Below are 57,671 nucleotides of genomic sequence, written 5' to 3' on the forward strand. Positions count from 1 at the left end.
AGGCCCCAAAATGTGTGTTAAGTGGAAAAGGATGTGGGATTTCGAAGACAACTAGGATGTTGGCTCAGAAGCAGCCATGCATTCAAAGAGTGCGTAATAGCTCACTAGTCGAGAGGTCCCGCGCCGAAAATGTCCGGGGCTGAAACACACTGCCGAAGCCCGGGGATGTACCAAGTACATCGGTAGAGGAGCATTGGATGCGGGAGGAAGCGGCACCGGAAGGAGCCGTGGACCGCATCGAAGAGAGAATGCCGGAATGAGTAGCGAGAGGAAGGTGGGAATCCTTCCGGCCGAATATCCAAGGTTTCCAGAGTAAAGCTGATCTGCTCTGGGTAAGTCGGGGCCTAAGGCGAGGGCGGGAGCCGTAGCCGATGGACAACAGGTTGAGATTCCTGTACCGCGATATGACAGAACTGTGGGGACACGCGTGGAAAGCATAAGCCGGGAATGGAAAGACCGGCGCAAGCGGGGCAGGGGCTGCATAGGCAAATCCGTGCAGCGTAACCCGAAGCCGTGACGCGTACCGAACTGCAAGTAGGGAAGTATGCGAGCCATGCGTCAAGAAAAGCCGCTATCGCTCATATCGCGCCCGTACCGCAAACCGACACAGGTAGATGAGGAGAGAATCCTAAGGCCGACGGGAGAAGCATTGTCAAGGAACTCGGCAAAATGACTCCGTAACTTCGGGAGAAGGAGTGCCATAGAGATATGGCCGCAGAGAATTGGCCCAAGCAACTGTTTAGCAAAAACACAGGTCTATGCGAAGCCGCAAGGCGAGGTATATGGGCTGACGCCTGCCCGGTGCTGGAAGGTTAAGGGGAGAGGTTAGAGCGATCGAAGCCTTGAACTTAAGCCCCAGTAAACGGCGGCCGTAACTATAACGGTCCTAAGGTAGCGAAATTCCTTGTCGGGTAAGTTCCGACCCGCACGAAAGGCGTAATGATTTGGGCACTGTCTCGACAATGCACCCGGTGAAATTGAAGTACCAGTGAAGATGCTGGTTACCCGCGCCAGGACGGAAAGACCCCATGGAGCTTTACTCCAGCTTGATACTGGGATCCGGTATTGCATGTACAGGATAGGTGGGAGGCTAGGAAGCGATGACGCCAGTCGTCGCGGAGCCGCTGTTGGGATACCACCCTTGCAGTGCTGGGTTTCTAACCAGCAGCCGTGAACCGGCTGGGGGACAATGTCAGGCGGGGAGTTTGACTGGGGCGGTCGCCTCCGAAAGGGTATCGGAGGCGCTCAAAGGTCCTCTCAGAATGGTCGGAAACCATTCGCAGAGCGCAAAGGCAGAAGAGGGCTTGACTGCGACACCGACGGGTGGAGCAGGTACGAAAGTAGGACTTAGTGATCCGGTGGTATAAAGTGGGATTGCCATCGCTCAACGGATAAAAGCTACCCTGGGGATAACAGGCTTATCACTCCCAAGAGTTCACATCGACGGAGTGGTTTGGCACCTCGATGTCGGCTCATCGCATCCTGGGGCTGAAGTAGGTCCCAAGGGTTGGGCTGTTCGCCCATTAAAGCGGTACGCGAGCTGGGTTCAGAACGTCGTGAGACAGTTCGGTCCCTATCCGGCGCGGGCGTAGGATATTTGAGAGGAGCTGTCCTTAGTACGAGAGGACCGGGATGGACTGGCCGCTGGTGGATCTGTTGCGCCTCCAGGCGCATGGCAGAGTAGCCAAGCCGGGACGGGATAAACGCTGAAGGCATCTAAGCGTGAAGCCCCCCTCGAGATGAGATATCCCTGGCGTTAAGCCAGTAAGACCCCTTGAAGACGACGAGGTAGATAGGATAGAGGTGGAAGTGCAGCAATGCATGGAGCTGACTATTACTAATCGGTCGAGGGCATGACCAGAGAGGCTGGAAGGCAGAAAAAGACTCGGAGTTGGAGTTTCGGATGGAAGTATTTCCCGTATGCGGTTTTGAAGGTATATATAGGGCACCAGGAGGTCATACTAAAGTGTGGAGGCGGGTGCTTTTCTTCAGTTACAGATAGCATGATCCTCGATAGCTCAGTGGTAGAGCATTCGGCTGTTAACCGAAGGGTCGTTGGTTCGAGCCCAACTCGGGGAGTTATGAAAAATGAAAACATTTCATAGACGAAGGTTTATGGAATGTTTTTATTTATTTAAAAGTCCTGGACGATTGTCCGGGATTTTTGACTATCATAATGAAAGGAGATAAAACAAGAATAAACAGAAGAAATAAGGGAAACCAAATGGTAGCATTCTGGTAATGGCAGTATTCCTGCCTGCTATAATTAACTCAGTTTTAGAAAAAGGGGATAGAAGCATGGCAAGACCAGCATTTACAGAAGCACAGATTATACAGAAGACGTTGGAGAATGTCCGTAGTTTTTACAATCGCAAGCGGGAGATAGCAGCACTGCCAATGGCCGATGATTTTGTCTGGATTGGGGCGTATGATTCCCAGTGGAGCGAAGGCCAGGACCAGTTTATTGAACTTGCTGGTAAGGAGAACGAAGAGTTTCCGTTCCTTTTGTCAGATGAAGAATATCATCTGCTATTTCATGAAAGGAATGTATGGGTTGTATATGGGCACTATAAGGTCACTGCCACAATGGAGAATGGGACTGTATTTCATGCGCATGTCCGGGGAACCTATGTGTGGCGTATGGTAAATGGCGAATTAAAATTGGCCCATGTCCACGAATCTCATGGAGATATGCCAATGAGCCAGATGACTTCTGAAGCAGGACAGTGTCTGGCTGATGTGGATTTTCTGGAATATATGAAGCATATGGATATGCGGAAGGCGAATCAAGAAAAGATTGTATTTCGGGATAAGGAGAAGAATTACCATTATCTATTTCCTTCCGATATTCTTTATCTGAAGGCAGCGGCGCAGTATTCTATCGTGCACACGAAGACGGATAGTTTTAAGACTTGGGGGCTACTGGCTGATTTTGAGAAAAAGGTGCCGGAGACATTCAGACGTATTCATAAGAGTTACCTTGTGAATACGATGTATATCGACAGCGTCAGACGCTATCGGGCGTCCCTGACGGATGGCCAGGAACTGCCTATTGGGAAAGAGCGCTATATGGAATTGAAGAAGCATCTTCAGAATGGAATATAAAGCAGAGGATCCATGTGTCAAAGGAATTAGTGCTACAGATAACATGGATTTATTTAAGAAAGCGGCTACTTATTTGGATTTTCAATAAATGCCATAATATAACAAAAAAAGCAATAAGACACATAAGCCGGGAAATGATAGACTTAAACCATACGGGATTAAACCAAAAAGAGGTGATGGCTTATGAATTATATCGGCATTGACATCGGCTCTACTGCTTCCAAGGTCGTAGTTCGGGGGAGCAAGGAGGCGTATTTTGTGCTGCCCACAGGCTGGAGCAGCAAGGAGACGGCCCAGACTATTCGGGGCAGGTTAAGAGAGATGGAAATTAATGTGGAGGATGAGGCAACCAAGGTAGTTGCCACGGGATATGGCAGAATCGTAGTAGACTATGCGGACCGGACAATCACGGAGATTACCTGTCATGGGCGGGGCGGCCGGGAACTGGCAGGCGAAAACTGTATGATCATTGATGTGGGAGGACAGGATACAAAGGTGATCTCTCTAAGGGATGGCATGGTATATGACTTCTTGATGAATGATAAATGTTCCGCGGGAACTGGAAAGTTCCTGGAGATCATGGCGAACCGGCTGGGGGTTACACTGGAGGAACTATTTGACATGGCTGGGCAGGGAACGGCAATCCCGATTAGTTCTCTGTGTACGGTATTTGCGGAGACGGAGATTATCAGCTACATTGGAGAAGGCCGTGAACGCAGAGACATTGCCGCCGGAGTAGTAGAATCGGTGGCGGAGAAAGTAGCGCAGCTTGCAAAGCGCCAATCCCTACAGGATAAGATCATCCTTACCGGAGGATTGAGCAACAGCCCGTATTTTGCGGGACGCCTGTCGGAGAAACTTGGGAAGACGGTGGAGACAAGGGAAATGGGAAAATATGCGGGGGCTCTGGGCGCCTCGTATCTTGCAGAAGAAAAAGGTTAACAGGAGGAAGAGAAGATGGAACTTATTAAGGAATTGCCAGAGGTATTTGAAGAGTTTGCAGAACAGAGACAAAAATCGTTTCTGGGCATTAAGAAACTGAAGGAACAGGGAGTGCCGATCGTAGGAGTATACTGTACATATTTCCCTCAAGAGATCGCGGTTGCTATGGGCGCGGCAGTGGTGGGATTATGCTCGACATCTGATGAGACGATCCCGGTGGCGGAAGAAGACCTTCCGAAGAACTTATGCCCTTTGATTAAATCCAGTTACGGATTTGCCAAGACTGATAAATGTCCGTTCTTTTATTTTTCCGATGTAGTGGTTGGAGAGACAACCTGCGATGGAAAGAAAAAGATGTACGAGTATATGTCTGAATTCAAGCCGGTTTATCTTATGGAACTTCCAAACCGTCAGACGGAGGAAGGCCTGATTCTGTGGAAAAAGGAGATTATCCGGTTTAAAGAATATTTGGAAGAAAAATTTGAAATAGAGATTACGGAAGAGAAGATACGAGAGGCTGCACATACCATGAATGAGATCAGAAAGTCCATGAAGCGGCTGTCTGCTCTTATGGCAAAAGACCCGGCTCCGGCCACCGGACTAGATATGTTCCATGTCATGTATGGAAGCGGCTTTAAATTTGACAAGACGGCAATCCCAGCGGAGGTGGATACGCTTACAAAACAGCTGGAGGATGAATATGCACAGGGCAAGCATCTTGACAAGCGTCCCCGTATCCTTGTGACCGGCTGTCCGATCGGAGGCGCGACGGAGAAGGTCATCAAGGCCATCGAGGACAACGGCGGCGTGGTCGTTACTTTTGAGAACTGCGTAGGCGCGAAGAACCACGACCAGCTGGTGGACGAAGACAATCCAGATATCTATGACGCCCTTGCGCGCAGATACCTGGATATTGGCTGCTCAGTCATGACGCCAAATCCGAACAGGCTTGACTTAATGGGAAGATTGATCGACGAGTTCCACGTGGACGGCGTGGTCGAGGTGATCTTGCAGGCCTGCCATACATACAATATTGAGACCAAGGGCATCCGTAAGTTCGTAAATGAGAAGGGCAAGCCGTACATCAGCGTGGAGACAGACTATTCCATGGCGGATTGCGGACAGTTGAATACCAGAATGGCGGCATTTGTAGAGATGCTGTAAAAATCCATTCGGGCAATCATAAGATATTGTACCATCCGGCCAATCGATAAAAGAAGTATCGATTGGCCGGTTTTTCTGTCCGGGCTGTGAAAGTTCGCCGACGAATCCAATGTTCAGTGTGTATACGTTTCGCTCTAAGTGCGAGGAAGAGGCAGAGTGCATTCTTGAAGACAGGGCGACCAGGATATTTTTAAATACCCGTGGAGAGAATGACAGCGAGAGGATCAAAAGAATCCATCAACGGGTATGCGAGGTAAGGCTTAGCGAGGAAGCCGGGGTGAAGCATATGCAGGCATGGGAAGAAAAATATTATGAGAAAGAGAATCTGGAAGAGCCGTCATAGAGAAAATCTTTAGAAATCGTCACAGTTGTTCAGTAACGAGAGCGGAAGGGCAGCAGGCTGATCCGGTTTGCCAAAACCAGATTTTATGGAAAGGTGATCCTCAAGGCATGCACCAATAGGTCTTCAGAACTGATGACCTATGTATCCATGTCTTTGTGGCTGGCGGTGGTGGTGGCGGAAGTCATGGCGCTTATCATATCAGCCATCTTCTGTGTTGCGCAGAGAAAGAAATATGGATATTTGTAACGCGCTGGTGCCGGAGCAATATATGCCCCGGCACCATTTAACCGGCAGGATCTGTGTAACAGTCGTTGTCAGATCTGCCCATAGATCTTCTCCAGAATATCCAGCATCTGCTCTCTATCAAAGGCAGCGGTATCCAGGCAGAGATCATAATTCTCCATGTCTTCCCAGTACTGATCTGTATAGTAGTTATAGTAGTAACTTCTATCTTTGTCAACCTTGCGGATCAGTTGTTCCGCCTTTTTCTCATCCAGAGAATAACGCTCCATAACCGTCTGGATACGTTCATCATATGGCGCGTATAAGAAGATGTGGCGGCTTGTCTTGCAGTCTCTTAAGACATAGTCGGCGCAGCGCCCCACAATGATACAGTCTTCCCGCTCAGCAAGGCGAAGAATTACGTCCGACTGGGTCTCAAACAGTTTCTCATCAATGTGTTCGTAACGGTATCTGCGGTCCAGGCCGGAATCCAGATCGACTTGATAAGACCAAGGCTTTTCTCGCTTTTCATCCACGCGTTTTAATTGTTCATAAGGAATATCAATTTGTTCGGAGGCCAGTTTGATGAGTTCCTTGTCGTAACAGTTGATTCCAAGCCTTGCTGCCAGCGCGTTTCCAATGATACGTCCGTCACTTCCGAATTGCCGTCCGATGGTAATAACACGTTTGCTCATATATATACCCCGCTTTCTGTAGGAGGATCCCTTAAAAAGAGAAGGCTCCTTTGTTAATTTCAGTGTAACATGCCCGGAAAAATGTGTAAAGAAAGAAGTTTCCCGTCCTTTCGGCAGGACCCCCTACCGGGGTTGTAACCCCAAAAACGCAATGATATACTGGGTAAAAGGCTGTTTTTAAAGGAGGAGAATCATGAGGAACAGGTTGGTCAGTTTTTTGGGAATGGTACTGCTTTTGACAGGGCTACTTACGGGCTGCGATAAAAGCAGCGCTGAAGCTGGCGCAGCGGCAGATGGGGCAAAAAAGCGGGCAGCGGATGAGGTCATAGTGACGATGCCGACCACGTCCGAGCCAGAATCGGGCTTTGATCCGGCCTACGGCTGGGGGGCAGGGGAGCACGTTCATGAACCACTGATCCAGAGCACGCTCACTACAACGACAAAGGATCTGAAGATTGAAAAGGATCTGGCCACAGACTATCAGGCCAGTCCGGATGGCCTTACATGGACGGTGACCATCCGTGACGACGTGGCATTCACGGACGGGGAGCCTTTGACGGCGGAGGATGTGGCATTTACCTACAATCATTGCAAAGAGAAGAGCACGGTCAATGATTTTACCATGCTTGATAAGGCAGTGGCAGTTGATGATAAGACCGTTGAATTTCATATGACAAGAGCATTTTCTATCTGGCCTTATACCATGGCTGTAGTGGGAATCATCCCGGAACATGCCTATGATGAGAACTATGGGCAGAATCCGGTGGGGTCCGGCCGCTATATTATGAAGCAGTGGGATAAAGGGCAGCAGGTGATCTTTGAAGCCAATCCGGACTATTATGGGGAAAAACCGAAGATTAAGAAGGTGACGGTTCTTTTTATGGAGGAAGACGCGGCGCTGGCGGCAGCTATGGCAGGAAAGGTGGATGTGGCGCATACGGCGGCATCCTACAGCGATCAGCAGATAGAAGGATACAGCCTTCTTGCCGTGCAGACGGTGGATAACCGGGGATTTAACCTGCCTTCTATCGAGCCGCAGGAGAAGGATGGCATCACCTATGGCAATGCATTTACGGCGGATGTGAATGTGAGGCGTGCCATCAACATTGGGATTGACAGGGAAGAAATGATTGAAAACGTACTGAACGGATATGGAACCCAGGCATATAGCGTATGTGACAAGATGCCCTGGTATAACAGCCAGTGCGAGGTAGACTATGACCAGGAAGAAGCCAGAAGGCTTCTTACAGAGGCAGGATGGGTTGAGGGCAAGGACGGCATCCGGGAAAAGGACGGAAAAAGGGCAGTCTTTACCTTGATGTTCAGTACTGGGGACAGCGTCCGCCAGGCACTAGCGGAAGATGCGGCCAATCAGTTGAAGGAAATCGGGATTGAGGTCAAGACGGAAGGCGTAGGCTGGGATGTGGCTTATGACAGGGCCCAGTCGGAGCCGCTTATGTGGGGATGGGGCGCCCATACGCCGATGGAACTTTATAATATTTATCATTCCCTTGAAGGCAGGGGAATCGGGCAGGCAGAGTATTCGCCATATTCGAATGGGCAGGTAGACCAGTATATGGATCAGGCGCTGTCTACAGGCTCTTTGGAAGATTCTTACGAACTATGGAAGAAGGCCCAGTGGGATGGAACCACCGGCATTATTCAGGAAGGAGATATTCCCTGGATCTGGCTGTGCAACATCGACCACCTGTATTTTGTAAGAGATGGCCTTAGGGTTGCGGAGCAGAAGATACATCCTCATGGGCATGGCTGGTCTATCGTCAACAATGTGGACCAGTGGTCCTGGGAGACGGCAGAATAATCAGAAGGGAGGAAGTGGAATGAAGGGGCGCTACGGAATCAAGATCAGTCAAAATATCATACGGGCGCTTCTTCTGATTATTCTGACCAGTATGGTGGCATTTGCGCTGATGAAGGCCTCCCCGGTAGATCCCCTGCAGGCGAACGTAGGGCAGGCCGCGCTGGGGAGCATGAGTCAGGAGCAGATCGGGAAACTGCGTGAATACTGGGGAGTGGGAACTTCCCCTGTCAGGCAGTATCTGTCCTGGGCAGCCGATTTCGCGACAGGGGATATGGGAACTTCCCTTCTGTACCGGCAGCCGGTCAAGAACGTGATTGCAGTCAAACTTTCCAATTCTCTTTTTCTCATGGTGATCGCCTGGATCATCTCCGGAGTTCTGGGATTTGCGCTGGGAGCGATTGCAGGGATGAACGAAGGGCGCTGGATAGATAAGGGAATCAAGGGCTACTGTCTGCTGATTTCAAGTACGCCCGCCTTCTGGCTGGCACTTCTTCTGCTGGTGGTATTCGGAGTATGGCTGCGGGTATTGCCCATTGGAATGAGCGTGCCCATCGGAGTGGAGGCCAGCGGAGTTACATTCACGGATCGGGTATATCATGCGATTCTCCCGGCAGTTACCTTAAGCATTACAGGCGTATCAAATATCGCGCTTCATACCCGGGAGAAGATGATTGATATTATGGATAGCGACTTCATCCTGTTTGCGTTAGCCAGAGGCGAGAGTGGCTTTAAACTGTTCTGGCGTCATGGGCTGCGCAATGTCCTTCTCCCTGCGCTTACGCTGCATTTTGCGTCCATCAGCGAGATTATCGGAGGCTCTGTTCTGGTAGAGCAGGTATTCTCCTATCCTGGGATTGGACAGGCGGCCGTGGCGGCAGGGCTTGGCAGCGATATGCCTCTTTTGATGGCAATCACCATTGTCACCGCGCTGTTCGTCTTTGGCGGAAATATGACCGCCAATATCCTCTATGGGCTGGTAGACCCTAGGATCAGAAGAGGAGGGGCGTCTTAATGAAGAGCATGAACCGTAGAAAGAAAGTATTGGCTGGTGTCATGCTGGCAGCAGGCTTTCTTCTTGTCGTGTGCATCGGAGGCGCTGCCTGCTCGGAATGGGCGGTGGCGACGGACTTTACGCAGAAGAATCTACCGCCGGGAGCGGGACACCTCTTTGGTACAGACTGGATGGGAAGAGATATGCTGGCGCGGACGTTGAAAGGACTGTCTTTGAGCATTCTGCTGGGCATCCTGGCAGCAGGCGCCAGCGCGTGCATTGCCCTGATTCTGGGGATTGCGTCCGCGACGCTTGGGAAAACGGTGGATAAGATCATTACGTTTATGATTGATCTGATTCTTGGAATCCCCCATATCCTGCTGCTGCTTTTGATCTCCGTGGCGCTGGGGAAAGGACTCAGGGGCGTAGCCGTAGGAATCGCGCTGACGCACTGGCCATCTCTTGCCCGGCTGATCCGGGCGGAGGTATTGCAATTAAGAGAAAGTCCTTACATACAGATTGCACAGAAATTAGGAAAGAGCAGATGGTACATTGCCAGAAAGCACATGCTGCCCCACCTGCTTCCTCAATTTATGGTGGGACTGGTGCTTTTATTCCCCCATGCGATCCTGCATGAGTCCAGTATAACCTTCCTGGGATTCGGCCTGTCTTCGGAACAGCCTGCGATAGGCATTGTATTGTCAGAATCCATGAAGTATCTGGTGACGGGAAAATGGTGGCTTGCCCTGTATCCGGGACTCTTCCTGGTGCTGACCGTAATCATGTTTTATGTGGCGGGAGAAGGGCTTCGCAAGCTTGCAGATCCGGGAAGTGTGCATGGATAGGGAGAAGATGAGATGGAATTGCTGAATATTAAGGATTTGAATATATCGTTTACGCAGTATGAGAAAGGAATGCGCCAGATTCAGCTGAATGTGATCCGCAGCCTGGATGTAACCGTAAATTCCGGGGAGATGGTAGCGGTGGTAGGTGCCAGCGGTTCGGGGAAAAGTCTGCTGGCTCACGCGATCCTGGGTCTTTTACCTTATAATGCCTGTCTGAAAGGATGCATGTCTTATCGCGGCAGCGAATTGACGCAGGAAAGAATTGAAAAACTGAGGGGAAATGAGATTGTTATGGTTCCTCAGAGCATTGCGTATCTGGATCCGCTGATGAAAATAGGACCCCAGATCCGTAAGGGGAGAAATGATTCGGCGACGAAAAAGAAGTTAAAAGACATCTTCTCCAGGTATGAACTAAAGGAGGAGGTACAGAACCTGTATCCCTTTGAACTATCCGGGGGAATGAACCGAAGGATACTAATCTCTACCGCGCTGATCGAAGAGCCCGGACTGGTGATCGCCGATGAGCCCACTCCGGGATTGGACTTAAAAGTCGCAAAGCGGGCGATGGGACATTTTCGGGAACTGGCAGATATGGGGGCAGGGATTCTGGTGATCACCCATGATCTGGAACTGGCGCTTGAGGTGGCGGACAGGATTGTCGTATTCTACGCAGGATGTACGGTTGAAGAGGCCAACTCCTGCGACTTTGAACGGGAAGAGACGCTTCGCCATCCTTATACCAAGGCCCTGTGGAGAGCCATGCCGGCGCATGGATTCCAGGCCATCGAAGGAACACAGCCTTACGCCAAGGATATGCACGAGGGCTGCCCGTTTTCCCCCAGATGCCAGTCCTGTACGGAAGCATGCATGCAGGAAGTGAAGCTTCGCAGCCTGCGTGGCGGGCGCGTGCGATGCCTGCATGCGAGATAGGGCGAAGCGCGGGCTAAGGCAGAGGAAGCAAACTAGACAGGAGAAGACAGAGAATGAGATTAGAGGCGAGAGAGGTAACCTACCGATACGGAAAGGATAGCCCGATGATTCTGGAAGACTTCAACTTTCAGATGGAGGATGCGGAACGGGTGGGGATGATAGCCCCCAGCGGATATGGGAAGACCACCATATGCAAACTGCTTTCCGGATATCTGAAGCCGGAGAGGGGGCAGATTATTCTGGATGGAAAGCCGTTGCATTCGGAAGATGGATATTGTCCGGTCCAGATGATCTGGCAGCAGCCGGAACTGGCCGTCAATCCCAGAATGCGCATGCGGGATGTGATACTGGAAGGAGACCAGGTAGAAGAAAGAGTCTGGAAGGAACTGGGGATCGAAGAAGACTGGATGAACCGGTTTCCCGCAGAATTGTCCGGCGGAGAATTACAGAGATTCTGTATTGCAAGGGCATTGGGAAAAGGAACGAGATTCCTGTTGGCGGATGAGATCAGCGCCATGCTGGACTTGATTACCCAGAGCCAGATATGGGACTTCCTGATCAAGGAGACAGAGCGAAGGCAGATCGGGCTGGCCGTAGTCAGCCATAATAAGCCTTTGCTGCATCATATCTGTACCAGGATTGCAAATTTGAACCCGACTGCATATAATAAATAAGTAAGGACAGAATTTTGCCCTTGCTTATTTGCTTTTAGACATGAAAAAAGGCGCAGCGGTAACGAACGCAGTATACTATCATGTACTGGTTTTTGAGATACACAGCACCATGCCTGTAGAAGGAACTTGCTATATCATAAGCAGCAGGTATGGAATTGATTTTGCCAAACTGCGTCTGTCTGTGGATGCAGCCTGCATTATAATCTTGCTGGCCCTGACATTTGCCTTTGGCCTGACCTTGAAGATTCGCGAGGGGACTATAGCGGGGATGCTGGTGCTGGGACCACTGATGGGATGGTGCATGAAATGGGAGAAGAAAGTACTGGAACATATTGACTTATAGCGTCCTCCGCTTTCCTATTCCTTGCTGGTATGTTAGAATATTGGCAGGACATATCGGGAAGGAGAGACAAGGTGGAAAGGCACGTTATGAAGAGGAAGAGACTACATATAACGAACCGAATAAAAGGAATCGCCGGCTGCATATTATTGGCAGCCGGTTTTGCACTGCTTTTTATCTCCAGATTATCCCAGGAGTTTGCCCACTGGTACAGCACGAAGGTGTATCCGGTCTGGGTGGGAACTACGGGCAGGCTGATGAACCTTTTTCCTTTTTCCGTGTCGGAAGTTTTTCTGTATATCATGATTGTCATTATTCTACTGTCAGCAGGAGTGCTGATTATAAAAGAAGTGAGAAGAAAGGCAGGGAAGAAGGAGGCGTGTTCCTGGGGAATGGGCCTGTTCCTGCTTGCGGCCTTTCTGTTCTTTCTCTATGTATTAAACTGCGGGGTCAACTACCACCGGGAATCCTTCTCGGAGAGTTCGGGCCTCCAAGTTGAAAACTATACGGCAGGCGACTTAAAAGAAGTCTGCCAGTGGCTTACCCTGAAGGTAAATGAGACAAGCAGCGAGGTGGAGCGCGATCAAGACGGAGTGATGGTACTGGATATCCCGATGGAGAAATACGCGGCAGAGGCAATGAGGGGCCTGGGGGAGGACTATCCGGAACTGGCCGGATACTATCCCCGGCCCAAGGGATTGCTGGTGCCTTGGATACTCTCTATCCAGAATCTGACAGGGGTCTACTCGCCGTTTACCGTAGAAGCGAATTATAACAGCGGGATGACAGATTACAATATTCCCTTTACCGCCTGCCACGAACTTTCTCATCTGAGAGGATTCATGCAGGAAGAAGAAGCCAATTTCATCGCTTATCTGGCCTGTAGCAGATCAGATAACGTCCAGTTCAGATACAGCGGGAATCTGCTGGGGTGGATCTACTGTATGAGCGTGCTGCATACCGTGGATTATGATGCGTGGGAAGAAGTGCGCCAGACGCTGGCGCCGGAAGTGGAGCCGGATCTTGCTGCAAATCGGGAGTACTGGGCCAGATATGACGGGGCAGTGGCAGAAGTTTCCAACAAGGTGAATGATACCTATCTGAAGGCAAACGGCCAGGATGACGGGGTGAAAAGTTACGACCGCATGGTCGATCTGATCGTCGCTTATTATTTGAAAGTTATCATACGCCGTTAAGAATTTGCCACAATGCAGAGCATTGGATTGATGGTTGGAGGCGTTGCTACGGATGTTAGATTTTCCCTAAAACAGATAACCCGCAAAAGCGGGATAGGGATGATGAGACGAAGGAATGGAGACGTATCATGCCAATCAGAGATTCGGCGGCGCGGGAGTGGAAGAAAAAGGAAAAGCAGGATTTAAGTTACAGATTGGAGGCGTAATCCATGGGTAATGAGGAGATGATATGTTACTGTTCCAATGTAACAAGAGGTCAGATCATAGTTGCTAGGAAAATGAAAAGAATTGAGCCCGCGTGGAACAAGATGTTTACCGTTAATTATGGATATAATTAAGAAATATGTAAGATAATATGAAGAACCGGCAATGGATGAAGAAGTCCATTGCCGGTTCTTTCTACCATGCTGCCGTGACAACTTCATTAAAACGACTTAAAAGTACTTAACAGACTTAAAGTTCCGTTAACAAATTTTTAACCAAAACGGGGTGACAGTGAGGAGCATCTGCATGATAACATATAACCAGCAAAGCCCTAAGACGGGATTAGATGTGATCAGAAGATGAAAGGAATTGAGAAGGAATTGAGAGAGATGTTTAAGTTAGGGAAGAGAGTATGTGCGGGGATAATGGCAGCAGTTACCCTTGGCGTGACATTATTACCGGGAGTGGAGTCTTACGCAGCAGCAGAAGATCTAACAGAAAATCTGAAGATATGTGTTATATCCGACACACATTACTATCCGCTTAATTATGTCAGTGATTGTGAAGACTATAAGACATACGTAGGCGGAGATCCTAAGATGCTGGCAGAATCCGGAGCTATTCTGGATTCTGCACTTGATATGATTAAGACAGATCAGCCGCATCTGGTTCTTGTATCCGGAGATCTTACCAAAGACGGAGAAAAACTGGGACACCAGAACATGGCGAAGAAATTGCAGACGATCGAAGATAAGACGGATGCAGAAGTATTTGTTATCAATGGAAATCATGACATCTATAATTATCAGGATTCCTGCACATTTGAAAATGGTAAGAAAGAACAGGCAACGACCACGACTCCGGCAGAATTCAAAGAGATCTATGGTCAGTTTGGATATAACGGAGAATATGATGCACAGTATTACACACCTCCGACAGGAAAACAGGCAGGCGGTCTGTCTTATTCCGTAACAGTCGGGGATTATGTAATCATCGGAATCGATTCCGGCAGATATAGTCCGGATGCCGATACCGGAATGGATACCAACGAACATATTACTGCAGGACGAATCGACACATCTCTTCTTCCATGGGTTGAACAACAGGTGAAAGATGCGAATGCAAAGGGAAAGACAGTTATCGGACTGATGCATCACGGATTGGTACCACACTTTTCTAAGGAAGCAGAACTGTTAAGCGAGTATGTAGTAGACGATTGGCAGGAGATGGCATCTACACTGGCAGATGCAGGAATGCGTTACATATTTACCGGACATATGCATGCGAATGATATCGCAGAGTACACATCTGTAAAAGGCAATAAGATCTATGACCTTGAGACGGGTTCCCTGGCAGCCTATGGTTCTCCGGTACGTACGGTGACGATTCAGAGAGATCAGACGATGACTGACCAGTCAACACTTCAGTTAGATGAGACGTTTCATGTGAAAAGCACCAGTGTGAAGTCGATCAACTATAACGGAGCGACCATTGATGATCTGCAGGCATATACCATGAACAAGTTATATCCGGAGACGCTGTTTAACAATATGGCTGGCGGAATGTTAAAGCCGATGATTCAGGATGTTGCAGATACGGGAATCCGGAACTATCTTGCGGAGGAAATGCCGGAGTTAGATATAGATACTATTGTACTGGATACTGTGCGAGAGATGTTGGCAGGGGGAATGAATCTGGAACTGGGTTCAGGTATCGGTCGTGTTGCAGTCAGCTATCGAAACGGAGGAATTGAGCTGAAACCTACGGGAACAGCAGGACTCATTGGAACAACCACGATCAGTGATGCACAGATTATCCGGGTGGTAGACGATCTTCTGGCAAAGGTGGAGAACCAGTACCTGAAGAATCCGGATTATCTGTTAGGAAAAGTAAATGAGATTGTTACCAAGGTTTCCCAATTCGGTGTGGGTTCTTTGGATGGTCAGGAAAAGACATTATATGACTTTATCGTATTGCTTCTGACAAGCCATTATGCTGGTGGTGAGAATCCACCGGCATGGGTGACCGAACAGGCACTCCCATATCTCAGAAGCGGGGCAGTCATTAAAGACCTGATGGATATGCTGGTTGGAGACGTCGTAGTGATCGTAAATGATATAGCAGCCAATCTGAATATTGATACCGGAATTGCCTTTAGTGGCCTGTGGAAGACTGCAATTGATTCTCAGACGAATAATGGTAACCTTGCTACTATACTGAAACAATTCAATCTGAATGTAGAAGAGTTGATAAACGGATTAATATCCGAATACATGAGTGACAGTTTCCTGACGGGAATGGGTGGTCTGTTGGATAATTATGCTTCGTCTTTCCTATATGATACAGAAAGCCCGGATGACATTCTGAACGATGAAAATGGACGGACGATCACCTGGTCTACATCGACACCGGTGACTCCGCAGGAACCATCTGTGGCAAACGGACTGGCACCGACGCAGATTGCCATGACCCAGGGAGAATCGGCAGACTCGAGGTACCTGCGCTGGTACACAGGGGCTGGAGTGTCAGGGACTGCTGTGGCACAGATCTCAGAGAGTGGAGATTTTGCGGATGCAGCTACATTTACGGCAGAGACTCAGGAAGTTGTGAAGCCGAAGACATTGTTGAATCTGGGACTGATGGCAACTTATACCACACAGAAAGCACGCAAATACACAGCGAAGATTACAGGACTTGAGACCGGTAAGACTTACTATTACAGGGTTGGTATAAGCGAGACAGGCAATTTCAGCACACCGGTGGCATTTACAGTAAAGAATGAAGAAACATCAGGGTTCACATTTATTAATGTGAATGATTCACAGGGAATGATTGCATCGGATTATGAGACATATCTGAATACGCTGGCAGAAGCTAAGAGTCAGTTTGCTGGAGCAGCATTTGTTCTTCATGCAGGAGATTTTGTAGATGATGGAAGCAATGAGGATTACTGGACATGGGCGCTGGAAGGAGTATCTGAGGCTGTATCTTATATCCCTTCTGCAGGAAATCATGAAGCGAAGTCCAGTGTAGAAGGAATTACGGACCCGAACGCTATTATCTCACATTTTCAGGTACAAAATCAAGACATTCCGAATCAGGATACAAGTACCGGAATCTATTATTCTTATGAGTATGAAAATGCAACATTTATCGTGCTGAATACGAATGATGTAACAGATGACGGATACCTGTCTGATGCACAGTATGACTGGGCTTATGAAAAGGCAGAGAATGCACAGACGGACTGGAAGATCATCCTGATGCATAAGTCACCATATTCCAATGGCCCGCATGCCAAAGATGCCGATGTGGTAGCAATCCGTAAGCAGTTAAATAACCTGGCGGCGGATTGTGATGTGGATCTGGTTATGTCCGGTCATGATCATGTATATAACCGTACTCCGTATCTTGCGCAGGGCAAGACACAGCAGGTGACTACCAGGACAACCTCTTATCAGGGAAATAATTATACTACTGCCGTGAATCCGTCCGGAACGGTGTTCGTGATCGCCGGGACGGCAGGAGTGAAGAATTATGTTCAGACTCCAGTATCTACCGTACCGAGTGAGAAGACATTTCAGCAGACTTGCCCTGTGTATGCAGGTGTTACGATTGATGATGGGAAACTATATTACAGAGCTTACCAGGTGAAAGATGGTGTGTCTCAACTGGTAGATTCCTTTGCCATTGATAAATCAAAAGAGACAGAGGTTCCGGAGTGGAAGAAAGTTGAGGATATGATAGCTGAGCTCCCGGATACCCCTACATTGGATGATGCATCTGAGATCCAGGCGGCAAGAGCGGCGTACAATGCCCTGAGCGATGCTGATAAGGCACAGGTGGCTAATGTGAAACGTCTCGAGCAGGCAGAGAAGATGCTGCGGGCATTACAGAGTATTAATGGAAAACAGACCAGGCATGTAAATAGCAAGTCAGAATTTCTGAATGCACTGAAGGATACGAATGTGGGAACGATCATAACGGATGGTGCTACGATTGAGTTTGAAGACGAATACTGGTGGGGCGGTGCGTATGATAATGTTTGGGAAATTACCAGAGACCTGCGTATTATGGGAAGCTCCAAGTTGACGTATGTTACTTTCCGGGTAAAGAACGGAGCCACACTGATACTGGATGGAGATATCGCGATCGATGATACGAGAGCACAGGGGTCTGGATATGCGTCCTTGAATCCGGTGGAAGTATATGGGAACTCTACGCTGATCACAAGTGGACATGTAGCGTTGCGTACCGAATATGGAACAGGCGGAGAAAACGAAGGTGTCTGCGTGAAGATGATGGAGAATGGAAGCAAGGCAATCCTTGGAAGTGACGGAAGTTACTATGGAGCGGAAGCGGCCGTATTGTCTATAGGATCGGGTACAGAAGTTATCATCAATGCCGGTACTTACGCAAGGAAGAATAACAATCATCGTGCGGTGGACTCCCGGGGAACGATTGAAGTGAATGGCGGAGAGATCGCGAATCTCTGGAGCAATGGTGCTCTATATATCAATGGCGGAACCTTCGATAATGGAAGTAATCTGAATCCACAGATTCCGGTAGATATAGAGGGGACTGCATATATGACCGGTGGAAGGATCACACCATATAATGGGAATGGTGTGAAGCTTAGAAGTACCGGAAAACTGCATATCCTGACAGGCAGTATCGGACAGGCATCCATCGGAAATGTACAGCCATATGTAGGCGCGGTGACAACTCAGAATTACAAAGATATTGAGGTGGGCTACCACAATATTAACGGAAGCGGAAACAGCGACGGCATCTACGAGGCATCCGCAGCGGCCGGTACGGTGGAAAGTCTGGCGAATGCAAACGGAACGAAGCTTGCCGGAAGCGCCGTCGCAGATGGAAGGATGACGGGTACACTGGGAGAAGGCGACCATCATGTATATGGAAAATATTATCTTGCCGGCGGAGGTAAGACAGCGGCAACCGGATTCAGTGTAGACAGTGGCGGAGAAGCGATTGTGTATGGTCCGTCAAGATTTATCGAGAACTATCGGGTGACGGACGCAGTGATTGAGGGAGAAGCGACCAGACTGGTACAGTATCAGGACGGCGCCGTAATTAGGTTAAACGGTTATACCCTTCCTGCCAATGCATTCGATAATGCAGTGAGCTGGACGTCGGATAATGCACAGGTGGCAACTGTAGACCGCGGAAAAGTCACATTGAAGAAGACCGGTACGGCCAATATTACCATGACGTCCCAGTCCAATGCCAGCATCTCTGATCAGGTGAAGATAATGGCAGTAGATCCGGTGATCAATGGAGAGGAGCTTATCGAAGATGACGCACCGCAAACCTATACCGTGGATTTGCAAGCGACAGGTATCGATGAGACGGATCGGAACAGAATCAGTTACAAATGGTCCGTGGATGACTTAAAGGTTGCGACGATAGACGAAACAACAGGAGAACTTACAAAAGTCGGACAGGGAACGGTGCATGTGACAGCACAGCTTCTGTTAGACGGTGTGGCTACGGATATCAGAGTCAGCAAGGAAGTGCAGGTTCGGGATGTTATATCAGTGGAAATCACATGGGGCGCTATGGAATATACCTATGATGATGGACAGTGGAATAAGGATACGCATCAGTATGATGGAAGAGGATGGACTGCAGACACAAGTGAAGGAGATCAGATTCAGGTAAAGAATACAGGAAAAGAAGCTGTGGCAGCAAGATTTGCATATCTTGCGGAAGAAGGTTATACATCTATAGATGGACGTTTTGTAAAAGATAATAGCCCGATTACAGCAGACACACTTCAGCCACAAGAAAAGATGAAGGTACAGCTTCAGCTTAATAATAAGCCGGATAAGAAGATGGATAAAACGACAGTAGGAACTGTCACAATCACAATCAATCGGGAGAGTACGAATTAATGAAAAGAGAAGAAACAGATAGAAATGAGCAGATAGGGAAAAAAAAGAGCAGCGGAAAACGTCAGAAAAACAAAATTTGTATTATCGTCCTTCTGATTATATTGTTACTGGGAATAGGAATTCTTGTGTTTCTGTGCGTAAAAGGTCACAAATCGGATGATTTTGCACCGAAACTTGATTCAACTGCAGAACAGATGGAAGATACCGGGGAGAAGATGGATGCGCCGGAAGGCGGCGGTGCGGTAAGCCTGACATATTCTACCGCAGTTACAATCTCTATGAAAGACCGGACAGCCCAGATTCTGTTCGAGAATCCATCGAAGTCTACCAAAGACACGGTACTACAGCTGACGGTTAAAGGACAGAAAGAAGGACAGGAGTCTGTGATCGCACAGTCAAAACTCATACCTGCAGGGTATAAGCTGTCACAGATGGAACTGGATGATGATGTGGAACTGAAGGTGGGAAAATATGAAGGTAACTTGAATGTATTGTATTATGACAGCGAGAGCAGGAAAAAAGAAGTGGTAGACACGAAGATTCCAGTGACGCTGACAGTGAATAACGGAAATTAAGTTATGCATTCCGTTTTCAATATAGAATCCATCAAAAAATGAAGACAATGAGATCAAATGAAAAGGAGAGAAAAACATGAAAATCAAGAAATTAACAGCAGTAGCAATGACAGGAATGATGACATTAGGAATGGGAACAAGCGTATGTGCAGCATCACCAATAACACAAATTGGCGGTACTGATGCAAAGGATGTAAAGGCAACATATGCTGCGGATCAGACGGCAGGGACTGTGTACAGTGTAGATATCGCATGGGGAGGCATGCAGTACACTTATACAATTGATTCAGAAGGAACCTGGAATCCTTCAACACATAAGTTTGACGGAGCATCAGAAGCAGGAAGTTGGTCTTGTTCTGATGGCGCAGACAAAGTAAAGGTAACAAACCACTCCAATGCAGCGGTAAAAGCAGCATTTACTTATGAAGCGGAAAATGACTACAAGACAATTAACGGATCATTTGACAAGCAAAATGTAACTCTTCCAACTGCAGAAGGCACAGAGGTTTTAAATGCACCTACAGATACTGCAACGCTGTCGCTTAGCGGAGCTCTGAAAAAGAATGTGCCAACAGCTACAACAATCGGTACTGCAACCGTCACATTAAACGTAGCACAGTAGGGAAATCAATCAGATGAAGAGGAAGACGATTACAACGATATGCATGATGCTTCTGTTATTATGCTTCTGTACGGCAAATGTATCTGCCAAGGAGGACAGTAAAGCGGTAGCAGGGAAGAAAGTCTTTACTCTAGGCGCTCATACATACATTAGTGAGATCGTAGATGGACATGCAGTGGTTGCCGCCAGTGATGGTGCTCAATTCGAGCTGACAGGAAAAGGGATGGACGGGTTATACCTGTGTATCATCGAACTCCTGGAAGGTGATGACGCCTATGAGTGGCTAGGCAACGAGTTGCAAGGTGACGGGGAAATGCAAGGAGCTTATGCGGTACTCCTTATGAATGGCGCCGGGGAATATGTAACCGCAGATAAGGACTTTACCGTAACGATTCAGGTGAAAGCGTCAGGAGAAGATCTGAAGGTATGGCATGTGGAGCCAAATGGGAATAAGACAGCACTTCAGCCGGTAGAAGGAGATGGCTTAAGTGTCATCGGTACAAAGACAGATTACTATGCGGTAGTGTGTGGAGAGTCATTGAATGAAAGTACGCTGGGGGAAAATGTACCGGGTGGTAATACATCAGGAAGTCATGTACCGGGAAGCAGTGTGTCGGGAGGGGCTTTTGGGGCGATCAAGACGGGAGACAATGCCGGAGTATTTCTCTGGGGACTTCTGGTGATCGTGGGAGTTGCAGGATGCGTGGCAGGATTAAAAAACAAAAAGCGTGACATGCATATGTGAAATAGCGGTCATAAATAAAAGACATGTGCGATAAAATTATCTGAGGGTTAGGAGATAAAACCTGGCTCTTAGATTTTTTTATTATACGAGGAAAGTTCCTTGTTCTTAAAAAACAATACGGAGTGTAGGAATATATGTGAAGTAGTATGTATCCTAAATGGAAAATAAAGCCAAGGATAAACAAAATTCCGTATGCTGGCTGGTCTTGTACTTGATAGCGGCGGCGGTAACGCCATACTTGTCGGAAAGTTATTCTGGCATAGACATTCAGTCTATGCTAGAATATAAATAAAGCATTATATTTCTAATACTCTAGTGGCGTCTGCCGTATCTTCTATCTATTGCCAACAGGCATTTATTCGGAAATTTCAATGCTTAAAAACCCAGGAAAACAGCAGAGTGGTTCCGGAATGGATGGGGTGCGAGCAAGTATTGAGGGTATATACCGCATTGCTTCAAATCCAGAGATAGACAAGGAGGAAATAATCAGTAGGATAAAGAAGGAGGCTGATAGTATATGAATGTAGGATCAAGGCTGACGGTTAAGGCGTACCCTGTCACAGAAGTGTGCTATGGGGAGGAGAACCGAGTGACGGTGGATGGCCGGATGACGGTCTGTAAGAACATAGCAGAAAAGATTCTGGCGCAGGAGCCATTGATAAAGGAGATTGATATCCGTATTATCATGCCGGATGAGCACCGACAGCATACCAACACGGTGATGGATGTGATTCCTCTGGCAACCAAAGTGCTGGGACGGGTGGGGGAGGGCATTACCCATACCCTGACAGGCGTATACGTGATCCTTACCGGTGTGGATGAGAGCGGGCGTCAGATATGTAATTTTGGCGCCAGCGACGGAATACTCGAGGAGAAGATTGCCTGGGGGCGGGCGGGAACGCCGCTTAGGAGCGACGTGCTGATCTCCTTTGACGTGGTTCTTAAGGAAGGATCCTGGGCGGATCGTCCGGGTCCGGAAGCAGCCCATCGCGCCTGCGATACATACTGCCAGATATTCCGGGAGCAGATAAAGAAGTTTAATGGATACAAGTGCGCGGAAAAGCATGTCTTTCAGGAGACGTATGAGCCGGGGAAAAAAGATGTCTATATTGTGAAAGAAGTATCCGGGCAAGGTGCCGTATACGATACCCGGATGTTCGGACATGAGCCTTGCGGATTCGAAGGCGGGAAGTCTGTTATTGATATGGGCTGCATGCCTGCGCTGGTGACGCCCAATGAATTTAGGGATGGCATTATGCGCGCGATGGATTAGGATTCGACGATAAAGTATGGAGGTGCAGTTATGGGAATTGGAACAAGCATGAAAGAAACTTCCCTGCATTATTACAGGGATCCCTTGGTAGAAGCCGTATCGGAAGACCCGGAAGTCAATCTGAGGGGAATCATCATTGTGGGATCGCCGGATAAGAATGAGGATAAATATCTGTCAGCGGAGCGGGTCGGGGTCAGCCTGGAATGCATGAGGGCGGACGGAGCCATTTTCTCCTGTAATGGGATCGGCAATAATCATGTTGACTATGCCCATGCTATTGAAGCGACAGAAGTAAGGGATGTGCCGGTGGTGGCTCTTAGCATGTGTCCGGCGAAGGACTTCGTGGTGCAGAATGATCATCTGGACGGCGTGCTGTCCTACTATAAGGCGATCGATAAGATGGGACAGGACGGGGATGAGACAACGGTGCTTGCCGAGAATACGGTAAATAAGCTGGATGCCAGAAAGGCACTGGCAATGCTGAAATTAAAAATGAGAAAGAAAGAACAGAGGCATTGAGGCATCCTATGTTAACCGGGATAGCAGCGCGTTTAAGAAGGATATGTATATTGCCTGGAGAGATAAGAAAAGCAGGCACGTCAAGGGATAAGCCATTACGTGCCTGAATTATGAATGTGCATTCGCGATCTATGTGTCAATCTTAATATTCGCCAGAGCGTTTGCAAAAGCATTATTAATCGGTTCTTCCTTCTGCTTCTTCAGATAATTCTGGACATCTTTTTTGGATACTCCGGCGCCTTCTTTTTCTCTTCGCTTCTTGAAAGCGGAGAGTTTTTCTTTGTATCCGCAGGCGCAGACAAAGGTCTCTTCTTCGCCTTTTTTGATAATCTCCATCTTCTTGTGGCAGTTCGGGCAGCGGGCATTGCTCAGTCGGGCGATGGTCTCCCGGTATCCGCATTCCCGATCCTGGCATACCAGGAGGCGCGCATTCTTTCCATTGACCGCCAGCATCCGCTTGCCGCATCTTGGACACTTGGTGTTGGTCAGATTATCATGGCGGAAGGTGCCGTCCGCTGTCTTGATCTCCTGGATAAGTTCCTTGGTGTAATCCTGTATCTCGGCAAGGAACTGGGCATCTTTGTGGGCGCCTTTGGCAATGTTGGAAAGTTCCAGTTCCCACTTGGCCGTAAGTTCCGGCTTCTTTAAGTCCTCGGGAACTAGTTCCAGAAGCTGCTTTCCTTTGGAGGTGATGAGAATCTCATTTCCTTTTTTCTCAATCAGGAAGGAGTGGAATAGTTTTTCTATAATATCAGCCCTTGTAGCCACGGTTCCGAGCCCTCCGGTCTCGCCAAGCATCTTGCGCGCCTTTGCGTCCTGGGATTCCATGTATTTGACCGGATTCTCCATGGCAGTTAGCAGGGTCGCCTCGGTAAACCTTGCAGGTGGCTTTGTCTTTCCCGTCGTCAGGGCAATCTGGCTGATAGATAACTGCTCTCCTTTTTTAAGGAGCGGCAGAGGCTGTTCGCAGGACTGCCAGGAGGCATCGTCTTCTTCCGGAGCATCCAGAAAAGAACTGTCAGCCGCGCTGGAGGAATCGTAGATGGCCTTCCAGCCAGGAGACAGGATGATCTTTCCTTTGGCGGTAAAGGCCTGTCCTGCGGCGGAGGCCTTCAAAGTGGTCTGCTCATATTCGAAGGCCGGGTAGAGGATGCTGATAAATCTACGTATCACCAGATCATAGATCTTGCGCTCGTCGTTGCTCATGTGCTCCAGCTGGACAAATTCTTCCGTGGGGATGATGGCATGGTGGTCGCTGACTTTAGCGTCATCTACGAATGCCTTGCTGGTCTTTATGGGCGCTTTTAAAAGCGAGGGAATGAACTTCTTGTAGGGCCCGATATTGCATGCCTTCAGCCGTTCTTTGATGGTTGGGACGATGTCGGAGCCAATGTAGCGGGAGTCTGTTCTGGGATAAGTCAGGACTTTATGCTGCTCATAGAGGCGCTGCATGATATTCAGGGTCTCCTTGGCAGAAAAGCCAAAACGCCGGTTGGCGTCCCGCTGAAGTTCCGTTAAGTCGTATAAACCCGGAGAGAACGTTTTCCTGGCGGACTTCTGGACATCCGTTATTTGCAGGGCCTGACCCTTGAGGCTGGATTCCAGATCCGTGATGAAAGAACGCTTAAACGAGCGCAGGCTTCCATTCTTTTCATTCTGCCAGGACCATTTTACATTGCCGGCGACGCAGGAAAGACCATAGTATTCTTCAGGCTTAAAGGAACGGATCTCTTCTTCGCGCCGGGCAATGATTGCCAGGGTAGGCGTCTGTACCCGTCCGCAGGAGAGCTGGGCATTATACTTGCAGGTCAGCGCCCGGGTGGCGTTGATGCCCACTAGCCAGTCTGCCTCGGCACGGCTTTTTGCGGCGTAATACAGATTATTGTATTGGCGCCCGTCTTTTAAACTTAAGAATCCTTCCCGAATAGCCTTATCCGTAACGGATGAGATCCACAGCCTTTTGATCGGCTTATGGCAGCCGGATTTGTCCAGAATCCAGCGGGCGACCAGTTCGCCCTCCCGCCCGGCATCCGTGGCAATGATAATGTCCGATACATCCTTGCGGAAGAGCTGGGTCTTGACATTGTGATACTGCTTGGAGGTCTGCTTGATGACCATCAGCTCCCATCTTTCCGGGAGCATGGGGAGGTAGGACATGTTCCATTCTTTGAACTTTTTGTCATATTCCTCCGGGTCAGCCAAGGTTACGAGATGCCCAAGAGCCCAGGTCACGATATATTTACTGCCCTCGATGGCGCCCGGCATATTCTTGTGGCAGTCCAGAACCCGGGCAATATCGCGGGCCACAGAAGGCTTTTCAGCCAGTACGAGTGATTTCATATATGATAGTCTCCTTTGATATTCGGTTGAATGTACCTATTCAACATAGCGGATTTGATCCGGTTTGTCAACGGATAGCCAATTTAGAATGTGCGAAACTGTGCGATTTCCTTAACTGTGAAATCGGCGATCTGTTAAAAATAGAAAATGGATTAAGATTGATGTATCTGCGGGTATAGCAATTTTATCAATGAAAGTATGCTTGACATTTAGGATGGTTTTGATAGAATTTTTGTTGAACATATGTAACTTCTTTCTTGTATAATTTTTTATCGAAAATATATTAAAGTTTCAAGGTTCTGTTAGCGGGTCAGACACAGAAAATACTATGTTCTGACCTCAGCATCATGACATTGATATAAGATTATTAATGAAAGGACGAATTTTTACATCCTTTTAAATGATATGTATACAAACGAGGTATGATTATGCAAAATATGAATTACTATTACGATTTTTCAGGACAAAAATATAACCATCCGCTAAGTTTGAGTATGAACAGTTTTGATCGAAAGGTATTTTCCAGACAGACAAGTCTGGAGATTTCTTTCGTATTAAGGGGCAGCTATGAAGTTGTTACCGAGCATATCTCCCATGTTTTACGTGAACAGGAACTAGTCGTGATCTCGCCAAATGAAATCCATATTTTAAAAAAGATTGATCCTGATAGTGTGATCTTAATTTTACATATCGATTTTGACCGTATCCCAGACACTTTACTCGGTTCATGCCGCAATATTTTTTATACCACGATCTGTAATCTTCAAAATAACCGACAGCTTTTGTTCTTATTAAAAGAAGAACTAAGAAAATTAATCGTAGTGCTTCTACAAGGAAATGTAAACGAAGGAACAGACTTATTTGAATTAAATGAAATCATGATGAAGATTTTGTGCATCACAAAGAAAGAGCAGAGTCACTCTTTTGAGCAATTGCCAGTAGCTTCCATCCATCATGACAACTATATCAAAGCAATTCGCTATATTGATCAGCACTACCATGAAAATATCCATTTATCCGATATCGCCAAGACGCTTTCATTCAGTAATAGTTATACTTCCAGACTATTTACCAAGTTTACCGGCCTTCCATTTGTAAAATATCTTTCTTATGTGCGTGTCCGGGAATCTTTAGAATATCTGTTAGAATGTAAAGCATCGATTGAAGAAATTTCCGGAATATGTGGAATGCCAAATTCAAAAGCTTACACTCAGATTTTCAAAGAGCTTTATGGAATCACGCCTAGCACTTACCGAAAGCGATTTCTTAAAAATCTGCTTCCTCTTCCGGGAAATGAAGCTCGTCCAATGGACTTTACAAAAGAACAAAAAGAATTAATGAATCATGTATTTCAACTAGATAATTATAAAGAATGCCTATATCGTTCGAAAGATGTCGCCATAGAGAAAAAAGGCGATACTTTGTTATGCACACTGGCAAATCATGAGGAACATGAATTCCACTATGTACAAAAGAGGGATCGGGTTTTGATCACGATTCATCCTGTAGCAAAATAAGATTTATTTTCTAAAACAGGGTATTATATGTCCTGTTTTTCTTTTTCTCACATATTCTTGTTAAATAAAAGACAAATTATGACGGACAGTATCTCATTCTTGAGAGGATATTTTCTTTCGTTCATATTAAAATAAAAGAAAAAAATATTAGGAGGAAAGAAATCATGAATCAATATCCAAACCTGTTCTCCCCAATCAAGATTGGAGAAACTACAGTAAAAAATCGTGTGTTTATGCCACCTATTTCAACAAACTTAGCCGATAATGGTTATGTTACAGACGCACTTGTTGGGCATTATGCAGCTCGTGCAAAAGGCGGCGTTGGTCTGATCGTTACAGAAGTTACAACAGTAGAACCTACTTATGTATACCTTCCAGGAGATATGTCCATTGCTGATGACAGTTTCATTCCAGGATGGCAAAAATTAACTGCTGCCGTTCATGAATATGGTACAAAAATTTTACCTCAATTATTTCATCCAGCATATATGGCATTCCCTATTCCAGGAACTCCACGTCTGATCGCACCTTCTTTTGTTGGTCCTTATTATGCAAAAGAAGCCCCAAGACCGGTTACAGTCGAAGAATTACATACAATCATCAGACAGTTTGGAGAAGCTGCATTACGAGTAAAAAAAGCTGGTGCAGATGGTGTTGAGATTCACGCTGCTCATGCTCACGGATTATTAGGCGGATTTCTTTCTCCTCTTTATAATAAACGTACAGACGAATACGGAGGAGATATCAATGGTCGCTTAAGATTAACATTAGAAGTTGTAGCAGAAGTTCGTAAAATGTGTGGACCTGAATTCATCATTGATGTTCGTATCTCTGGAGATGAATACTCTGACGGTGGATTAAACTTAAACGATGCAATCTACGTTTCCAAACAGTTAGAAAAAACTGGTGTTGATATGCTTCACGTTTCTGGTGGTACAACAATCAAACGTGGAAGTTCTATTCCGGCTCCTGGAACAAAGATGGGATCTCACAGTGCATTATCTGCGGAAATCAAGAAACACGTTTCAATTCCAGTTGCAACTGTAGGAAGAATCACGGAGCCATGGCTTGCTGAAGAATTAATTGCAAACGACAAAGCTGATATTTGCATGATCGGTCGTGCAAACTTATGTGAGCCAGAATTCTGTAACAAAGCACAGGCTGGTCACACAGATGAAATCCGTCCATGTATCGGATGTCTTCGTTGCTTAAATGGTATTATGTTCGGAAACCGTATTGCTTGTACTGTAAATCCATCTTTCGAACCTGAAAATGAAGAGACACTTACAACAGCAGAGACAAAGAAAAATGTTCTTGTAATCGGTGGTGGTCCCGCTGGTATGGAAGCTGCTTTCGTTGCTGCAAAACGTGGACACCATGTTATACTTGCTGACAAGCAGGATGCCTTGGGTGGAACTGTTCGAATCGCTGCTGTTCCGATCGCAAAACAGGATCTGACACAGTTGATCAAATACCAGGCTCACAAATTAGAGCAAGTTGGTGTTGAAGTTCTCTTAAATACAGAAGTAACTCTTGATATGATCAAGACAGATTACGCTGACTATGAAATCATTTTATGCGGTGGTGCTGCACCAATCGTTCCAGGATTTATGACAGAATTCAAAGATTACATGACTGCAGATGACGTTCTTTATGGAAGAAAATTCCCAGGACATAAGATCGTTGTAATCGGTGGTGGGTCTGTTGGTTGTGAGACAGCTGATTACCTTGCACCTGTACTCAATGACCGATTCCCGAAAAACCGCGAGATCATCCTGATTGAAATGGCTCATGAGATCATGGCAAATGAAAGCGGCCCAGGAAGAAGTCTTCTTGTTCAGAGAATGATGGAAAAAGGTATCCAGATCATCTGCGATGCAAAAGTAGAGGAAGTAAGCAACGACACTATCAGCTACTCTAAAGATGGTTCAACACATCAGATCACAGACGCTGACACATTGGTTCTTGCTATGGGGTACCGTTCTAACGCTACATTACAAGAACAACTGACTGAAACTGGAATTTCATACTCTGTTCTTGGTGATTGCAAGCAGTTAGGAAATATTAAAGATGCAATCTCACAGGGATATGAATTAGCTCGCACACTATAATTCGCCTCAAAAATATAACTGATTTATTACTAATTATTACTTTACCTAATTATTCAATGTCATTTGGTGTAACAACGTAATAACTGATATGCGGTTCTCTTCTTCAGTTGTTCCTTTGTCATCAAATGACATTGGATCACAATTCAGCCCATCCATTCCCTAATCTAGTAGATTTAGTTCGATATCTGTAAGTCGAACTGCCACAAAAATGTCACATATTTTAATATCGACTGTCCCTTCCGATATTAGAAATAGTGTTGTGAACTCCTACAATGGGAGACTGGTATAAATTATATACCAGTATATATGGTGCCATTTTGACTTTATAGGAAATTCCGATTTTAGAACAACGAAAAAAGAGCAAGAGTTTACCGAACGTATGTTAGATAAACTCTTGCTTAAGCATAACGATAAGATGATATAGTTTAGAAGATATAAAAACCTTCAGTACCAGCATCGTCATCAAATAAGTCATCTTCATTTAAGAAATAATCCATATCGAGAAGGTCATCCCTTCCGATGGATTAGCCATATATTGTTTGCGTAGTTTCTCTGTGTCTGGGTTCATGTGCGTGGCCTCCTCTGAAAAGAGCATACCAAGAGTTCTAAAAACAGCATGGCTGCACCGCATTCGCACTTTAGTGGGTCATAGCCAAAAGCAGAAAGAATTGCAGTACGCCACCGGTTAAAGCTTCTGTAAACATGGTGCTTTTCACAGGAGATGGTGGATAAGACGCTGTATAAATTTCATAACGGGAATGGTTTCTTCTACGTATTTGTCGATTCTGGAGGAGGCAATCACAGGGCGGCCAAGATACTGACCGATGTATCCAGCTTAAAGGACATGGAAGTAGTACGCCGCATGGCGTAGAGATTCCCGCAGGTAGGGCAGAAGCGACTGTGGAAGCGGAAGGAAACGAATTAAAACTTTCCGTAGCGAGGGCAGCTATCGAAGTGTCGAAGACACTTTTTTACTTTATAGGAAAGTTCTCCTTTCGGAGAACTTGGGGACTAAAATAGCCCGCTCAAAAGCGGGCATAGTGAATCAGACGGTTTGGATTAAAAGATGTAAAAGCCCTCTTCACCAAAATCGTCATCATCAAGGTTATCAAATTCATGTAAGAAATAATCCATATCCAGAAGTTCGTCGTCACTCATGTCATGGACTTCTTTAGAAGTCATACCTTCTGGTGGATTTTTAATGTACTGTTCCCTTAGTTCCTTTGCGAGTTCTGCTTCTGTTATACGTTTCATAGTGTGGCCTCCGTTCTTAAGATATATTGAGTTTATCATGAGAAAAGAGGTTTTGGAAGATATGAAAACGAGGCAGGCGAACGACATCTATGTTTTTGCATAGCCTTTTCGTATAATTCATGCAAAGGAACAGGATTATGATTAAAATATAGTTCTAAAAATAGCATGGTTTTTCCACAGTTCGGACATTTTAAAGGATCGTAACCAAAAGAATGTAAGATTGAATCACGCCACCTATTGAGTGAAAGAAAAAAGTTATGTTTTTCTCTGGAAATGGCTTTTCGTAAAAAATTGTCAGAATTACGGTGACGAGCGTAAATACCATAATAGCGAATCATTTTAAAATGTTTTTCAGGGATGTGTTGTGTTAAGCGGTCAATGAATTCCAAAACAGGAACAGTTTCTGTAATAAGTTTATTGTCTTCATGACGGTTGTAATGGAAGGTGACAAAATCACCATCGTAAGAATCAATGCGAGAAGTAGCAATAACAGGTCTGCCAAGATAACGACCGATATATTTGATAACCTGAGAAGGATTACACTTGTTAGGCATGGCGCGAACATAAAAACCATTTTTATCTTTTGCATAGATAGCAGATTTTACTTTTTTGAAAGCTGGACCTATTTTTTGATGGAGTTCATTTAAAAGAGCAGTTTGGAACGCATCACGTAAAAAATGATAGTTAAAATGTTTGAAGTGTCGCCAGGAAAGAGTATTACCAACACCACCTTCAGAAACAAGGCAGTGAATGTGAGGATTCCATTTTAAATCTCTGCCAAAGGTATGAAGGACGCAAATAAATCCAGGAGTAAATAATTCAGATTTATTTTCTTTATGGAACATACGAGAAATCACGCTGTTGACTGCCGAAAAAAGGCAGTTAAGAAGAGAACGGTCTTTAAGAAAAAAAGGCCGCAAAGAATCATCAATGGTAAAAACACAATGCCGATGTTGTACATCAATAATCTTAAAAGACATAGCAGTAGTTCTGTCAATGGAATACATGTTACCACAAGTTGGACAGAAGCGAGAATGACAACGAAAAGCAGTAAATTTGAAATTACCACAATTGGGACAAATATACATGGCGCCACCATAAGATGGATCGCCACAATGAATCATTTTTTCTACATTCTCAACAATAGCATCACGAGGATGTTGAAGATAAATCATTTCTTCATAATGTTCGATAAAAATTTTTTGTAAGATATTCATAAGACCATTATGAAGCAAAATGAAGCAAAAAGAAACCCCTATCCCTCATGATTGAGGGGCAGGGGAGTTGAAGTGTCGAAGACACTATTTTTAAAGATTCTATTAGAGGGAATAAAAAAAAGAGTTGCAAAATCCGGCGAATTATGATAACATATATCTCGGTCACGCTTAAGGATAAGCGAGATATGGCTCCGTGGTCAAGCGGTTAAGACATCGCCCTTTCACGGCGGTAACACGGGTTCGATTCCCGTCGGAGTCATTTGCGCGAAAGCGCTTTATATATAGGATGGCGCCATAGCCAAGCGGTAAGGCAAAGGTCTGCAACACCTCTATCACCAGTTCGATTCTGGTTGGCGCCTTTTAAAAAGCCTCGAAACGTTAAGTTTCGGAGGCTTTTTTGATATGCTATGATACGCTCGTATGGACCAGCGAGAATATAGGGGCTTACGGAGAGGATTCAAAAGACATCAGCGTCTGCGGCGATAGTTCCGGCGATTATATCTATTGTCAGGCGTGGGCATTTATATAATGGATGCCCGCGTTTTTCTATAAATTTTTGATGGTGGGAGATAGGCTGGCATTTTCTGTGCTTGTACGGTATAATACAATGCAAGTGAAGGTACAAGCGACCGGACAAGCTAAATAGCAGCAGGCAGAAATATAGAAAGAAGGCAGCAAGATGACAGAGATTCAGAAGCATAGAGCGGACGAGATGACGCCCGTAGAGAGAAAAAAAGCAATCGAGGAGGGGAAATCCTACGACCGCGTGCCCTGCGTCCCTTTCATGGGAGAACTGAAGGGAGTGCTTAGCGGCATCAGCGTGTGGGATCTGTCCCATGACCCGGAAAAGATGGCGGAAGCGGAAATCATTCCTTTCAACCGCTATGGATATGATCGGATGGATATCGGGCCTAATTCCAGGGGGATCACAGAAGCCCTGGGCGGCAAGGTGATCTATCCAGAGAAGGGAGTTCCTTATATGGATGCGCCGCTCATCCAGGATTATGTAAGGCTTGAATCTATAGAACCGGTGGATGCCCGGACGAATGCCAGAATTGGGGACTTTGCCCGGACGGCGCAGATTCTTGCGGACAAGGCGCTTCGCATTGTCCCGGTGGAAATGAGCATCGGCGGCCCGCTTACGATTGCATCCAACCTGCGGGGCGTGGAGCGGTTGCTGCGGGACTTAAGGAAGTGCCCGGACGACGCGCTGAGGCTGATACGGCTGGTTGCGGACAGCGAGAGAAGCTGTATCGACCTGGCAGCGCAGTATGGCATGGGGATTGCCATGGCTGACCCGGTGGCGAACCCCGCCCTTATCGGTCCGAAGATGTATGAGCGGTTCGTGTATCCATTTACGAAGGAACTGACGGATTACGCATATGAAAAGACCGGGAAGAAGGTATCGCTGCACATGTGCGGGCAGACGGAGCAGATCTGGGACTATTTTAAGAAATATGAACTGAATGAGGTAAGTCTTGATAATATCGTTGATCTTGAAAAGGCGGCGCAGGAATTAGGCCCGTATATCCCAATCGCAGGAAATGTAGACCCGGTGGAGATCATCCTGAACGGAACCAGGGAAGAGATTACGCAGGCGGTCACATCCTGCATCAGCGCTGGCCTTAAATCCCGGAAGGGGTATGTTCTGGCATCAGGCTGTGATATTCCAGAGACCACCAGGCCGGAGCAGATTGACAGTTTCATGGAGGCGGCGAGAGCATATTTTTGCAGGAAGGAAGCGCGATGATTTCAAAGTTGAAAGACAGTCCCTTATTCCGCGGCATGACGGGGGAGGATATCGAATGCTGTCTGAAGTGCAGCCATGCGCAGTCAGTCAGATACGACAAGGATGAGATGATCTTCTGCCAGGGCGATGCTCCGGAAAAACTCTCGGTGCTTATAGATGGTTCGGTGGCAGTATGTAACGATTCCGCAGATGGGAGGCGGAGCATTGTGGCATCCATTGACAAGCCGGGGGAATTATTCGGAGAGGTCTTTGTATTCCTGGGCCAAAAGGAGTATGAGCACTATGCCCAGGCGGCTGTTCCCTCAAGGATCCTTCATATCCCCAGGGAGTATTTCTACTCTACCTGTGGGAAAGCCTGCGTCTATCATGCAAAACTAATTGCCAATATGCTGGCGATCTTCGCCCAGAAGGCATACTATCTGAATCAGAAGATACAGATTATTTCCTGCGCGACGCTTCGGCAGAAGATTGCGAAGATTCTGCTGGAGTATGACAAGGCAGGCGAAAGTCCGGCCATTACCATGAACCGGGAAGAGATGGCGGACTTCCTGAATGTAGCCCGTCCATCGCTGTCCAGGGAGTTGATGAGGATGCAGGAGGAAGGGCTTGTCAAGGTAACAAAGAGAGGCATCTTTGTCCCAGATTCGCTGGCATTGCAGAAAATTTTATGATTTTGCAATCCGTAACATTTGTTACGGATTTTTTTTGGCGTTATTGGTAGCATTAGGACATCAAGCAAACCAACCATTCAAGAATCAAGGAGGAAACTACTATGGAGAATAAAATGTTCTGTTACCAATGTCAGGAAACCGCAGGATGTGCGGGCTGCACGCAGATGGGTGTCTGTGGCAAGAAGCCGGAGGTTGCAGCCATGCAGGATCTGCTGGTTTACGTGACGAAGGGGCTGTCGGCAATTACGACGCAATTAAGAGCCGAAGGCAAGGAAGTGCCTGCGGATGTAAACCATCTGATTACTTTGAATCTGTTCATTACCATCACCAATGCCAACTTTGACAAGGAGGCAATTGTGGAACGTATCGATATGACCCTGGCAAAGAAGCGAAAGATGCTGGCGCTTACAGACAGTACAGATTCCCTGCCAGAGGCAGCCCGCTGGGACTGCAAGGGACGTGAAGGCTATGTGGGCAAGGCAGCCCAGGTAGGGGTATTGTCTACGAAGGATGAAGATGTCCGCAGCCTACGGGAACTGATTACCTATGGATTAAAGGGGCTTTCTGCCTACAGCAAGCATGCCAATGCCCTTCTTGAAGAGGATGAGGAGGTGGACGCATTTCTCCAAAGCGCCCTGGCTAAGACGCAAGACGACAGGCTGGGTGTAGAGGATCTGGTGGCGCTTGCGCTGGAAACCGGGAAATACGGGGTGAGCGGCATGGCGCTTCTGGATAAGGCCAACACGTCGGCCTATGGAAACCCAGAGATGACCAAGGTAAATATCGGCGTTGGTACCAGACCCGCAATCCTGGTATCCGGCCATGACCTTAGAGACCTGGAGATGCTGCTTGAGCAGACGAAAGGGACTGGGATTGATGTCTATACCCATTCTGAGATGCTGCCGGCCCACTATTATCCGGCCTTTAAGAAATATTCCCACTTTGTAGGCAACTATGGAAATGCATGGTGGAAGCAGAAGGAAGAATTTGAAAGCTTCAACGGACCCATCCTGATGACCACCAACTGTATCGTCCCGCCGAAAGACAGTTATAAAGACCGCCTGTATACCACCGGCGCGGCAGGGTATCCCGGCTGCAAGCACATCCCGGGAAAGATCGGAGAGGAAAAGGACTTTTCCCAGATAATCGCCCATGCCCGGATGTGCCAGCCTCCGGTAGAACTGGAACGCGGAGAGATTATCGGCGGATTTGCCCACAATCAGGTGATGGCGCTGGCGGATACGGTAGTGGAAGCAGTCAAATCAGGAGCGATCAAAAAGTTTGTCGTGATGGCAGGATGCGACGGACGGGCCAAGTCCCGCAACTATTACACGGATTTTGCGAAAGCGCTGCCAAACGATACGGTAATCCTCACGGCCGGATGTGCAAAGTATAAGTATAATAAGCTGGATCTGGGGGATATCGGGGGAATTCCACGAGTACTGGATGCAGGGCAATGCAACGATTCCTATTCCCTGGCGGTGATTGCCCTGAAGCTAAAAGAGGTCTTCGGCCTGGATGATATCAACGATCTGCCGATTATTTACAATATTGCCTGGTACGAGCAGAAGGCGGTCATCGTCCTGCTGGCCCTGCTTTACCTGGGGGTAAAGAACATTCATCTTGGGCCTACGCTTCCTGCGTTTTTATCCGAGAATGTGGCAAAGGTACTGGTGGAAAACTTTAACATTGCAGGGATAGGAACGGTGGAAGAAGATATGCAGCTTTTCTTTGGAGAGGAACGGTAGAAAAAGCCTGGATAGAGCAGATCCGTGATTATAGAAATAATTAATAAGCGCGATTGTTTATTGAAGTTAACAATTTGTATGCGGCAGCATGCCAATGGTAGAATGTTCTTGAGTAGTTTAATAAATTTATAGGGAGAGGACGAAAGATATGAAAAAGAAAATCATTAGCATGCTGCTGGTTTCCGCCATGGCCATGACATTGATCGTCGGCTGCGGGAATAATGGGGCAGATGAGAAGAAGTCCAAAGGGGATGAAAAGACGCTGGAGGTGTGGGTCGCTCCGCTGGACGACGACACGGTGAACAACTGGAAGCCGCTTCTTAAGGATTGGGAGAAGGAGAACGACTGTACGGTTAACGTAAAGGTAGTGCCCTGGGACAGTTATGAGGAGACATACACGACAGCTCTTAACTCAGGCGAAGGTCCGGACGTGGGATATATGTACAATGAGATGTTCCCTTCATATATAGATTCCGGAGCGGTTGTTGACATGTCAGAGTATGTTACCGATGAGGACAAAGAAGAGTATAAATATCTGGAAAACGGATATATGATGGATGGACAGTATGGATGGCCGCTCGTGACGGGAGTGCCTTTCGTGCTGTACTATAATGAAGACATTCTGGCAGACCTGGGAGAGACGGCGCCTGAGACTTGGGAGGATTTTGTAAGAATCTGCAAAGCGGCAACCAAGGATACGGATGGCGACGGCAAGATTGACCAGTACGGCTATGCAACTGGAATGAGCACCAGCGATGTGGGAGCCATGCAGGTACTGAATGCATACTATTACAGTGCGCTTTGGCAGAACGGCGGACAAGTCTATAAGGATGACCTGAAGTCCGTAGCTTTTGCTGATGAAGCCGGAACTGAGGCATTGACATGGATCAAGGAACTGACCCAGTATATGAATCCTGATTTCATGTCCCAGTCATGGTCAGAGGCATTTGCCAATGTATTCGGAGAAGGCAAGGCTGCATTCGGCGTATACCGCTCATCCCAGACGGATGAAACCATGTTTGCCGAGACGTATCCTGACCTGAAATGGGACTATGTGACTTCCCTTAAGAATGTGGACTATGGAACTTTCGGAGCAACCGACTGCCTGACGCTGATGTCGGCGGCAGACGATAAAGACCTTGCAATGGATTTCATTAAATACGTGACAGGCGCCGAATTTATGAAGCAGTACCATGCAAAATGCCCCGGCGCTGCACTTACCGTCAGCGAGCCATATGTAGGCGACGAGAAGATGGAGCGTATCTATACGGAGGACATTGATAAATGGCATGGCCTTCAGGCAGGCCCCTGCGGAGTGGACATCTTAACGCAGCTTTCCGCTGACTTCCAGGGCGTGATGACGGAAGAGATGACGGTGGAAGAGGCGCTGAAGGAGGCTGAAGATTACGCAAACGGCCTGCTGGATGATTACTGGGCAGATAAAGAATAATTAATGAGATACAAAAAATGTCCGCTTCTATTGCGGACATTTTTTTGAGAGGAACGGTATGGAAAAGAGAAAAACAGGAATAAAGAACATAGCGCCATATGCTTATATTACGCCTATTACCTTGATCCTTGTGACGTTTGTAATCGGCTCCGTCATCATATCCGTGGTGCTTGGGTTTACCAAATATAATATTATGACGGAACCAGTTTTTTCGGGGCTGGATAATTATAGAAGGCTGCTTACAGACAGCAAGTTTATTAAGGCGCTGAAAAATACGCTGGAACTGATCGTCATCATTGTTCCGCTGCAGACTGTGTCGGGCATCTTGCTATCTTCCTTTCTGGTGGCCAACCGTAAAAAGGTGCTGGGAAAGATTGCCAATTGCATCGTGTTTATTCCGGTGCTCTGCGCGGATGCGGTGGCTGGAGTCGTATGGAGGGAATTCCTCAACGGAAAACTTCCGGTGGTGGAAAATTTCTTTGGATTATTCGGGATAGAGCCATCCATGCTCCTGGGCGATGCCAGAAAGGCGCTGATCGTCGTGGGGCTTGTGGCAGTCTGGAAGTATATGGGGTATTACGTGGTCATCTATTCTTCCGGCCTGCTGTCCATATCCGATACCTATTATGAGGCGGCAAAGGTAGATGGGGCGGGCAAGATTCGCTGTTTTTTCAGCATCACGCTTCCAATGTTGAAGCCCACCATAATACTGGCCGTGTTCTTATCCCTCACCAATTCTCTGCGCTGCTTTGATCTGATCTTCAACCTGACAGGAGGAGGGCCTAATAATGCCACGACAACGTTGGTGCTGTATGCATACTCCTCCTGCTTTGGAAGCAGCAAGGCAGGCTATGCCATGGCAATATCCAACATGCTTTTTCTCGTGGTGCTGGTGATCGCATTGATGCAGAGAACGTTGATGAGAAGAGATGTCTCGGAACTATAGGGAGGGAATATGAAAGCAATAGCAAAAGGTTTAAGAAATGGAATAGATTCCATATTGCTGATTGGAATTATCGTGGTGAATGTGGTGCCTTTCGTGTACATGTTCATGATGTCATTCAAGTCAACGATCAATGCCCGCGATTTTGATTTTTCGCTGGATAAGCTTTCTTTCGTCCAGTACCAGAAGATATTCGCGATGGACAATTTTGAACGGTATATCTTCAACAGCGTCTTTGTGGCAGTGGCCGGAGTGATATTGACGGTGACGGTGTGCTCCTTGGCGGGCTATGCATTTGCGAAAATGAATTTTAAGGGGAATGACCGGCTGTTCCTCTTCCTGATACTGACCATGATCGTGCCGTCGGAGGTGATAATCGTGCCCCTGTTCCTGATTACAAAGAGCCTGGGATGGCTGAATACATTTCGTGCCCTGATTCTGCCTCTTCCCACGGCATTCGGCGTGTTTATCATGCGACAGGCAATACTGGATGTGCCGCAGGACTTGATCAATGCGGCGAAGATTGACGGTTGTGGAAATATCAGGACATTTTTTAAGGTCGTGCTGCCGATGGTAAAATCATCCGTGCTGGCATTGTCCATATTTACCTTTGTGGGCGCATGGAACAACTTTATCTGGCCCCTGGTGGCGTGTACAAAGCAAGAGATGAAGACCCTGCCTCTGGCGCTGAGTCTTATGAAGACCCAGTTCAATACGGACGTAGGGCTTACGATGGCCTGCGCTGTGGTGAATTTCCTGCCGCCCTTTATTTTCTATGTATTCATGCAGGGCAAGTTTAAAGAAGGCATCGCGCTTAGCGGTATAAAGGGATGATGGCAGTTTTAAAGTTCCGTGGCTTCTTCCAGCAGCGATATGCTATAATAGAAGCATGTCAAAGATTATATATGTAAACAATATTCCGGTCACAATCGAATACAGAAAAGTAAAGAATATCAATCTCTATATCAAGCCGCCGGATGCGCAGGTGCTGATCACCGCGCCGCCACACGCGTCTGAAAGGAGAATCAGGGATTTTGCAAAGGGAAAGGCTCAGTGGATTGAAAAGAGCCGGAAGCGCATGCTTGATTCCCTTGAGGGCAGGGCGGAGGAAACTTCCAGATCGATCACCGATGCGCAGTTAGGAAGGCTTGTGGATAAGGTAGAAGAATATGCCCGGATATGGGAGCCAGTGATGGGCGTGAATGCTACCAACTGGACCTTCCGGTACATGAAGACCCGGTGGGGCAGCTGCACGGTGAATACCGGACGCATACGGATTAATACGAGGCTGGCCTTCTATCCGGATGAATGCCTGGAATACATCGTGGTGCATGAATTGTGCCACTTAATAGAGCCAAGCCATAACAAAAGATTCCATGCGTACATGACAAAGTTTTTGCCAGACTGGAAGATCAGAAAAAAGAAACTTTGCCAGTAAGAAGGTGGGTGCAGGGCGGTCCTAGAACAGAAGGGACAGTCCCACGCTGTGGTCATCGTGGCCATGGGACAGTACAATATGCGTGATCTTTTTCAAATCCACTCCCAGAGAGTGCGCGTTTCGAATCATAATATCGGAGTATCCGGCATCGAATAGGAGCTTCTTATCATCAATTTCATAACGAATTCCCCCCTTTTCATCCGGTATCTGCGCATAAACGCTTAATCTGTATAAAGTATATCGGATTCCAGTGGGAAAGCATAGATACATGAAGAAATGCAAAAAAGGTCTTGAAGTAAAACTTCAGGACCTTTTGTTTAAATAATCTAGAGATTGGATTAGGAATAACAAAATCTTGGGGGTGCTTCTAAAGCATATTTTGTATTCCAAGAACAATATATCACGGAGAAACTTCTTTGAAAATAGTTTTATGTTACATAAATTAGTAAAAAAATTGTGCTTGAAGCACAAGGATGATATAATAATACGGACTTAAGAAATAAATAGACAGACAGGCGGGTGTATATATGTGGCAGTAGAATTGAAGGAACTTTATGAAAAGATCAGTCCGGAATATGAAGTGAAACTGCATACGACAGGATGTTTTGAAAAAATGATTGGATGGGTCCACATGGTTGAGGATCCGGAATTTGCGGATCTGCTGCATGGAGACGAACTTATCTTTAACTCAGGCCTGAACTATACTTCGGACGAGTGGCTTTACAGGTTCGTGGAGGCGCTGAATAAGGTCCATGCAGGAGGCCTGATCGTATCTCTTTGGGGGGAGAGGGCCTTTTCGCAGGAGATCATTGATTACTGCAATAAGATAAAGTTTCCACTCTTCTCCGCATCGTGGAAGACACCTTACATTGACATTATGCGGATGTTCTCGGTGATTCTCCTAAAAAACGAGCAGAAGGAGACGAACCTGATTGCTGCATTGAAGAACGCCATTTATTACCCGGAGAATGAAGAACTGTATCTCAGCCATTTTGAGAGAAATGGATTCTTCCGGGATATGTCCTATACGATCGTCATACTTAGCTGTCATGCCTATGATATGGAGAATGGGAATGAAAGACTGCTGAGGATTGAGAAGTCTCTCCACTATATTCTGAAAAATGTGATCGTATACGAAGAAAAGGGATGCCTGATCATCCTTGCCGCAGGCTACTCCCTTTCAAAGATCCGCTCAGATTTCCAGCGGCTGTGCCAGAGGGATTCCAACATCTATGTGGGGATTGGCACGACAGCGGATCAGATCCGGGATATCCACAAGTCTTACCATAACGCCAATACGGCCTACCAGCTGACCAAGACAGCTATTCCTAAGAATCTGCTGGATTACGACGAACTGGGCATCTATAAGATATTGGCGGATGTAAAAGAGGTATCCATCTATCCTGCGTTTGTAAAGGAGACCCTAGGGACTTTGATAGACTATGACAAACAGAATCACAAGGAGTATCTGAAGATTCTGGATGAATATTTTCGCCATGAGTGCAGCGTCATTGAGACCTCAAAAGCACTGTACTGCCATAAGAACACGCTGACCTACAAACTTCATAAAATCCGGGACATCCTGGGATATGACATTCATAGCAACGAGAACCGTACAAGGATTATGGTAGCGCTCTATATCATGCGGCTGGGAGAAATTGGAATCTAACACGCATTTAAAACTGTCTGACTTTTAAATTTGTGGTATAATGTTGGGAACAGCAAGATAAGATACATAGGAGGCGGATGCAATGAATGAGAATCGGATAAAACGAAATCAATTATTAGGCGGGCGTATCGTTCAGGGACTGAAGTCCCGCAATATGGATGGCTATTACGCAGAGACAAAAGAAGACGCGCTTAAGAAAGCGTTGGAGTGGATATCGGAAGGAAGCACGGTCGCCTGGGGCGGCTCCATGTCGATTGCAGAGATCGGGCTTAAGAAGGCAATCTGCGAAGGCAATTATAAGGAATATAACCGCGATGACGCCAAGAATCCGGAAGAAAAGCGTAAGATCGAGCTGGCAAGCTATGACTGCGACTATTTCCTCACAAGCGCCAATGCTATAACGGAAGATGGAGTGATGGTCAACATAGACGGCTTTGGCAACCGGGTATCGGCCATAGCCGCCGGTCCCCGCAATGTCATCATGATCGTTGGGATGAACAAGGTGGTAAGGGATGTAGAGAACGCTGTATCAAGGGCCAGGAATGAGGCTGCGCCGATCAACGCGCAGAGATTCGATATTGATACGCCTTGCCACAAGACGGGAGCCTGCTTTGACTGCAAGTCTCCTGACACCATCTGCTGTCAGATGCTGGTGACAAGATTCTCCAAAGTTCCTGAAAGAATAAAAGTTATTCTGGTAAATGAAGAATTAGGCTTTTAAGATGTTGACTAAATCCCGGGCATTTGTTATAATACAAATGCTCGATAAGGCGCCATAGCCAAGCGGTAAGGCAAAGGTCTGCAACACCTCTATCACCAGTTCGATTCTGGTTGGCGCCTCTATAATGAAGAAGCCTCGGAGACATAATGTTTCCGGGGCTTTCTTGTATGTAATAACAAAACGTGGCAGTTTTGTGGCAGAAGTTAAAAGGGTGGCATAGAATAATGTATAGATATAGCCATAAAAAGGAGGGAGTCTATGCGATATACAGAGAATCTTCGTGACAATGTTGATTTTGGGCCAGGGCCTTTTGTCGTAAACATCGCATGCGCAACAGAGAGAAACCCATTTTATCGCAGGGCAATATGGACTGGCAGTCATTTGCAGGTTACGCTTATGTGCATACCACCGTGTGGAGAGATTGGGTTGGAAGTGCATCCGGATAATGATCAGTTTCTTCGCTTAGAACGAGGCAGGGGCATTATTATGATGGGGGCATGCAGGGAAAGGTTTGAATTCCAGCGTGAAGTCTGTCAGGATGATGCCATCTTTGTCCCCGCTGGCACCTGGCATAACCTGGTCAATACAGGGGCAGAACCCATAAAACTTTATTCCATCTATGCACCGCCACACCATCCTCATGGGATTATTCATCGAACAAAAGCGGAATCGGATGCCAGAGGGGATTAAAATTTCAAAGATGAGTATAATAAAAAACTGGCGATGTATGGATATACCGCCAGTTTTTATGTCTGTTATTTAAGAAAAGATAGAATTTAGTATCTCTATGGCTATTTCGGTGGCAGTGCTGCCGGTAGCATTATCAGCATTCTGCAAGTTTGTCGCAAGGTAGTAAACTCGTTCGCCGTGTTCAATAAGGCCGATAAACCACCCATTTGAATTTTGCCCGTCAACAACTCCTGTACCGGTTTTTCCATATAATCTTCCGATAGAGACATCAGAAACAAATAAAGAATTTTTTATTGCCTGTATATTCTCTTCTTTAACCATCCCATTCTCGATTGGAAGCATCGTAATGGATGATGCCTTCTTCCAATGCCTTTGAAATAGGAGGACAGATCCATAGTTTCTTACTTTCTTTTCTCCGCCTAAACGTGATAGATGGGAGAGAGGCATTGTGCTGCAGCCTCTGGGTAGAATAAATATTGTATCCCTTGCAGCAACTGGTGAACCCGATCTTCGAGATTGCCCAGGCCTATGACGCAGTGGTGATCGTGCATGGCTCGGCGGATCTCTATAACTGTCCGCTGGAATTCGACCGGATGGCCAGGAGATTCCCGAAGGTACCGTTGATCATGGCGCATTGCGGCTTCTTCTGGGAGTGGGAGCTTGCCATCGAGGTAGCCATGGAGAATGACAACCTGTACCTGGAGACCTCCAGAGTACCGGGATTCGAGACCAGCAAAGTGATTCAGAAACTAGGCGGAGGCAAGGTGATCTGGGGAACGGACGGGCCGTTCTGCGATTATGAATGGGAGTTCAACAAGATCCGCCGCTATGCGAAAAATGCGGAAGAGTTTGATAAGATCATGGGAGGAACTGTGCTGAGCCTTCTGAGGAAAGAGTAGTACAGATTAAGGAAAAGATGAAACAGCCCCTTCCCTGCATTTCCAGCGGGGGAGGGGCAAGTTATTATCCTGGTCGGCCTGAAATCTATGGCTGGCCTTCCAGTTTCTTAAGTACTTTTTCTACGAATACTTTGGCGTGTTCTACATCCAGGCTGTCGGGATGGGTGATGGCCTCGTCGAAATTCTGAATATACATGTCCATCTGGCCTGCATTCTGTTCATTTTTCATGGATACGTATTTCTGGCGTACCTTCTGGGGCATCTTTCCCTGGCAGATGAAGGCCCCCAGGTAGTCGTTGTCCGTCTCGATCCACGCGCTGACGCTGTTCTCGATCGCCTTATAATATTCCGGCGCGTTTCCCATTCCGCAGGTGCCGAAAAGAGCGATCTGCTTGCCGCTTAAGTCATTGATAAAGTCGCTGACCGCCATGCTGCAGGTACCCCGGTGCACGCAGAATCCGATGAAATAGACCTCGGCTTCCGGGATAGGCTTATCGGTGGTAATGTCAATCAGGTCTTTGGAGTTGCCGGGAAGGCGCGAGAAGATAGTCGCGGCTATTTTTTTGGTGTTACCGGTCTCGCTCTGATAAAGAACTAAATAATCTAACATATCAATCATACCTCGCTTTCTTAAGAGGCAGCGTTCCTGATCAGGACTGTCTCATGATTATATATATCCTCCGGGGGCTCCGCCACCGCAGCATAGGCCGCTTCCGCCGCAGCACAGGTTGCATACGATGTTGGCGATGCACAGCTTCATGCACCAACTGCTCCCGTCGGTAAATGTGGTTTGGTAAGGGCCTTGCTGCTGCTGGTACCAGGTTCCGCCGCTCTCAAAGCGGTTTACCAGCATCTGATACTGTATGTTGTCCGGGTCCAGACGAAGAGCCTCTTTGGCGTGCTGGAGGGCAATCACATTATTGCCAAGCCCTGAGTTGGCAAGGGCACTGTAATAATACCACTGGGCATTGCGCCCGGACATGCCGTTTAATAGATTCAATGCTTCCTGATAGTGTCCGCTGTTGATAAAGTTGGCCGCGGCACGCATATGAAGGTCCTCTTCGTTTTCCGTAGGATTTGGGCCAGCCTGCTGGTATTGACCCCGGAAGCCGCGGAAGGTGCCGAAGTCGCCGAATCCGCCGAATCCGCCAAAGTCCCCGAAGGGGCCATAGCCTCCGGATGAGCCGTATCCGCCGGAAGTACCATAGCCTCCGGATGAATAGTTGCTGCCGGCTGTTCCGTATTCCCGCTCGTGCATGATCTGCTGGTATGCCTGCTGGATTTCCTTGAACTTGGCCTCCGCCTGGTCCTTATTCGGATTGTTAATGTTGGCGTCCGGATGGTATTTTCTGCTCAGGTTTCTGTATGCCTTTTTTATTTCTTCGTCCGAGGCGCTTCTTGGGATGCCTAAGACGCTGTAGGGATCTATCATAATTTATACTCCTGTATCTGAATTGTCGCGGTCAGAGTCGGGTATGTCCTTTGAACTGCTGCTGCCAGAACCTGTCACATTCTCTGCGTCATTGCAGCCAGTATCTGCGCTCTCGCCGGATTCCTGCCGCTTGGCGGTAACTGCCGTATAGCGGCACCAGACGCCGGAATATAAGACATTTCGCAGGATCTCCGCATGCAGAAGAATTGGCAGTTTTTCGAATTCCCTGGAACACTCTGCCATCATAAGCGTCAGCAGTCCCCGGCAGTTTCCGGCAAAGTCGCTGTCATTTGCGAATGCTTCTTTCAGAGGATTGTAACTTCTCGATGCAATATCTTTTTCTACATCTTCATAGGCATCCATCAGATAAATGAATTTGCCCAGGAAGAATCCGATCTTGCGAAGAGAGGCCTCCCATTCGTCGGGCTGCCATGCAAAGATCTCCGCCATAATATTGCCGAACAGTCCGGCCATCAGGTCAATATTCTGCTCATTTTCCTGCTCCAGAGACGAAAGGCGCTTCAGATTAGAAGCAATGCCGTCTACCTTTTCCGGATATCTGCCGCGAATGGAGTCTACTTTCGACTTCAGCATTCTTGCCGCCATATACCCCTTCCTGCTGCGCTCGTCGTCCCAATCGTCCTTGCATTTATAATAGGTAAGGACAATGTTGACGGCAGCGGCGTAATCGGTAAAATGATTGGTCCGCGCAACATGCTTTTCGAAAGGATGGGCTATGCAGTTTACAACCTCCCGCTGTGTCTGCGGCTCGTAGAGGCCGGTGAGAAGTACGATGAGAAATGTCATGTCAAAGGATAAAGTCATCTGACCTCTTATACCATAACATTCTTTCAGACATTTGCAAAGACCACAATAGTACGAATGGTACATATCATAGTCTTTGAATTTCATCTCGGCTTTATTGATTGCAATATATCCAAACATAAGAATTCCCCGCTAGCTGTTCTTGATAAATGTGGTATTACATTTGGGGCAGCGGATCTCTATACGGCCTTTTCCTTTCGGCACGCGGATCTTCTGCCGGCAGGTAGGACATTTGTAGATGTGGTGCGTCTTGCGCTGGGCCATCATATTTTTCTGGCGGGCGAAGAAGCAGCGGAGCTTGTAGGTCTTATTCAAATACCATTGGTTCTCGGAGGAACGCTTGTAGATGTTCCGGGAAAACATGCGGAAATATGCGTATATAATGCAGAACCAGGCTACCAGGGAAAGGATAAAACTATTCTTCCAGCCCGCGATCAACATGACGATCAAGCCTGCGATGATCGTGAATTTCCCCAGGGAATCCATCCCATATCTTCCATACATAAAACGAATCAGTTTTTCTCTCAAAATAATCACCTTCCTAATATACTTACAATCATACGCTATCACGCCCATAAGTCAATAAACTGCCGATTAAAAATATATAAAGTTTTTGAGGCTGCATTCCCATATTTTATATAAATATGATATAATACCGACAGGTATTGCCTGCGTGTGCGGGTATGTTTGCAAGGTTCAGGAAAGGCGGGGAGCATTCATGAGAGAATTAACCAGGTTGATTAAAGAAGATATGAAGCCGGCGCTTGGAGTGACGGAGCCGGGGGCCATTGCCTATGCGGTGGCGAGCGCAAAATCCCATGTGGACGGCGAAGTAAAGAAGGTTCATGTGGCATTGAATTCCGGCATGTATAAGAATGCTTTTACCTGCGGAATTCCCAATTCGTCCAGATTTGGCAATCTGTATGCCGCAGCTCTTGGGGCAGTAGCGGCCGACGCGGCTAAGGGACTGGAATCGCTTGCGGATATTACGCCGGAGGATGATAAGAAGGCTTCAAAGATGGTGGATGACCATAAGGTGGAAGTGGTGCTGGATCATATCGGATCTGAGATTACAATAGATGCCACGGTGGAGACGGAGACAGACTCCTGCACGGTACATATCCGCCATAGCCACACCAATATTGTTTCTATAGAAAAGAATAACGAGATTATATATCAGGCAGATGCGGATCATGCATCGGAAGTCCGGGCGGAAGATGAGGTGCCCGCGATCCACCGCTATACCTTGAAGGAACTCCTTCAATATGTCAGGGAGGTTCCGGTATCCGAGATAGACTTTATCCGGGAGGCATTTTCCATGAATATGGATCTGCTGGAAGAAGGCATCCAGTCAGACCGGACAACGATCACGCGGCAGCTTCTGAAGGAGAACGGGCACAAGATTATCTCCGAGGATGCCAAAAGCACCGCCCAGCTGCTGTGTAACGGCGCCATCGAGGCACGGGTGCTGGGACTTAGCCGTCCGGCCATGAGCATTACCGGAAGCGGGGCTCACGGAATTATTGCGACGATGCCGCTGTTTGCCTATTATCAGGTGAACTACGAAGTAGTGGACGATGACATCCTTCTTCGAGCCGCTGCCTTAAGCCACCTGATTACCATGTATATCAAGGAATACTCCGGCAAACTGTCCGCATTCTGCGGGTGCGGGATCGCAGCGGGGACTGGGATGGCCTGCGCGCTTGCGTTCATGAGGAATGCGGATGAGGAAGCGATCACGAGGGTGATCCAGAACATGGCAAGCGGCCTTACGGGCATGATCTGCGACGGCGGGAACCATGGGTGCACCATGAAAGGAATCGTGGCGGTGGACGCGGCGTTTCGGGCGGCAGACATGGCGATGGATGGCGTATGCATTGAGGACATCCATGGAATCAACGGGCGTACCCCGGAGGATACCATGAGGAATATGGGACTTATCGCGTCTCCGGGAATGGTGCAGACGGAAAAGACGATCGTGGAAATTATGGAACAGAAGTAAATGAGCGAGAGGATTGGCATGAAGGAAGACAAGAAGCACAGAAGCAATAATAATAGAAATAATAGCAGTAGAAATAATAACGGCGGTAATAAGAGCGGCAGAAATAGCGGCAGCGCAGACCGCATTGGAAAAGATGAAGGCCGGGGAAGGGACATCCGGGATAAACGGTATCATAGAGGAAGAAAGAAAAAGAAGAAAGCAGGGATTTTTTCTACGATCATACTGGTAGTCGCGCTTGCCGTATTCTGTTTTTCGGCGTTCCAGCTCTTCAAGATTCTGAAAGGCTATCATGACGGCAGAAGCGAATACGACAAAGTTCGGAAGCTTGCGGTGGAAGAAAAGAAGAGCGCTGGGGAAGACCAGTTCAGCGTCAATTTTGACGAACTGATGCAGATGAATCCAGATACCATCGGATGGATAAGATTCCATCCGGAGCCGTCCCAGATCAGTTATCCGATCGTAAAAGGAAAGGATAACAGCGAATACTTGAAGAAGACGTTTTCGGCAAATGAGAATACCCTTGGGGCAATCTTCCTGAATGTCGATAACAATGCGGACTTTATGGACAAGAATACCATCATCTACGGACATCGCATGAAGGATGGCTCCATGTTCCGGCATCTGCAGGATTATGAAGAAAAGTCTTTCTGGGAGAGCAATCCGTATTTTTATATCTATACGCCGGATGGCAGGGAGATCACGTATCATATTTATTCGGCGGGACAGGTAGAGGATACTTCGGATACCTATCTTACGTCCTTTGAGTCGGATGAGGCCTGCCAGTCTTTCCTGAATATGACGAAAGAGGTGTCCCTGTATGATACAGGGGTGGAACTGAATGCGCAGAGTACCATCGTGACCTTGTCCACCTGCACCAGCGCCAGCGACAATCACCGCTTCGTGGTGCGGGGAGTAAAAGAAAAAGAGGTGAATCTGAAGGAGCAATGAAAAATGGATATATCTATGAAGTAGGGGACATCGTAACCATGAAAAAACCACACCCTTGCGGGAGCAAGGACTGGGAAATCCTAAGGGTCGGAGCGGACTTCCGGCTGAAATGCACAGGATGCGGGCACCAGATTATGATCGCGCGCAGACTGGTGGAAAAAAATACTAAGGATTTAAAGAAAAAGTCTTGAAACAAGCACCGAATTATGCTATCATATTAACTCGTGATACATTAACATCCGTAGGCTCAGGCTGGCGGATATCCTTGCTCCCACACAAGATGAGCGGGGGCCAAAAGACCAGAAGGAGGTGCAAGACGACATGAACAAATATGAATTAGCAGTTGTTGTCAGTGCAAAAATCGAAGATGACGAGAGAGCACAGGTTATCGAAAAAGTTAAAGCATTAGTTGAACGTTTCGGTGGCAAGATCTCTGACGTCGATGAATGGGGTAAGAAGAGATTGGCTTACGAAATTCAGAAGATGAAAGAAGCATATTACTATTTCATCCACTTCGAATCTGAATCTGATGTTCCAGGCGAGATTGAACAGAGAATCCGCATTATGGACAACGTGCTCAGATATTTATGCGTTAGACAGGAAGCATAAGCAGGAAGTAGAGGTAATTATATGAATAAAGTAATTTTGATGGGACGCTTGACAAGAGATCCTGAAGTAAGATATTCGCAGGGAGATAATCCGATGGCAATTGCCAGATATACGCTGGCTGTTGACCGTAGATTCAGACGGGGCAGCGACGGAGACCAGACAGCAGACTTTATCGGATGCGTGGCATTCGGAAAAAGCGGGGAATTTGCAGAGAAGTATTTTCGCCAGGGCCTGAAGGTTATCGTAACCGGACGTATCCAGACGGGAAGTTATACGAACAAAGACGGACAGAAGGTATATACCACCGATGTCGTAGTCGAAGACCAGGAATTTGCAGAAAGCAAGGCTGTAAGCGATGCTAACGCAGGCGGATTTCGTGCGGCGGCTCCCACACCGGCACCAGCACCAGCATCTGACGCAGGTGACGGCTTCATGAATATTCCGGATGGAATTGATGAAGAATTACCGTTTAATTAGGTTCTGCTAAGGATAGCAAGGCAGAATCTCATCAGATTATGAAAGGAGAATTGTGCAATGGCTTACGATAAAGGAAATCGTCCGGAAGGCGGCTTCAAGAGAAGAGGCGGCGGACGCAGAAGAAAGAAAGTTTGCGTATTCTGTGGCAAAGAGAATAACGAGATTGACTACAAGGATGTAGCAAAGTTAAGAAAATACATCTCTGAAAGAGGTAAGATTCTTCCTAGAAGAATTACCGGAAACTGCGCTAAGCACCAGAGAGCGCTTACGGTAGCAATCAAGAGAGCACGCCACGTTGCTCTGATGCCATACGTACAGGACTAATGATAGACTGTTACTATGAGAGCGTGTTGAGGATGTCCCGATGAGGGACATCCTTTTTTCGTTGTACAGCGTTTGGGTGTATGGTAATAGGGAAGATGCGAACTGCCATCCGGCAGGCTTAGGAAGAAATAGTCTTGTTGCCTGTGCAGATCTTAGCAGGCAGAGGATAGCCGTGGAATGCCGGAATGCTGAGAGGTGGTGGATGCCTCTGAAGGCGGGAATGTTTATGGGGTTAAAATCGCTTGCAGTGTTTTTGGCGGTCTTGTGCGCGGGCGTTTCGTTGGCGGGCTGCGGCCTCGTGGATTCTGCGCAGCCTGATTCTACGCATTCTGACTCAGTACATTCTGATTCGGAAAATTCTGATTCAGTACGTTCTGATTCGGATTACTCGGAATTGGGAGATGAGGAGATGCAGGGGAAGGATTTTAGAAGGCCTTGGCTCAGGCGGCTCGGCGGTACCTGGAGGAAAAGCAGAAGAGTTATGAAAGCCGGGAGAGGATTACGTTTCTATCTGATGGGAAGAAAGGTGAGGAGAACGGCAGTGACTCGGCGGCCGTTATTGTCTCGAGATATTGCATTGATAAAGACGCTGGAGTCGTTCGCTGCGAGTAGCAAGAAGAGGGCGAGGAGCAAAAGGATCTGGTTTTCTATAGGAGGATGGATATTATTATTTTCAGGCTATGCTGGAAAGTACGGCTTGGTATAGAATGCCATCAAAGGATGCGGGGATAAGTTATGAGGAAATAGCCTGTCTGCCGGATGCGCTGTATAAAGATGACGCCAATGTGAGGTATGAGGAAGTGAACTACCGGAAGGCTCTGGCAGAAAGCGACAAGGAAGAGGATAAAGAGAATCAGAAAATCAAGGTAGAAGGCTCCTATTTATACCAGGGTAAAAACGTGAATTTTTACGGATGTATGGTGGATTAATAAGGCGGAAGGCGACCTTGTAAAATGCGAGTCGTGGCGGGAATCCGATTCGGGCCAGGAGTCGCATGCTGTAATCTTCATGCAGACGGGGGAGGATTGCGAAAAGATCCAGTATTTCCCGGAAAGTTATCTGGAGATTACAAAAGAAGAATTAGAGAATGGAGAATTTGGACTATGAAACTGACAATATTAGGAACTGGAAATGCTGCGGTATCGGAATGCTATAATACCTGTTTCGTTCTATCTGATAAGGAGGAATATTTTCTTGTGGATGCGGGAGGTGGTAACAGGATCCTGAAATTGCTGAAGGACGCTGGAATTGAATTGGAAGATATTCATAATATTTTCGTCACTCATGAGCACATTGATCATGTGCTGGGAGTGATCTGGCTGATCCGCATGATTGGACAGCGCATGAATCAGGGCAAATATGAAGGCGACCTGCGGATATACTGCCATCAGGAATTGGCGGAAAAGATTCAGACGATCGCCAGCCTGACCATCCAGAAAAAAGTGTGCAGGCATATGGGAGAGAGAATCCAGTTCGTTAAAGTGGAATCCGGGGAACAGCGGGAAATCATGGGATGTACCGTAACCTTTTTCGATATTGCGTCCACAAAAGCAAAACAATTTGGATTTACTATGAAACTTAAGAATGGCGGAAAATTCACCTGTGTGGGCGATGAGCCTTATAACGAAGCGAATTACGAATATGTGAAAGGCAGCAGCTGGCTTTTGCACGAGGCCTTCTGCCTGTACGCAGAGGCAGATAAGTTCAAGCCATATGAAAAGCATCATAGCACCGTAAAAGAAGCCTGCCAGCTGGCAGAAGAACTGGGGGTTCCGAACCTCTTGCTCTATCACACGGAAGAGACTCATTTGAAAGAGAGGAAAGAACTCTACACAGCAGAAGGGCAGGAGTATTACCATGGTAACCTGTACGTACCGGATGATATGGAAGAGTTTATAATATGCACGTAACAGTTTTCGCATTTACACGTAACAAAATGCAAAAGTGTTACGTGCCTTTCCTGCACAACTGGTGTGTAGAATCGTACCAACTCCTGTGCAAAAATGAAAAGAGCGGTGTGTTAAACAGAAAATAGTTAACGAAAAAGGCGATATATCAAGAATCGAATGTTAGGATTCCAGATATACCGCCTTTTTTAGTTGTCCTGTAATTTTTATTAATGCCTAGTAACGTTTTGCAACGGATAATTTTCAATTTGACACAGGGGTTAAGTCAGTTTTACGCACCAGTTGTGTAGGGTTTACACGTAACACTTTTTCGTTTTGTTACGTGTAAATGCGAAAACTGTTACGTGTTATTTTTTCTCTTCCCACCGTATCTCGCAGGGCTCCAGGGTTACTGTCTTGCAGTTGCCATCGCCATCGTAGAATTTCGTGGTCTGTGTCTCGTTGGAGTTATTCAGAATCGCGTATTTGCCGCTTTCTGGATATGCGTTGACTTCGCAGTTCAGGTTATCTGCGTACCATACGTGGAAGGCGTCTTCTTTGTGCGCCGCGTAGTACATGGCTCTCATGAGAAGTCGTGTGTTCTCGTAACTGTATGGAAGTCCGGAGATGTATACGCCGCGGCCTTTTCCGTAGGTGTTGGCGGCCATGTGGACTTCGTTGTTGGAGTATTCGATGATCTCCGTGTCCGCGGACAGGGCGTAGATATCGTGCTTTACTTCTCCGAATTCGCAGCAAGCGGTGCGGTCTTTGGTGATGAAGTGGCTATCTAAGGCCTTGGTGAAATACTTGTCCGTGGAGAGCGTGTAGCCCAGTTCTTTGTCAACGCCCAGGATGTCGGCCAGTTGGAAGAAGCGCCCCCCGTGGTGTACGGCAGTGGGCTCTCCCACGCCGATGAAGCCGCCGCCTTCGTATACCCATTTGCGGATGGCAGTAACCAGCGTTTCGTCCAGCCACTCCTCGCCGCCGGAGAAAGCAGTGCCTGCATCGCCGGCGTTGATGATGACGTCCACATCGGCAGGCACGCCGTTTTCGCGGATATCGTCGAAACTCAGGAATACCACGTCAACGGCAGCGCCGCTTAGGGATTCCAGGATTCCGAAGTAGGAGTAGGTCTGCTTGTACCACAGCGCATGAGCCACCATGTAGGCCTGCCAGGAGCGGAGTCTGCCCCAGGAATTGAGGATGGCTACTTTGAGTCCGCTGTAGGGCTTTTTGCCTTTTACGTTGTCGTAGATCAGGCGGAATTCATCCGTTACTTTCTCGATATAATCCACGAATTTCGGGAATTTATAAGCCAGGCTGAGATAGCCGCCATATCCGATTCTGTCTACCGGGTTGCGCATCAGGGCGCGCCTTGCGCTGAGCCAGTTGTCAATGGCTTCGATGCAGGGATCGTTGCCCTCGTAGAAGGTGTCCGGGAAGAAATAGGGAAGGAATCGTCCTTCTGTATATTTCACTCCTGGTATATCGGAGATGAGACGCAAGGTAGCGCCGCCGCCTACGCTTCCGACTACGGCATCAAGCCCGATGCTTTCAAAATACGGGCCGTAGGGCTCGGTTCCGATCCAGTTGTCTCCCAGGAACATCATGGCCTCTCTACCGGCCTCGTGGGTGAGGTCTACCAGTTCTTTTGCCTTTCTGGCAACGAATCTCTGGATGAAATCCATATACTGGCGGTAGGCTTTGGTGGGCACGCGGAAGGTGGAGTTGTAATAGCCGTTGTCCACGATATCTTCCGGCCTCAGCGCGTAACCATACTCTTGCTCGAATTCTTCCAGCGCCTTGATAGATACGGTAGCGCCATAGCCGAACCAGTCTACGAACTTTTCCTTCCGGTCGGCGCCGAATACCAGCGTAAAGTGATAGAAAAAGGTGGTGAACCGCACGACATCGGTATCCGGGTTGTCGATCAGCCACTGCTTCAAGTAGTCTTTGGCAAATGTCCCGGAATTTGCCTGGCGTACATCAAAGGGGATGTCGTGAGGCTTGTCCCCCCAGTCATTGGTGATGTGGTTGTACATCTGCGTAGGATCCCAGATAGCATATACGAAGAAGGATACCGTGTATTCATGAAACGGCACAGTCTTCTCGATTGTGACAAGATCTTTTTCCTGGTCAACGGACCAGCCGGATGCCGGTACGACATCACCTGTGGTGCGATCGATAACCTCCCACCATTTCTTCGGGTCATGTACATAGTCGGCAATCACCTGCTCGCGATAATAGCCGTCCAGGAAATCAATGGTAACAGAATCGGATGTCGCAAGATTGTGCTTGGACATCAGAAGCATCTGCTGGCACTCATCCATGTGTTCTTTCGCAAATTCATTGTGCCCCCTGGCTACAAAATAGGTTGTATATATCTTTGCATCCAAAGACTTAATCTCATCATCAAGTTTCGTGCCGTCGCTGTCCCTGAGGGCATCGGCACCCCAGCGGTCAAGCATTTCCTTTGTCTCTTCCAGAAAATTCGACTCGCTTGGCAAGGTTACTCTTCCTTTTGTCTTTGACATAATTCTCCTCCTTTTATCAATATCTATATTTGAGTATATGCAATACTGCTCAGGATTTCAATAGCACGATTGTTGACTTTTTTTGTACTTTTGTGAGTTCACTTTTGCACAATCTTGTTTTTGTCAGCGTTTTTTGGTATATTATAATTAGCGGACAAGGGGCAAATGGCAGAAGATAACAAAAAATAAAATAAGGAAAAGGAGTTGGCAAGGGTATTGTCTATGAAGGTCGAGGTAATCAATAGCGCCAAGGAGTTGGAGAAGTTATCACCGTTTCATGTGGAGTGTCTTCTGTGGGGAACAAAGGAAATACCGGCTACATACGGATACATAGGATTTGTTCCGGGGGATGGCTTCTATATCAAAATGGTATGCGAGGAGAAGGAACCTCTGCGTGCTTATGAAAATGATTTGGATCCGGTATACAGGGATAGCGCGATGGAAGCGTTTTTCATGTTTGAGTCTGAGAAAGAAAGGAGCGGCCTTGCAACTTATTTGAATTTTGAAGCGAATGCCAATGGGGCGCTGCTGGCTGCATACGGAAAAGACCGGACCTACCGGACTTGCTTTACCAAAGAGGAATTAAAAGGCTTTGCGTGCGAGGCGCAGATACTGGAAGACCGGTGGACGATCAGTTTCCGGATCGGAATAGACATTCTGGAGAGGATATACGGACCGCTTCATCTGCAAGCGGGCAGCACCTTTACCTGCAACTTTTATAAGATATCCGAGGCAAAGGAGATCGAGCATTATGCTTCCTATTCCCCGATCAAGACGACTATCCCAAGCTTCCATCTGCCAGAATTTTTTGCTATGGCGGAGATTGTCAAGAGGCAGGGCCAGAACTAAAGAACAAATAAATCAATATATTAATATGTATATCAAGGAGGATGTATTATGAGAATCATCAAAGCAGCAGATTATCAGGATATGAGCAGAAAGGCAGCGAATCTTATCTCTGCCCAGGTAATTATGAAGCCGGATAGCGTACTGGGACTGGCAACAGGCTCTACGCCAATCGGAGCATACCAGAAGTTGGTGGAATGGTGCAAGAACGGGGATCTGGACTTCTCAACCGTGAAATCCGTGAATCTGGACGAATACAAGGGGCTTCCAAGAACCAATGATCAGAGTTACTACTACTTTATGCACGAAAATCTGTTTGACAAGGTAAATATCAATCCGGCAAACACGCATCTTCCGGACGGCACGGAGCCAGACAGCGATAAGGAATGCGCAAGATATGAGGCGCTGATCCAGTCTCTTGGGGGTGTAGACCTCCAGCTTCTGGGACTTGGCCACAATGGCCATATCGGATTCAATGAGCCGGCAGATGAATTTGACAAAGTTACCCATTGCGTAGATCTTCAGGAGAGTACTATCGAAGCGAACAAGAGATTCTTCGCTTCCGCGGATGATGTTCCCAGACAGGCATATACCATGGGAATCGGCACGATCATGCAGGCAAAGAAGATCCTGGTGGTAGTGAGCGGGGAAGATAAGGCCGACATTGTGGCAAAAGCCTTCTTTGGATCAGTTACTCCTCAGGTTCCAGCATCCATCCTTCAGATGCATCAGGATGTAACGCTGGTGGCTGATGCTGCGGCATTGTCCAAAGTGCCTCAGAAATAAGGAAGGCCGGACCCGGAAGAAGGGAACTGTAATAAAAGGCAGGATATTGAGGTATAAGAGTGAAAAGAATGGCAGAGGAAAGTCAGAAACTTCCCTCTGCCATTGCTTTAATTGAAGAAGCATATTCAGAAGGCGTCATTCCGGTCACCTTTTTGAATTGCCTGGAAAAGTAGTGGATGGACGTGTAGCCTAAGTGCTCGGATATCTGAGTAAAATTCATACGATTGGTCCGGATCATCTCCTTGGCGGCATTAATCTTAAGAAGGGAAAAGTATTCGATAATGCCCAGGTTGCAGTGCTCCTTGAATATCTTCTGGAGCTGGGAGCGGCCGATCAGGTTGTCCCGGCAGATCTGCTCGATAGTCACGTGGGAACTCAGGTTGCTCTCCAGGTAATCCGCCACCCGGTTGAAGATCTCCGTGTCGCTCTTACTCTTGGTAGCCTTGGGCGGCTCGATCTTAGGGAGCCGCTTTCTCACCACGATTGGATTGGAATATCTTCGGATGAGGTGGATGAGGAAATGCTCCAGGTATAAGCGGATCAACTGCTCGGCGCCAAACATATCCGGGTCTTTCTGGGGCATATTCTGCAGATAGGGGTCGTCCAGGCGGCAGTCAAAGCATCGCCTTGCTTCTATTATAATGTCTGCCAGAAGATTCCGTTCCGTCTCGTCAATCCGCAGAATCCGCTTCTTGAAGAAACGCATGGCCTCGTCCTCGCATTTGAATGAGATTACCACAAGATTGGGCGCGGTCTCCCCGGTAGCCCTTACATTGTGGAATTCATTTGGCTGATGGAATGCCACATCCCCTTTCTTAAGCACGGTAAATGTCTTGCCGGCGGTTACCCCGACCTCTCCTTTGTCTACGCAGATGAACTCCCAAAAATTGTGGGATTCCCCCTCAAAGGTGAAGTCGCTCATATATTCAAAGTAGTGTATGCTGTATATCTTGCTTACGGATATTGAGTTCCTGAGATTGATTCCATTATATCCCATATCTAAACCTCTCTTTTGTGAAATGTATAAAAAGTCTGGTAAAATTTTTTGGTCATTCTTACTAATATAATACCTTATTTTTTGTATAAAATCAAAACAAAAATGCGGATAGTGCAAATTAAGAATATTTTCAGATAAAGATTTTTGTGCACCTTTATAATACAATGGATACAAGCAACAAGATAATCTTTATAGGAGGTAAAGTATTATGAAAAAGAAAATTGTAAGTGTGCTTTTGTGTGTAGCGATGGTTGCAACTATGGCAGTCGGCTGCGGCGGAAAGAAAACCGACGGTGACGGCGGAAGCAGCAAGGGCGGAGACAAACTTGTTTACTGGGCAATGTGGAGCGAGGATGAGCCACAGGCAAAGGTAATCAAAGACGCGATCGCTAAGTATACGGAAGACACAGGCGTGAAGGTTGATGTTCAGTTCAAAGGCCGTAACGGACAGCGTGAAGGACT

56 protein-coding genes, 4 tRNA genes, 1 rRNA gene and 1 pseudogene (2 of these 62 only partly in view) are annotated in these 57,671 nt (G+C 47.2%); 49 read left to right on the top strand and 13 right to left on the bottom strand.

Translation table 11 applies throughout. The features are described 5' to 3' along the window. The 6 genes from HDCHBGLK_RS06670 to HDCHBGLK_RS06695 all read left to right on the top strand — a co-directional run. A 23S ribosomal RNA gene (locus HDCHBGLK_RS06670) occupies positions 1-1,861 on the top strand; it begins 1,035 nt to the left of the window's first position. Between the two features lie 146 nt (positions 1,862-2,007). Beyond that, positions 2,008-2,079, top strand: a tRNA-Asn gene (locus HDCHBGLK_RS06675). 219 nt (positions 2,080-2,298) lie between these two features. Continuing rightward, positions 2,299-3,105 (top strand): LytTR family transcriptional regulator, encoded by an 807-nt coding sequence (locus HDCHBGLK_RS06680; protein WP_009249722.1) that lies wholly within the window; start codon positions 2,299-2,301, stop codon positions 3,103-3,105. A 183-nt stretch (positions 3,106-3,288) separates the two neighbouring features. Next, on the top strand, positions 3,289-4,047 hold the full coding sequence (locus tag HDCHBGLK_RS06685) for an acyl-CoA dehydratase activase (RefSeq protein WP_004605322.1): 759 nt from the start codon (positions 3,289-3,291) through the stop codon (positions 4,045-4,047). 15 nt (positions 4,048-4,062) lie between these two features. Further along, positions 4,063-5,211: a double-cubane-cluster-containing anaerobic reductase gene (locus HDCHBGLK_RS06690; RefSeq protein WP_004605323.1), complete on the top strand. Its 1,149-nt coding sequence runs from the start codon at positions 4,063-4,065 to the stop codon at positions 5,209-5,211. Between the two features lie 109 nt (positions 5,212-5,320). Beyond that, positions 5,321-5,554, top strand: a complete 234-nt coding sequence (locus HDCHBGLK_RS06695) for a hypothetical protein (RefSeq protein WP_004605324.1) — start codon at positions 5,321-5,323, stop codon at positions 5,552-5,554. A gap of 314 nt (positions 5,555-5,868) precedes the next feature. Here the strand turns inward: HDCHBGLK_RS06695 and HDCHBGLK_RS06700 are convergent, their stop codons facing one another. Further along, the gene (locus HDCHBGLK_RS06700; protein WP_004605325.1) at positions 5,869-6,471 is read right to left on the bottom strand and encodes a cytidylate kinase-like family protein; all 603 of its coding nucleotides are present in this window, start codon (positions 6,469-6,471) and stop codon (positions 5,869-5,871) included. Between the two features lie 193 nt (positions 6,472-6,664). On the opposite strand from HDCHBGLK_RS06700, the gene HDCHBGLK_RS06705 reads away from it, so the two are divergent. From HDCHBGLK_RS06705 to HDCHBGLK_RS06770, 14 genes are all read left to right on the top strand, one after another. Then, positions 6,665-8,293: an ABC transporter substrate-binding protein gene (locus tag HDCHBGLK_RS06705; protein ID WP_004605326.1), complete on the top strand. Its 1,629-nt coding sequence runs from the start codon at positions 6,665-6,667 to the stop codon at positions 8,291-8,293. A 19-nt stretch (positions 8,294-8,312) separates the two neighbouring features. Beyond that, the gene (locus tag HDCHBGLK_RS06710) at positions 8,313-9,305 is read left to right on the top strand and encodes an ABC transporter permease (protein WP_004605327.1); all 993 of its coding nucleotides are present in this window, start codon (positions 8,313-8,315) and stop codon (positions 9,303-9,305) included. Next, entirely contained in the window at positions 9,305-10,129 is an 825-nt protein-coding gene (locus HDCHBGLK_RS06715) for an ABC transporter permease (RefSeq protein WP_004605328.1), read from the top strand. Before HDCHBGLK_RS06710 ends, HDCHBGLK_RS06715 begins: the two co-directional genes overlap by 1 nt. 12 nt (positions 10,130-10,141) lie before the next feature. Further along, positions 10,142-11,059 (top strand): oligopeptide/dipeptide ABC transporter ATP-binding protein, encoded by a 918-nt coding sequence (locus tag HDCHBGLK_RS06720; protein WP_004605329.1) that lies wholly within the window; start codon positions 10,142-10,144, stop codon positions 11,057-11,059. A gap of 53 nt (positions 11,060-11,112) precedes the next feature. After that, a complete protein-coding gene (locus HDCHBGLK_RS06725) occupies positions 11,113-11,733 on the top strand; it encodes an ABC transporter ATP-binding protein (RefSeq protein ID WP_004605330.1) in 621 nt (206 codons plus the stop codon). A gap of 40 nt (positions 11,734-11,773) precedes the next feature. Continuing rightward, the gene (locus tag HDCHBGLK_RS06730) at positions 11,774-12,076 is read left to right on the top strand and encodes a hypothetical protein (protein ID WP_004605331.1); all 303 of its coding nucleotides are present in this window, start codon (positions 11,774-11,776) and stop codon (positions 12,074-12,076) included. Positions 12,077-12,162: 86 nt separating this feature from the next. Next, positions 12,163-13,269 carry a DUF3810 domain-containing protein gene (locus tag HDCHBGLK_RS06735; protein ID WP_039909321.1) on the top strand — a complete coding sequence of 369 codons (1,107 nt, stop codon included), beginning with the start codon at positions 12,163-12,165 and terminating at the stop codon, positions 13,267-13,269. 563 nt (positions 13,270-13,832) lie between these two features. Further along, positions 13,833-19,391, top strand: coding sequence for a metallophosphoesterase (locus HDCHBGLK_RS06740; protein WP_004605335.1), 5,559 nt, complete (start codon positions 13,833-13,835; stop codon positions 19,389-19,391). After that, on the top strand, positions 19,391-19,966 hold the full coding sequence (locus tag HDCHBGLK_RS06745; RefSeq protein WP_004605336.1) for a hypothetical protein: 576 nt from the start codon (positions 19,391-19,393) through the stop codon (positions 19,964-19,966). Before HDCHBGLK_RS06740 ends, HDCHBGLK_RS06745 begins: the two co-directional genes overlap by 1 nt. Before the next feature lie 76 nt (positions 19,967-20,042). Continuing rightward, complete coding sequence (locus HDCHBGLK_RS06750) at positions 20,043-20,588, top strand: hypothetical protein (protein WP_004605337.1); 546 nt, start codon at positions 20,043-20,045, stop codon at positions 20,586-20,588. Between the two features lie 13 nt (positions 20,589-20,601). Continuing rightward, the gene (locus HDCHBGLK_RS06755; protein ID WP_004605338.1) at positions 20,602-21,333 is read left to right on the top strand and encodes a hypothetical protein; all 732 of its coding nucleotides are present in this window, start codon (positions 20,602-20,604) and stop codon (positions 21,331-21,333) included. Between the two features lie 371 nt (positions 21,334-21,704). Continuing rightward, positions 21,705-21,854, top strand: coding sequence for a hypothetical protein (locus HDCHBGLK_RS18770; RefSeq protein WP_004605339.1), 150 nt, complete (start codon positions 21,705-21,707; stop codon positions 21,852-21,854). Then, positions 21,851-22,606 (top strand): proline reductase cluster protein PrdD, encoded by a 756-nt coding sequence (gene prdD / locus HDCHBGLK_RS06765; RefSeq protein WP_004605340.1) that lies wholly within the window; start codon positions 21,851-21,853, stop codon positions 22,604-22,606. The genes HDCHBGLK_RS18770 and prdD overlap by 4 nt, the downstream gene beginning before the upstream one ends. Before the next feature lie 30 nt (positions 22,607-22,636). Further along, positions 22,637-23,125, top strand: coding sequence for a glycine/sarcosine/betaine reductase component B subunit (locus tag HDCHBGLK_RS06770; RefSeq protein ID WP_004605341.1), 489 nt, complete (start codon positions 22,637-22,639; stop codon positions 23,123-23,125). 129 nt (positions 23,126-23,254) lie between these two features. Here the strand turns inward: HDCHBGLK_RS06770 and HDCHBGLK_RS06775 are convergent, their stop codons facing one another. After that, on the bottom strand, positions 23,255-25,465 hold the full coding sequence (locus HDCHBGLK_RS06775) for a DNA topoisomerase III (RefSeq protein WP_004605342.1): 2,211 nt from the start codon (positions 25,463-25,465) through the stop codon (positions 23,255-23,257). Positions 25,466-25,893: 428 nt separating this feature from the next. Here HDCHBGLK_RS06775 and HDCHBGLK_RS06780 point away from each other — a divergent pair, with 428 nt between their 5' ends. Then, complete coding sequence (locus HDCHBGLK_RS06780) at positions 25,894-26,982, top strand: helix-turn-helix domain-containing protein (protein WP_039909315.1); 1,089 nt, start codon at positions 25,894-25,896, stop codon at positions 26,980-26,982. Positions 26,983-27,146: 164 nt separating this feature from the next. Then, positions 27,147-29,093 (top strand): oxidoreductase, encoded by a 1,947-nt coding sequence (locus HDCHBGLK_RS06785; RefSeq protein ID WP_004605345.1) that lies wholly within the window; start codon positions 27,147-27,149, stop codon positions 29,091-29,093. Between the two features lie 600 nt (positions 29,094-29,693). Here HDCHBGLK_RS06785 and HDCHBGLK_RS20255 read toward each other — a convergent pair. From HDCHBGLK_RS20255 to HDCHBGLK_RS06800, 3 genes and pseudogenes are all read right to left on the bottom strand, one after another. Continuing rightward, positions 29,694-30,014 (bottom strand): annotated as a pseudogene (locus HDCHBGLK_RS20255) (hypothetical protein); the annotation flags it as partial. Between the two features lie 138 nt (positions 30,015-30,152). After that, positions 30,153-30,347: a hypothetical protein gene (locus tag HDCHBGLK_RS06795; RefSeq protein ID WP_004607984.1), complete on the bottom strand. Its 195-nt coding sequence runs from the start codon at positions 30,345-30,347 to the stop codon at positions 30,153-30,155. A gap of 35 nt (positions 30,348-30,382) precedes the next feature. Next, positions 30,383-31,564, bottom strand: coding sequence for an IS91 family transposase (locus tag HDCHBGLK_RS06800; RefSeq protein WP_039909242.1), 1,182 nt, complete (start codon positions 31,562-31,564; stop codon positions 30,383-30,385). A 187-nt stretch (positions 31,565-31,751) separates the two neighbouring features. Here HDCHBGLK_RS06800 and HDCHBGLK_RS06805 point away from each other — a divergent pair. The 10 genes from HDCHBGLK_RS06805 (at position 31,752) to HDCHBGLK_RS06845 (ending at position 39,564) form a co-directional block, all read left to right on the top strand. Continuing rightward, positions 31,752-31,823, top strand: a tRNA-Glu gene (locus tag HDCHBGLK_RS06805). A gap of 29 nt (positions 31,824-31,852) precedes the next feature. After that, positions 31,853-31,923: transfer RNA gene (locus HDCHBGLK_RS06810), tRNA-Cys, on the top strand. Between the two features lie 38 nt (positions 31,924-31,961). Beyond that, positions 31,962-32,093 (top strand): hypothetical protein, encoded by a 132-nt coding sequence (locus HDCHBGLK_RS19550; RefSeq protein ID WP_004607949.1) that lies wholly within the window; start codon positions 31,962-31,964, stop codon positions 32,091-32,093. A gap of 150 nt (positions 32,094-32,243) precedes the next feature. After that, positions 32,244-33,314 carry a uroporphyrinogen decarboxylase family protein gene (locus tag HDCHBGLK_RS06815; RefSeq protein ID WP_004607948.1) on the top strand — a complete coding sequence of 357 codons (1,071 nt, stop codon included), beginning with the start codon at positions 32,244-32,246 and terminating at the stop codon, positions 33,312-33,314. Further along, positions 33,311-33,985, top strand: coding sequence for a Crp/Fnr family transcriptional regulator (locus HDCHBGLK_RS06820; protein WP_004607947.1), 675 nt, complete (start codon positions 33,311-33,313; stop codon positions 33,983-33,985). The genes HDCHBGLK_RS06815 and HDCHBGLK_RS06820 overlap by 4 nt, the downstream gene beginning before the upstream one ends. Before the next feature lie 101 nt (positions 33,986-34,086). Further along, on the top strand, positions 34,087-35,733 hold the full coding sequence (gene hcp, locus HDCHBGLK_RS06825; protein WP_004607946.1) for a hydroxylamine reductase: 1,647 nt from the start codon (positions 34,087-34,089) through the stop codon (positions 35,731-35,733). Between the two features lie 148 nt (positions 35,734-35,881). Next, positions 35,882-37,183, top strand: a complete 1,302-nt coding sequence (locus HDCHBGLK_RS06830) for an ABC transporter substrate-binding protein (RefSeq protein WP_004607945.1) — start codon at positions 35,882-35,884, stop codon at positions 37,181-37,183. A 58-nt stretch (positions 37,184-37,241) separates the two neighbouring features. Further along, positions 37,242-38,129 (top strand): carbohydrate ABC transporter permease, encoded by an 888-nt coding sequence (locus tag HDCHBGLK_RS06835; protein ID WP_004607944.1) that lies wholly within the window; start codon positions 37,242-37,244, stop codon positions 38,127-38,129. Positions 38,130-38,138: 9 nt separating this feature from the next. Next, the gene (locus tag HDCHBGLK_RS06840; protein ID WP_004607943.1) at positions 38,139-38,960 is read left to right on the top strand and encodes a carbohydrate ABC transporter permease; all 822 of its coding nucleotides are present in this window, start codon (positions 38,139-38,141) and stop codon (positions 38,958-38,960) included. A 55-nt stretch (positions 38,961-39,015) separates the two neighbouring features. Beyond that, entirely contained in the window at positions 39,016-39,564 is a 549-nt protein-coding gene (locus HDCHBGLK_RS06845) for a M48 family metallopeptidase (protein ID WP_004607942.1), read from the top strand. Between the two features lie 21 nt (positions 39,565-39,585). On the opposite strand, the gene HDCHBGLK_RS19975 is transcribed toward HDCHBGLK_RS06845, so the two are convergent. Beyond that, the gene (locus HDCHBGLK_RS19975; RefSeq protein ID WP_243133539.1) at positions 39,586-39,693 is read right to left on the bottom strand and encodes an MBL fold metallo-hydrolase; all 108 of its coding nucleotides are present in this window, start codon (positions 39,691-39,693) and stop codon (positions 39,586-39,588) included. Between the two features lie 400 nt (positions 39,694-40,093). Here HDCHBGLK_RS19975 and HDCHBGLK_RS06855 point away from each other — a divergent pair, with 400 nt between their 5' ends. The 4 genes from HDCHBGLK_RS06855 (at position 40,094) to HDCHBGLK_RS06870 (ending at position 42,644) form a co-directional block, all read left to right on the top strand. Beyond that, positions 40,094-41,233 (top strand): PucR family transcriptional regulator, encoded by a 1,140-nt coding sequence (locus HDCHBGLK_RS06855; RefSeq protein ID WP_004607939.1) that lies wholly within the window; start codon positions 40,094-40,096, stop codon positions 41,231-41,233. Between the two features lie 82 nt (positions 41,234-41,315). Then, positions 41,316-41,954, top strand: a complete 639-nt coding sequence (locus HDCHBGLK_RS06860; protein WP_004607938.1) for a lactate utilization protein — start codon at positions 41,316-41,318, stop codon at positions 41,952-41,954. A 48-nt stretch (positions 41,955-42,002) separates the two neighbouring features. Next, positions 42,003-42,073: transfer RNA gene (locus HDCHBGLK_RS06865), tRNA-Cys, on the top strand. 139 nt (positions 42,074-42,212) lie between these two features. Continuing rightward, positions 42,213-42,644 carry a cupin domain-containing protein gene (locus tag HDCHBGLK_RS06870; protein WP_004607937.1) on the top strand — a complete coding sequence of 144 codons (432 nt, stop codon included), beginning with the start codon at positions 42,213-42,215 and terminating at the stop codon, positions 42,642-42,644. A gap of 69 nt (positions 42,645-42,713) precedes the next feature. Here the strand turns inward: HDCHBGLK_RS06870 and HDCHBGLK_RS06875 are convergent, their stop codons facing one another. Then, entirely contained in the window at positions 42,714-42,965 is a 252-nt protein-coding gene (locus HDCHBGLK_RS06875; RefSeq protein WP_233440742.1) for a penicillin-binding transpeptidase domain-containing protein, read from the bottom strand. A 155-nt stretch (positions 42,966-43,120) separates the two neighbouring features. On the opposite strand from HDCHBGLK_RS06875, the gene HDCHBGLK_RS06880 reads away from it, so the two are divergent. Further along, a complete protein-coding gene (locus HDCHBGLK_RS06880) occupies positions 43,121-43,543 on the top strand; it encodes an amidohydrolase family protein (protein ID WP_161567387.1) in 423 nt (140 codons plus the stop codon). A gap of 85 nt (positions 43,544-43,628) precedes the next feature. Here the strand turns inward: HDCHBGLK_RS06880 and bilS are convergent, their stop codons facing one another. The 4 genes from bilS to HDCHBGLK_RS06900 are packed head-to-tail and all read right to left on the bottom strand — an operon-like array spanning position 43,629 to position 46,328. Further along, on the bottom strand, positions 43,629-44,153 hold the full coding sequence (gene bilS, locus HDCHBGLK_RS06885; RefSeq protein WP_009247939.1) for a flavodoxin family protein BilS: 525 nt from the start codon (positions 44,151-44,153) through the stop codon (positions 43,629-43,631). A 57-nt stretch (positions 44,154-44,210) separates the two neighbouring features. Next, on the bottom strand, positions 44,211-44,975 hold the full coding sequence (locus HDCHBGLK_RS06890; RefSeq protein WP_004607933.1) for a J domain-containing protein: 765 nt from the start codon (positions 44,973-44,975) through the stop codon (positions 44,211-44,213). A gap of 3 nt (positions 44,976-44,978) precedes the next feature. After that, entirely contained in the window at positions 44,979-45,920 is a 942-nt protein-coding gene (locus HDCHBGLK_RS06895) for a DUF5685 family protein (protein ID WP_009247938.1), read from the bottom strand. A 12-nt stretch (positions 45,921-45,932) separates the two neighbouring features. Further along, complete coding sequence (locus HDCHBGLK_RS06900) at positions 45,933-46,328, bottom strand: hypothetical protein (protein ID WP_039909901.1); 396 nt, start codon at positions 46,326-46,328, stop codon at positions 45,933-45,935. Positions 46,329-46,518: 190 nt separating this feature from the next. On the opposite strand from HDCHBGLK_RS06900, the gene HDCHBGLK_RS06905 reads away from it, so the two are divergent. The 9 genes from HDCHBGLK_RS06905 (at position 46,519) to HDCHBGLK_RS06945 (ending at position 52,070) form a co-directional block, all read left to right on the top strand. After that, positions 46,519-47,802: an L-cysteine desulfidase family protein gene (locus HDCHBGLK_RS06905; RefSeq protein ID WP_004607930.1), complete on the top strand. Its 1,284-nt coding sequence runs from the start codon at positions 46,519-46,521 to the stop codon at positions 47,800-47,802. 18 nt (positions 47,803-47,820) lie between these two features. Next, positions 47,821-48,750 (top strand): class B sortase, encoded by a 930-nt coding sequence (gene srtB, locus HDCHBGLK_RS06910; RefSeq protein WP_009247935.1) that lies wholly within the window; start codon positions 47,821-47,823, stop codon positions 48,748-48,750. Continuing rightward, the gene (locus tag HDCHBGLK_RS06915; protein ID WP_004607928.1) at positions 48,747-48,941 is read left to right on the top strand and encodes a DUF951 domain-containing protein; all 195 of its coding nucleotides are present in this window, start codon (positions 48,747-48,749) and stop codon (positions 48,939-48,941) included. The genes srtB and HDCHBGLK_RS06915 overlap by 4 nt, the downstream gene beginning before the upstream one ends. 130 nt (positions 48,942-49,071) lie before the next feature. Further along, positions 49,072-49,359 (top strand): 30S ribosomal protein S6, encoded by a 288-nt coding sequence (gene rpsF / locus HDCHBGLK_RS06920; RefSeq protein WP_004607927.1) that lies wholly within the window; start codon positions 49,072-49,074, stop codon positions 49,357-49,359. 21 nt (positions 49,360-49,380) lie between these two features. Next, the gene (locus HDCHBGLK_RS06925) at positions 49,381-49,836 is read left to right on the top strand and encodes a single-stranded DNA-binding protein (RefSeq protein ID WP_004607926.1); all 456 of its coding nucleotides are present in this window, start codon (positions 49,381-49,383) and stop codon (positions 49,834-49,836) included. Positions 49,837-49,893: 57 nt separating this feature from the next. Then, positions 49,894-50,160, top strand: a complete 267-nt coding sequence (rpsR, locus tag HDCHBGLK_RS06930) for a 30S ribosomal protein S18 (RefSeq protein WP_004607925.1) — start codon at positions 49,894-49,896, stop codon at positions 50,158-50,160. A gap of 40 nt (positions 50,161-50,200) precedes the next feature. Beyond that, positions 50,201-50,866, top strand: coding sequence for a hypothetical protein (locus HDCHBGLK_RS06935; protein WP_004607924.1), 666 nt, complete (start codon positions 50,201-50,203; stop codon positions 50,864-50,866). Position 50,867: 1 nt separating this feature from the next. Beyond that, positions 50,868-51,089 (top strand): hypothetical protein, encoded by a 222-nt coding sequence (locus HDCHBGLK_RS06940; protein WP_004607923.1) that lies wholly within the window; start codon positions 50,868-50,870, stop codon positions 51,087-51,089. Positions 51,090-51,263: 174 nt separating this feature from the next. Next, positions 51,264-52,070 (top strand): MBL fold metallo-hydrolase, encoded by an 807-nt coding sequence (locus tag HDCHBGLK_RS06945; RefSeq protein WP_004607922.1) that lies wholly within the window; start codon positions 51,264-51,266, stop codon positions 52,068-52,070. A 344-nt stretch (positions 52,071-52,414) separates the two neighbouring features. Here the strand turns inward: HDCHBGLK_RS06945 and gnpA are convergent, their stop codons facing one another. Further along, positions 52,415-54,580: a 1,3-beta-galactosyl-N-acetylhexosamine phosphorylase gene (gene gnpA, locus HDCHBGLK_RS06950; protein ID WP_004607921.1), complete on the bottom strand. Its 2,166-nt coding sequence runs from the start codon at positions 54,578-54,580 to the stop codon at positions 52,415-52,417. Between the two features lie 222 nt (positions 54,581-54,802). Here gnpA and HDCHBGLK_RS06955 point away from each other — a divergent pair, with 222 nt between their 5' ends. Together HDCHBGLK_RS06955 and nagB are read left to right on the top strand one after the other, a co-directional pair. Then, a complete protein-coding gene (locus tag HDCHBGLK_RS06955) occupies positions 54,803-55,429 on the top strand; it encodes a carbohydrate-binding family 9-like protein (RefSeq protein ID WP_004607920.1) in 627 nt (208 codons plus the stop codon). 48 nt (positions 55,430-55,477) lie between these two features. Next, positions 55,478-56,212 carry a glucosamine-6-phosphate deaminase gene (nagB, locus tag HDCHBGLK_RS06960; protein WP_004607919.1) on the top strand — a complete coding sequence of 245 codons (735 nt, stop codon included), beginning with the start codon at positions 55,478-55,480 and terminating at the stop codon, positions 56,210-56,212. Between the two features lie 82 nt (positions 56,213-56,294). Here nagB and HDCHBGLK_RS06965 read toward each other — a convergent pair whose 3' ends face one another. Further along, positions 56,295-57,209: an AraC family transcriptional regulator gene (locus HDCHBGLK_RS06965; RefSeq protein WP_009247931.1), complete on the bottom strand. Its 915-nt coding sequence runs from the start codon at positions 57,207-57,209 to the stop codon at positions 56,295-56,297. Positions 57,210-57,417: 208 nt separating this feature from the next. On the opposite strand from HDCHBGLK_RS06965, the gene HDCHBGLK_RS06970 reads away from it, so the two are divergent. Beyond that, positions 57,418-57,671, top strand: partial view of an ABC transporter substrate-binding protein gene (locus HDCHBGLK_RS06970; RefSeq protein WP_004607917.1) — the start only. It continues 1,057 nt past the right edge of the window; 254 of the gene's 1,311 nt are visible here — the first part of the coding sequence; its start codon is at positions 57,418-57,420; its stop codon lies beyond the right edge, outside the window.

This window comes from [Clostridium] scindens ATCC 35704, from assembly GCF_004295125.1.
GTDB lineage: Bacteria > Bacillota > Clostridia > Lachnospirales > Lachnospiraceae > Clostridium_AP > Clostridium_AP scindens.

Coding starts and splice junctions, on each gene's coding strand:
- HDCHBGLK_RS06680 (WP_009249722.1), top strand. CDS start 2,299: ATGGCAAGACCAGCATTTACAGAAGCACAGATTATACAGAAGACGTTG.
- HDCHBGLK_RS06685 (WP_004605322.1), top strand. CDS start 3,289: ATGAATTATATCGGCATTGACATCGGCTCTACTGCTTCCAAGGTCGTA.
- HDCHBGLK_RS06690 (WP_004605323.1), top strand. CDS start 4,063: ATGGAACTTATTAAGGAATTGCCAGAGGTATTTGAAGAGTTTGCAGAA.
- HDCHBGLK_RS06695 (WP_004605324.1), top strand. CDS start 5,321: ATGTTCAGTGTGTATACGTTTCGCTCTAAGTGCGAGGAAGAGGCAGAG.
- HDCHBGLK_RS06700 (WP_004605325.1), bottom strand. CDS start 6,471: ATGAGCAAACGTGTTATTACCATCGGACGGCAATTCGGAAGTGACGGA.
- HDCHBGLK_RS06705 (WP_004605326.1), top strand. CDS start 6,665: ATGAGGAACAGGTTGGTCAGTTTTTTGGGAATGGTACTGCTTTTGACA.
- HDCHBGLK_RS06710 (WP_004605327.1), top strand. CDS start 8,313: ATGAAGGGGCGCTACGGAATCAAGATCAGTCAAAATATCATACGGGCG.
- HDCHBGLK_RS06715 (WP_004605328.1), top strand. CDS start 9,305: ATGAAGAGCATGAACCGTAGAAAGAAAGTATTGGCTGGTGTCATGCTG.
- HDCHBGLK_RS06720 (WP_004605329.1), top strand. CDS start 10,142: ATGGAATTGCTGAATATTAAGGATTTGAATATATCGTTTACGCAGTAT.
- HDCHBGLK_RS06725 (WP_004605330.1), top strand. CDS start 11,113: ATGAGATTAGAGGCGAGAGAGGTAACCTACCGATACGGAAAGGATAGC.
- HDCHBGLK_RS06730 (WP_004605331.1), top strand. CDS start 11,774: ATGAAAAAAGGCGCAGCGGTAACGAACGCAGTATACTATCATGTACTG.
- HDCHBGLK_RS06735 (WP_039909321.1), top strand. CDS start 12,163: ATGAAGAGGAAGAGACTACATATAACGAACCGAATAAAAGGAATCGCC.
- HDCHBGLK_RS06740 (WP_004605335.1), top strand. CDS start 13,833: ATGAAAGGAATTGAGAAGGAATTGAGAGAGATGTTTAAGTTAGGGAAG.
- HDCHBGLK_RS06745 (WP_004605336.1), top strand. CDS start 19,391: ATGAAAAGAGAAGAAACAGATAGAAATGAGCAGATAGGGAAAAAAAAG.
- HDCHBGLK_RS06750 (WP_004605337.1), top strand. CDS start 20,043: ATGAAAATCAAGAAATTAACAGCAGTAGCAATGACAGGAATGATGACA.
- HDCHBGLK_RS06755 (WP_004605338.1), top strand. CDS start 20,602: ATGAAGAGGAAGACGATTACAACGATATGCATGATGCTTCTGTTATTA.
- HDCHBGLK_RS18770 (WP_004605339.1), top strand. CDS start 21,705: ATGCTTAAAAACCCAGGAAAACAGCAGAGTGGTTCCGGAATGGATGGG.
- prdD (WP_004605340.1), top strand. CDS start 21,851: ATGAATGTAGGATCAAGGCTGACGGTTAAGGCGTACCCTGTCACAGAA.
- HDCHBGLK_RS06770 (WP_004605341.1), top strand. CDS start 22,637: ATGGGAATTGGAACAAGCATGAAAGAAACTTCCCTGCATTATTACAGG.
- HDCHBGLK_RS06775 (WP_004605342.1), bottom strand. CDS start 25,465: ATGAAATCACTCGTACTGGCTGAAAAGCCTTCTGTGGCCCGCGATATT.
- HDCHBGLK_RS06780 (WP_039909315.1), top strand. CDS start 25,894: ATGCAAAATATGAATTACTATTACGATTTTTCAGGACAAAAATATAAC.
- HDCHBGLK_RS06785 (WP_004605345.1), top strand. CDS start 27,147: ATGAATCAATATCCAAACCTGTTCTCCCCAATCAAGATTGGAGAAACT.
- HDCHBGLK_RS06795 (WP_004607984.1), bottom strand. CDS start 30,347: ATGAAACGTATAACAGAAGCAGAACTCGCAAAGGAACTAAGGGAACAG.
- HDCHBGLK_RS06800 (WP_039909242.1), bottom strand. CDS start 31,564: ATGAATATCTTACAAAAAATTTTTATCGAACATTATGAAGAAATGATT.
- HDCHBGLK_RS06815 (WP_004607948.1), top strand. CDS start 32,244: ATGACAGAGATTCAGAAGCATAGAGCGGACGAGATGACGCCCGTAGAG.
- HDCHBGLK_RS06820 (WP_004607947.1), top strand. CDS start 33,311: ATGATTTCAAAGTTGAAAGACAGTCCCTTATTCCGCGGCATGACGGGG.
- hcp (WP_004607946.1), top strand. CDS start 34,087: ATGGAGAATAAAATGTTCTGTTACCAATGTCAGGAAACCGCAGGATGT.
- HDCHBGLK_RS06830 (WP_004607945.1), top strand. CDS start 35,882: ATGAAAAAGAAAATCATTAGCATGCTGCTGGTTTCCGCCATGGCCATG.
- HDCHBGLK_RS06835 (WP_004607944.1), top strand. CDS start 37,242: ATGGAAAAGAGAAAAACAGGAATAAAGAACATAGCGCCATATGCTTAT.
- HDCHBGLK_RS06840 (WP_004607943.1), top strand. CDS start 38,139: ATGAAAGCAATAGCAAAAGGTTTAAGAAATGGAATAGATTCCATATTG.
- HDCHBGLK_RS06845 (WP_004607942.1), top strand. CDS start 39,016: ATGTCAAAGATTATATATGTAAACAATATTCCGGTCACAATCGAATAC.
- HDCHBGLK_RS19975 (WP_243133539.1), bottom strand. CDS start 39,693: ATGATTCGAAACGCGCACTCTCTGGGAGTGGATTTGAAAAAGATCACG.
- HDCHBGLK_RS06860 (WP_004607938.1), top strand. CDS start 41,316: ATGAATGAGAATCGGATAAAACGAAATCAATTATTAGGCGGGCGTATC.
- HDCHBGLK_RS06870 (WP_004607937.1), top strand. CDS start 42,213: ATGCGATATACAGAGAATCTTCGTGACAATGTTGATTTTGGGCCAGGG.
- HDCHBGLK_RS06875 (WP_233440742.1), bottom strand. CDS start 42,965: ATGGTTAAAGAAGAGAATATACAGGCAATAAAAAATTCTTTATTTGTT.
- bilS (WP_009247939.1), bottom strand. CDS start 44,153: ATGTTAGATTATTTAGTTCTTTATCAGAGCGAGACCGGTAACACCAAA.
- HDCHBGLK_RS06890 (WP_004607933.1), bottom strand. CDS start 44,975: ATGATAGATCCCTACAGCGTCTTAGGCATCCCAAGAAGCGCCTCGGAC.
- HDCHBGLK_RS06895 (WP_009247938.1), bottom strand. CDS start 45,920: ATGTTTGGATATATTGCAATCAATAAAGCCGAGATGAAATTCAAAGAC.
- HDCHBGLK_RS06905 (WP_004607930.1), top strand. CDS start 46,519: ATGAGAGAATTAACCAGGTTGATTAAAGAAGATATGAAGCCGGCGCTT.
- srtB (WP_009247935.1), top strand. CDS start 47,821: ATGAAGGAAGACAAGAAGCACAGAAGCAATAATAATAGAAATAATAGC.
- HDCHBGLK_RS06915 (WP_004607928.1), top strand. CDS start 48,747: ATGAAAAATGGATATATCTATGAAGTAGGGGACATCGTAACCATGAAA.
- rpsF (WP_004607927.1), top strand. CDS start 49,072: ATGAACAAATATGAATTAGCAGTTGTTGTCAGTGCAAAAATCGAAGAT.
- HDCHBGLK_RS06925 (WP_004607926.1), top strand. CDS start 49,381: ATGAATAAAGTAATTTTGATGGGACGCTTGACAAGAGATCCTGAAGTA.
- rpsR (WP_004607925.1), top strand. CDS start 49,894: ATGGCTTACGATAAAGGAAATCGTCCGGAAGGCGGCTTCAAGAGAAGA.
- HDCHBGLK_RS06935 (WP_004607924.1), top strand. CDS start 50,201: ATGAGGGACATCCTTTTTTCGTTGTACAGCGTTTGGGTGTATGGTAAT.
- HDCHBGLK_RS06940 (WP_004607923.1), top strand. CDS start 50,868: ATGCCATCAAAGGATGCGGGGATAAGTTATGAGGAAATAGCCTGTCTG.
- HDCHBGLK_RS06945 (WP_004607922.1), top strand. CDS start 51,264: ATGAAACTGACAATATTAGGAACTGGAAATGCTGCGGTATCGGAATGC.
- gnpA (WP_004607921.1), bottom strand. CDS start 54,580: ATGTCAAAGACAAAAGGAAGAGTAACCTTGCCAAGCGAGTCGAATTTT.
- HDCHBGLK_RS06955 (WP_004607920.1), top strand. CDS start 54,803: ATGAAGGTCGAGGTAATCAATAGCGCCAAGGAGTTGGAGAAGTTATCA.
- nagB (WP_004607919.1), top strand. CDS start 55,478: ATGAGAATCATCAAAGCAGCAGATTATCAGGATATGAGCAGAAAGGCA.
- HDCHBGLK_RS06965 (WP_009247931.1), bottom strand. CDS start 57,209: ATGGGATATAATGGAATCAATCTCAGGAACTCAATATCCGTAAGCAAG.